Raw genomic sequence first — 57,671 nt, 5'->3', positions numbered from 1 at the left:
TCCGGAGTGAGGATAGTGCTGTAATTGTCTGTGGTCATAAGAAATACATCACTGACTGACCACTTTTGTGTTGCCAGCCACTGTGTGCATTGAAACAGAAAACTGATTAATTGGGTTAATTCTGTATCGGAGAAATCGGCAATTTTCTTGTCTGCATATGGGGAAACGGACAACAGCATGGAGAATTCATTCACCGTCAGATTATGAATTTCTGCCAGTAGGTGGACGCGATAAAGGACTGACAGGTTCTTCATTGAACAAATAAATGCCGAATTTGTTCCCTTGTTGACCAGTTTCCATAGAGTATACAGCTCGGTATCATTAACTCTGAAAGCACGTTTCATTACCCCCAAGTGAAAATGGTTTTCTGATGCACCAGGGGTTAAATCCAGTTCGGTATTATCGGCAGAAAACTCTTGTCCATTCAGTAACGGTGTATTGAACAGCGTTGTGAACTGGCTGGCTTGCTGCTTAGTGGGGTATTGACTAATATTAGAATTACACAATACCAGCGCATCACTTACGTTAATATTATAGTGTTGCATATAATATTGGACATAAAACAACTTACCCAGCACATTGCTATCAATGGTTAAATCATCATTAATACTTTCTACCACCTGCCAGATATCTTCTGGAGCTATTCCCATCGCTTTATACAAACGAATGGCTTTGTTCAATTTCAATAGAAATATATCGCCGGGGAATTCCACCATTTTGAAGAATGTGTTGGCATTGATAGGTTTCCAAGGATCTGGATTAACTCGCCATAAACGAAGTGTTATGCCATTGATAACTTGTTCTGTCGTCAGTTTGATGGGAATGCTGTAATGGGTATTAGCAATAGGCACGAAATTTGTATCTCGATATACATATTCGTCATCTCCATTTTGAAGGCGAAAATCTATACAGTCATGCTCTGTTTTTTTTATGCTGAAATTATATTTGTACTCATTTCCTTTTACCGGAATAAGCTCTGCGTAATTTAAACGTGAATCGTAGTAATCTTTGCGGGTTCGCTTAATCAACCTTGCTTTTGCCGTGTTATTGCCATCATTTACCAATGTTATTAGTTGATCATTCTTATACTGTTGATTGGTGTTTTTCTTACCGAAGGACAAATTGAGCCAGAAATCGTTGACATTTCCCGCCCCGTGGCGCTAACAAGCTGATAAAACGAATCATAGGTATATTGACTTTCCGGCGAAATTTTCTGGTTACGCCAGTACCGTACAGCCTGCGCATGATCATAAACGCTGACAACATTTCCTACCGGATCATAGAGATAATGAAAATTCTGTAAAATTGCGGCGCCGGATGGATGATCGGATAACCGTTCAACGCGACTTGCAGACAGTCGCTGGGTTTTCTGTTCATACAGATTGGTAGTGACAATCCCATTACCCTCTCTTTGGCTTAATACTTGTCCTGCCGCTGAATAGGTCAGAGAGGTCATTATATTTTTTTCTTCTCCCCGTACAGGCGTCAGCCAACTCCTTTTTACCTGACCGGCCCGGTCGTATTCCTGACGCTGCTGATTTCCCATCGCATCCGTTTGTGTCAGCATCGCCCCGGTGACATCCGTCGTCATCCGAGTGGTAAAACTGTCTCCGGACAATGGCGCATTCCAATCATTGGGCGTGTTTCCCTGCCAGTTAGCGTCCATATCATCTGGCAATAGCTGTCGGGTTATTCTTATCGGACTTCCCAGTAAAGATATGCCCTAGCATGCTTCACGTCCTGCCGTATCGTAGCGGGATGCACAGGCTCCAATCAGGTTATAGGCCTTTTCTTGCTGACTATTTCCTGACCAGATAAAGCGTTCAACAATACTGGGTTCCTGCCCTGACGCCTGTTCAGAAATACTCAGCAGTCGCCCGGCCAGATGATGCGCCTCATATAAATATCGCCGTTTTACCCCCATCGCATCAATACTGATCACCGGCCGCCCGGCAATATCATTTAATGCCGCGGCAACGCCGTCATCGGCTCCTTCTGTCCGGAGAGCCATACCACTCAGGCTTTGTATACTGGCTCTGTCGGGTTTTATGCGGTTGTCGTTTTTCCATAAATCATGTTGACGGGGTGAAAAGATCCGCGCCGGAAAACCGGCTTGGGTATACTGACTAAAAGAAATACGTTCATCGGTCAGATCCAGCGTATCCGGATGCCGGTAATATTGAACAGTTCTGACGTTTAGGCCACGGTTATCCATGACAACTACGGACGGGGTTCCTGAATATAATGTCTGTGACATTGATGACTCCTGAAAAATGTTTCCCGATATCTCGGTGGCTAGTACATGTGCTATTGGCTCACTTCTGCGGCCGTGTCGTTTTCATCTTCACTGACAACAAACCAGGGAGTCATTAACGTCCGGCGCAGATAACCCGCCGCAGTCACCACTTGCCAGACACGGCCCAGCGGGTCATAACAGCTTGTATCAGCGAAGAGATCGCGACGTACACTATCATCTTTGACATATCGCCAGTTATTCAGAAAGTAAGGCAGGTATGTACGTACAGGTTGGCCTTTGCCGTCATATTCTGTCCTCCCGGATACCACCCACCTGAAATCAGTGTGTTCATTGATGGGTAATCCGGCTTCATCTGCGATAATCGTACCGTCATCACTCAACTGCCATGCTTGCCCTGCTTCATGTCTGGCGGCGGTTTGTAGCGTTCTTCCGAAACCATCACTGAAAGAGAGGCTCTGGCGGAGTTGTTGTTCTGGATCACGGTCATATCTGTCCGTTGAAATATTCAGCGTATGGGGTGGAAGGCAGGAATTTGAGCTAAAACTCGCGGCGGAATTTCGGCGCAGATAACGTCTCAGGGCGAGCCGACCCATGCGATTATCTTCGGGGGATACGTTTTTAAATTCTGTCGTTTCTGGTGTTACCCGCGGCATCCAGCTCAGGGGGGTGTATCCCTGCATCACCCCTGCTTCCAGTCCACAAAATCTTACGCTGGTCACTCTTCCCAGCGCATCAAACGTGGAAGTAGAAATATTATCGTTCGCATCCGTTACCCTATTGGCCACGTTAAAACGATAGTCATATTGGGCATACGCAACCGACCCCGTGGCACTCTGCTCCCGGATCACCGCGCAGAAATGCGTATCCCAACCGGTAAGATTTTTGCCGGTCATCAGTGTCTGACGCTGTGCCAGTGGCCGATAAAACCCTTCTGCTCCCGCAAAATCGGTGTAACCCTGACGTCCCACCCAGACATTAAATCCCCCGTTGTCCTGTAAAGGCACCGGAACAGACTGCCAGCCCGCGTTTTCAAGCTCTTTTTGCAGCTCATCCGGACTCATGATCCCCTCAAAGGCTTTTAACGAGGCCTTATTAAATTCAGCGGTTTCGGTGTAAGCAACTAGAGGAGGAAAATCCGGTTTACCACCAGCACCGGTATAGTTCACTGTCACATGCCCCAGATAGTCATCTTCTGTGTTAGGCAGTTGTCCGGCACCGGGAGTGCCAAAGACCGTACTGAACCCTTCCAGTGATAATCCGCCGTCAGGCACGACGTTCTGAGATAATACCCGGGTATCACTGCGCGACACCGCTGGCAGTCCCAATAGCCATAATGTTTCGTCAATCACATGATGATATTCGTAGCGCTGACGAGTCAGGCGCAACAACATTTGCTGGTCATCATAACCGCTGTCAAACAGCGTTTCCGGCAAGGTATCCGGATAGGGTGACATTGCGGGTTTCTGGCGCCGGGGATAAGCGATACTCAGAATATCCGTGGGAAAGCCTAATGTATCACTTTTCAGAACAATCTGCTGACTGTACTGTGGATCTGCTGCAATGCGCTCATATTGATAACTTCGCGATTCCAGCATTGAGGGCCATGCTGAAGGCGCCTCTGCCATCATTCCCGCAAGCAGGCGGATCTGAGGACGTGACTCGCTGACAGAATAGGGCGTCCCCGCCAGTTCTGTATCGTCATCCCCATATATTTCACTGCGTAACGGCATCCTCTTCAGCGCCCGGCTCAACCAGTACATTTCCTCTTCATTCGGGATGATGGTGACCTCACTGCCTGTGGGGGTGTCGTAGCGGGTAAAACGGGGTGTAAAGCCCGCAAAAGCCTGTTCATCCCCTTGCCAGTATTCGCGCGGCAGCAAACCGTCCACCTCAGATATCCCCGTGGCAAACCAGCTGACGGTGCGGGAAGGTGCCAATGTTTCAGTCTGTGTACCCCGGGTCGCACACGCCCGTTCATCTGTATCCGTTTGCGTGACCCGCCCGAAACCACGATATTCCCGTTCCCGGCCATCCCAGGCACCATGGGCATAATCGCAACGGCTGGATAGCCGGTTTCCCGTGATCTCATCCCGTACTTCTGTGCGCCACAAGAGATGTACCGGAAATGGCAGGTAACTGGCGACCTTACGCCCTTCCTCTGTCGCCTGCTGTTTTTCATCCAGCCAGAATTGGGCAGAACTGCGATAATATAATGCGGTGTCAGCCCCCATATTGTTGTTGACCGCATTCAACAGCCAGGGTTTATGTGCCGTCACCTCCAGACGCCAGTGCTGTACAGCGATATGTGGCACAGTCAGAATAATAGCGGTAACGCCAAGCCCTTGGGTGTCCGCAATCTGTAGCCGGCAGGTATCATCAAAACGTGCCCCGGTCGGCAGGTCAATGCGCAACGGTTCTGAAAATCGGTTGCCACTTTCATTGATATAGAGCTCCAGATAAGTACTGTGGACATAAATCAGGTCAGTGGTACCGGAGCCGTCCATATCCGCCATATACAATCGATTGGGGTTAAAAGCTTCCCCGGTAATTCGAAAACCCGGCAGTGTCAACGGTTCACCGAAGCGTCCCCGACCCAGATTTGGCCAACAGCGAACACCGTCAGCAGAGACTTCCACCAGATGCGGCTGCCCGGAACCCGTCATATCACTGAATGCCACCAATTTGCGCGCATCCCGTCCCGGGATCGGCAGCGGAATACTCCCCTGATAGCCCACATCCTGGGCTTTATCCCATCCCCCCGGGGTATCTGCCCAGAACCGCACACTATGGGGACCAATCAGTGCAAGATCGGGTAACCCCGAGCCGGTGATGTCTGCCAATTGCGCTTGCGGATGAAAGTATTCCACCGAGATGGAAGACAGCGGGATAAATGGCGTCCACTCCCCCTCCGGCGTCATCGTGTGGTAACCCCGGAGTCCGGCAGAGGTCACTACCTAGTCCAGCCGACCGTCGCCGTTGAAATCGATCAGCATGGCACTGTCCTGCTGAACCGGAATAGATGGCAACGGTGACCGGCCAGGGATTGACCTGCCGCCGAATCTAACAGCGACATGGCCCGCTGCTCTCCGTGGTTGATGTCCTCGTCATACAGCTGCTGGTATTTCTCCAGACGGTTCTGCGCACTGCGCCGGCTCTCTGCCAATACGGTAATATCGGCATCCACTTCGTCTACTGTCCGTTGCTGAATGCGGATGCTCTGTGTCGCCAGCTCCATGCCCTGCTGCAGTAACAGTGTGGTGAGTTCATCGGCATCATCATGCTCTGCCATACTGAGCAGAGAAGCCCCGAACTGGGTCAATTGCGCCACCAGATTGCGGGCCCGCTCCAGCATGACCGGGAAGCGATATAGCGCCAAAGTGCCTGTCGGCAATACACTGCCGCCCTGAGACGCCTGTACCATGCTGGTGAGCAGCGCTTTCGGATCGGTGGGTTCGGCGTAGATCGCCAGCGATAACGGCTGCCCGTCAATGGAAAGGTTGTTGCGCAGGTTAAACAGACGCAGGCGCAGGGTTTTCCAGTAATCAGTGAGCGCCGGGTTATATTCCGGCAGGAACAGCCCGACCAGAGAATTAGCGGTACGGGGCTGGGACTGCGTGGAAACGTCTCCACGGTCCAGCGCAGCAAGATCCTGTTGATAAACCGCCTGCACAGTCTGGCTGGCTGCAACAGAAAGGGACGGTGCCGCCCACTGGCTGCTGCCGTAATCCTCCGGTTCGTCACCGAGCAATTCCAGAGTGCGCACATACCACATTTTCGCTTCATTCAGTGCATCACGGGTCAGTTCGCGATAGGCCATATCGCCGCGCAGAATAAGCTGATCCAGCAGGCGCATAAAGGTGGCCACTTTGTAGTGCGTCGGGTCACTTTGGGCGACAGCATCCGGGTCAATTGCGTCCAGCGGATTGGCATGCCAGGAGGTGGTCTCTTCCAACGGTCGGCAATTCCAGGTCCAGGGAGTGATTTCCCCGTCAACGATATAGCCCGCGGGATTGTAGACGTAGTTCATCCATTTGGTGGCGTCGTCGAATTGTTTTTCCTGTACCTGTAACAGACGCTGGAAGCACATCATCGGGGTGTAGTAGAACAGCTCCCAGTAATAGAGTGCACAGGCCCGTTAAAATCCAGTGGTTCAGTGGTGATACCGTTATGGGGTTGTACCCCAGCGAACATACTGACATTCGAACTGTCATGGATACCTATTTTACCGCTATCATCCGTAAAGTGTGGTCCGTTCCATGTACCGTCATTGGGATTCTTCTGAGTGGTTAAAAACACCTTGGCAACGTATGACCTCAGGGGTTTATCATCCAGGGGAATAAAGAGCCGAACCGCAAGCTCGGTATCCTGCAGCAACCCCGAATAAATTATGTGCGCATTATCATCAACCACATGTTTAAGGTTAAGCTGGAACGCCAGACTGGTACCATGCGTCGCCGGGTTGTAAGGCGGCAGGGTGAACGTGGCGTAGAAGCCTTTACCCAACTGCGGCTCCGGCAGCTGCTGCGTCGCCATGGTCAAGATGGTATCAATGCCGATATTCGCTCTGGACACCAGTTGAAGTGCCAGCAGGGTATTAAGGCGAATGCGATAAACTCCGAGCTGCATATACTGAACACCAGCATCAGTGTTATATAGGTGAAGAATATTGTTTTGAGAGTAATCTACTTTTTTTATCGTCAGCGTAGAACTCGCCTTTCCAATACTCTTTCCATCGTTATCTTTAATTTCAAAATAGACATCTATGGACTCTATATTGTTAATAAAGGTTAGATCTGACGCATTCAAAATAACAGGATTAAATACGTAATTCATTCCTTCAAAGCTGGGTTTCGGAAGGTTATTGGCTGCATCCTTGGCATTAAAGACTTGATTTTTTTGTGGATTTTCTTACAGAAAAGAAGATGTTTTTTGCATCTATGTTCGAATCAAAATAATACCACCCTTTCGATTGCGACATAAACATAGGCCAGTAGAGGTAACTCCGGAGACGTAAGACATAAGAAGTGGTCTCGCACTTTTTAAATTTTTCTTGGCGATTTGAGCCAACGTGAAAGTTTGTTGTATTCTCAAAAGAGTTAATAGGAAATAAAAACTCTCTGGAACTGTCTGAATTCAAGGCTATGTAGTTGTCTTCTCCCCCAAGATAAAAAGGAGAGTTTTGTGCGACTCCAATGGTATTATTTGTTGTGTTATAAACTGGAATTGGCCCGTACATCTTTGGAAAAGGAAGATATTTACTTACCTTATCCGCCAAAATAAATGTGTGATCTGGCTTGCCACAAACTTTCATTGCAATTAATTGATGGCGTCTTAGATCATCATTTGCTCGATAATTTAGAGTAAATCCCGGATTATTCAGCGTAATAATCAAGTCTTCACTTGAATGGACGTGAGATATTTGCGGTATCAATGCATTATCTATAGCGATAAATGAATTTTGACTGGGAGCGGAGTCCAGTGCTAAAGAGCTAGGAATATCATAATCTTGAGCAAATTTATAATTGGCGCGTTTAACAATATGCCCCCTATCCGAAGAGATAATATCGAAAGTATTCTTTATCAAGGAATAGCGATTCAACTGCTTCGCATTCATTGGGTTGCAGGTGCCATCCGCATATACAAATAGTCCCTCTACCTCTTTGTTGCTGTCGCCAAAATCGTTGTAACTCTCCCCAGTCTTGTACACAAATACCAGCAACGTATCCTCGCCCTGAAAGCCTGAAGCCGCCAACCCCAATCGTTCAACATCAGGCTGATCGTCGGTGACTGCCTTCACCTGAGCCGTGATATCGTAAGACCAGGGGGCACTCCAACTGCCGTCATGACGTAAAAATGCCAGTTTCAGCGTAAAACGGTCATAAGTTTCCACCGGATCGGTGCCATTTTTCGCGACTTCCTCTTTTTCCACCCAGATAAGGTGCAGGCGCTCCCTGAACATCACCGGACGCACCGCATCCCCGTAGGGATTGAGTGCGGTATCAATCTTCGTCCACTCTTTCCAGGCATTGGCCGCCAGTTTACCCGCCTGCATGCGTGAGATATCCACGTTACGCCAGTAGTACTCCGGCAGATTTTCCCGCGTTTGCCCGACAAACCAGGTCAGCCCGGTGTCACTGTTGACGTTATCGTGATAGGCGCTGACGACTTTCAGATCCGCCACAGTTTCAAAGCGGGTCAGGTAGGTTTTAAAGCGGGTCAGGTAGGTTTTAAAGGCCTCCTCCACCGTATCCCGGCTAAGCTTGCTCTGGCTGATGTTTTCGAGCAGTTCATCCATCATCCGGGTCTGCCCGATACGCTGGGTCGGGTCAAGGTAGTTTTCCGGATAATAGACCAGCCGCGATACCCCGCCCCAGGTGCTGTAACGGTTATTCATCGCCCAGTCGGTAAAGAACTGACGGGTTGACACATCAGCACGGGCATTGGGTTCTATCCGGTTCAGTGTCCGGTTGACATAGAGTTGAATACCGGCAATGGCCTCCGCCAGCCGGGTGGTTTTCACCGCTGCGGAAACCTGATTATCAATCAGAAAGTAGCTGTACAGGTCATCCCGGCTTTGCAGGAACACTCCTTCAGGCGGGATATTCACCAGAAACCAATGGCACAGCACGCTACTCAGGCGCTCTGCGGTATGATCTGCCAGCGCCTGAGCTTGTTGTGTACTGAGCCCGGCTTCCATATTTTCTGCCAGGGTCTGCCACTCCTCCCAGGAAGGCAGATCCGGCGCTGCCTTGTTCGGTACGGTCACGTAACGGATATTCACCAGCGTCCGGATAACCGACGGCATGGTGTGCAGTTCTGATGCCACATCTATCCACTGCAGCACGGTGTCAATATCCTGCCAGCATTGAAGGCGACTCACGCCGGCGCAGGCCATCGCTTGTGTCACCATACTGATATCCAGACCCATCACCGAAGCCAGTCTGTCAGCCGTCAACGTCTGTTGGCGCAGCATATCCAGCGTGTCAGAGCTGAGGTGGCCCAGTGTGTTAATCCACTGGTGGAATCGGTAAAGTGATAACAGGGTATCAATATTGTGCTGTCCGGCAGGCTGATTTTTTGTTTCCAGCACGGTGAAGCCAGAGATGACCAGTATGGACAGCTCCGCTTCACTGAGGCGCAGCATCTGCACGGAAAGCGACAGTTGCGCCATCACATGACAGAACTGCACCAGTTGGGTCGTTTCATCGTCACTCAGTGTCTCTTTCAGCACCAGCATCATAAATCCGGCAATATTCAGGCCGCCCGGGCGCAAATTATCTGTCCATAACAGGATATAACGCGCCATATCCGGTGACGCCAGATGCAACGTAGCGGCAATAAACGGCGCGAGAATTTCAGCCTGCAGTTCCCGGTCGCCACTCTGCGCCATCTCCTCATTAATACGGGGCCGGAGGGTATTCAGCAGGTTACTGATTTCCGGGGAGATATTCCCGCTAAACTCTGGGGTGCATAACAACCAAAGCGCTTCCGTGGAGATCCCCGCCTCAACCAACCATTGCGTCATCTGATACAGCCAGATAACCAGCCGCGATAGCTCCTTAGAAGACAGAGACGCTGTTGTTTTGCCCCAGAACGGCGAAAAGCCATAAAGCATACACAGTTCATTGACCTTTAGCTGATGGACACTGGCCAGTAATTTCAGGCGATAAAGTGAGGAGATAACAGAAACAGAAAGGGTGATGTTATTTTTTATGTCCATCACACCAGCCAGTTTAGCTAGTTGATACAGTTCACCGCTATTAACGCCCAAGCCCCGCATTAGGGCCGAACGGGCAAAGGTCGCTTGCTCCTCACCCGGGTCAATGCTGACCGTGCTGCCGTCAGCTTCAAAGATTTTCCCACTCAGCGCAGGGGTGTTAAAGAGACGGTTAAAGTGACTGACGCTGTCGTCGTCGACATACTGATTGATGATGGCTCCGCTCAGCACCAGCGCGTCATCAAAGCTCAGAGCATAAGAGTGACTGTAAAACAACGTATAGAAAACTCGGGTCAGAACCGAGTCGTTGATGATGCCCTGTGAATTATCACTGAGTACGAGAGTTTGCAGTTCATTCGGTGAAAGTCCGCTAGCCAGGCACAAACGAATGGCTTTATTCAGTTTGAGGGCGAAAATGCTCAGAGGATAACTTTCGAAAGTAAAGACAGCAGTCCACCCAATCTGTCCATTGCCGCTGCGATTAAAATCAAATATTGTTGCCCCCTTTTTCAACTCATTAGCGGTAAGCGGTGACAACACGCCACTTTGATAAACTGTATTCGCATCGGTTGGTGCAGAGATAGAACCTATGACCTTGCTACCGTTGGTCGTTCCCACGTTACTTTTACGGATTGTGAGAGCGCCCCCACTTTTTTTAAAGCTAGCTCTGATAACGAAATTGTTGTCACCTTGATAGAGCAGATCCCAAAAGTTCAGGTGCTTAGTATAATCCCCGCCAGGAATTCGGGTTATTTTGTAAACCTCGAGTTTACCTTCACGGTCTGTCACCAGCCCCGTTGAAATATTATCAACGTAAACAGAGGCGTTGTCAGAAAAGTTGTTCTGAAACATCCCGAGATATTTCTGCACGTCAGAAAGTTCAAGGCCATAATGCCGGGCTATCCATGATAGTGATGCAAAATTCTCGGGCGTGATATTTTCACCGAAGTTTTTCGCAAATAACGCATCAGCATTTTTTTCCGTAATTTCCTCGGTCAGGATGTTATAAAGTTCCGGTGAGATATTGGCCAGAATAGCCAGCAATGAAGCCCCTTCCGCCTGCCCCATGACGTCTGGGTTACGGGACAGCGCTGACAGGGTACGGTCATGCGCCATAATGACCTGACGGATCGTCTCATAAGGCTGATGGTAAGGCGTGTCAATGGCCTGGCGGTAAGTCGACAGGCTCTCCATCAGTGCTTCCGCGTCACTTTCGGTCTGACGGGTAATATGCGCCAGCAACAGTTCATTAGACAGTGCCAGGGTGGAGATTTCCGAGTCCATGTTATTCTGACTCAGCGTCAGGTCAGCCAAATCCGGGCGGCGACTATCAAGATGATAAGCAGAGCTTGTCAAATGCAGATCTTTCGCCTCACGGTACAACTCCGTGAGATAGCCGGCCGGTGAGAACATGGAGGCCACGGAGCCCGAGTTGACAAAGGAAGAAGAGCGGGAGCCGAACATTTCATCGTAACTGCGTGAAGCGCTGTCTCGTTCAATACCCCGACGGATAGCGCCGGATAATTGCGGGTTGGCGCGGGTGAAAATACGGGCTTCCAGCAGACGATGACGTTTTTTTGTTCAACAGTTTCACGATAGAGATAATGGCTTTCACCCCAACTAAGTTGGTCATCAAATGTTTTTCTCAGTTCACTGAAGGAAAGGTGCTGAAGGTCTGCGAGAGTCATCGTCCTACCGTCGCGAGTAGGACTGATTTTGTTCAGTAATACATCCGCACTGTACATAATAACCCCAATTATTTTATAAAATAGAGAACTTGGCTAAAGGTGTCTCAGAGAGTTTTGGTAACCAATATCTTGTAGACTATTATCCTATTTTCGATGTAATCTTGCGTTTCAATTGATACTAATCATATTAAAAACTGCGCTATTGCAAATAGTGGAACAGAGTGCGTATTCTTACTGAGTTTCTACTTTAAACCCCGAATTTATAACTAAGCTGACTAAATAAAGCGACGCTTTACAAACATTCAAATCCACGCTATAGCGACTTACCATTAATTAATAATAGGGAGTACTACTGTATTTTGTACTTATTTCGGAGCGCGATTTTTGATATTTTAGGCCAAAAAATAGGGTGAAATATAATAAAGCAAGTTTTAAATTATATTTTTCTACTACATGCTGATGAGCACTATCTACAATACTTTTTCTGCATCCGCTTATACTACAGGTGGCTAATTACCCATTATTATTCAGGAAGAAGGTCTTAGCAAAATGAATAAATCATTATGTAATTCAGCATTAAAATTAAATGGTTATTTAGACATAGAGAATGACGAATCATCTGATAATATTTTTAATATACTTAAAACTCCCTGCAATGATTACCAGTCGTCAGTAAAGAAATTCATAAAGTTACTTAATTACATTCAGGATAATAATATTGATATAACATCATTTAATGAATTGGTTGCGCTTTATGAACTCGTAGCTCCGCATGATGCCGCTGTAGTTTCTATGATGTCAATTCATTTTAATCTGGCCATAGGGACTATCGCCAACTTAGGTGCTCAAACACCATATATAGAAAATCTATACCAACAGCTTTGTTCAGGTAGTGCTATTGGCGTATATCTGGCGACTGAACTGGCTTACGGTAATAATCTGATAGCAATCGAAACACAGGCTGATTATCTTCCGGAAAAAGGTGTGTTCATACTTAATTCACCCAATCCTGGTGCATATAAATTTATGCCTAATACCCTACCATGTGAGTTACCAAAAGTAGCTGTAATTTTAGCTCAACTAAAAGTATCAGGGAAAAAATATGGTATTTTCCCGTTTGTACTCCCTCTGTCAGTAAATGGTCAGTTAACTGTTGGAGTTAAAATCACTTCACTTGGCAATAAGCCAGGATTTTATCTTGATAACGCAATAACTTCATTTGATAACGTTGAAATTCCTTTTGAAGGGCTCCTTGCTAGCAATATGATCACATTGACCAGAAATGGTCAGGTATCATTACATACTAAAAGATTAAAAGAGCGGTTTTCGTTAATTACAAACCGAATACATACTGGGAAATTATGCATGGCCGTAAGCTCGGTTGCAGGGGCTAAATCGGCTCTTCATATCACCAGTACATATGGTAATAAACGACAAACTTTCGGCTACTCAGGGGCTATGCCAATAATTAATTATTTTCATTTCAGAGAGGGCGTAGCTTGGGATACCCTGAGTACGGTCACACATGCATTATATTTAAGAGAATTAACCAAAAAAGTTTCAGTAATGCTATCAGGCTCTGTTAAAAATTTTAAATTCTCAGATGAAGTACTTATTGAAATTATTACTGCAAAGTCCTTGTGCACATGGCGTACACAAGAAATATTAATTAATTGCCGTGAACGCTGTGGCGCTCATGGATTATTTTCTATCAACAAGATACCCCATTATTTAATGGGCAATTTTGGTGCAATTACCGCCGAAGGTGATAACGTTGTACTCTCCCTGAAGGCTGGAGAGATGATTTTTATTGGTGGAATAAAAAATAATAAAGAAAATGTTCAGCATGATTTATTTTTCATTCTGAATGATTATATGGATTTTTTATTACAAAAATTGAATAAATTAATAGTCAGTGGCAGTAAAAAAACAAATTTCGATGCTGTTAATAAATATAGCGGTGATTTTCTGGGGCTAAGCCAGACATATGCTGTTTTATCCGTAGTGACGACAATTATTGACGCATATCACACTGATGATATTGATATGATTATCGAAGGTTATCTTCTCGACTGGGTTCACCGTACCATGAGTAACCTATTAATAGGTGAAGTCATTGATTTTTAGGAAGCTAAAAAAATAGATGAAAGGCGCATAGAGTATATACGTAAATACGCAGAAAAAATAAATGATTATATTTCCGAGTTTGCAGTGGATAAATCTAGAATTGAAACACCAATATCCAGTGACGACTATATATCCTGGTATGCAGAGAATCATAATCAGTTAAAAGATTAACTGATTTTTATGCAAGGAAAAGAATAAAGTACAGTATATTTTTATAAACACTCCCGGGCTGATTAGCTCGGTTTAAATTGTATCTCGTTTTTATTTATCCTGCTTACTCATAATGGATTGAATAAAGATCTTTTTCTAAAAAACGGCAAAAAAAAGCTTCATGCCACAACATGAAGCTCTCTGGTATAAAATTATTATCTTACAAAACTACAGTGCACGGAGGATCGCTTCGACACTGGCTTTTGCATCACCGAATAGCATCTGGGTATTTTCTTTAAAGAACAACGGGTTTTGTACTCCTGCATATCCTGTATTCATAGAGCGTTTAAAGACAATTACGTTTTGTGCTTTCCAAACTTCCAGTACAGGCATTCCCGCAATCGGACTGTGTGGATCTTCTTGAGCTGCTGGGTTTACTGTGTCATTGGCTCCGATAACCAGAACGGTATCTGTCTCAGTAAAATCATTGTTGATTTCATCCATTTCCAAGACAATATCGTAAGGAACTTTGGCTTCAGCAAGCAACACGTTCATGTGACCCGGTAAACGCCCCGCAACAGGATGGATACCAAAGCGAACTTTAACGCCCTTCTCACGCAATTTTGCGGTGATGTCATGTACCGGATATTGCGCTTGAGCAACAGCCATACCATAGCCTGGCGTAATAATAACTGAAGTGGAATTTTTTAGCAGTTCAGCAACGTCTTCCGCGTTTGTTTCGCGGTATTCGCCCATCTCTTGTTCATCACCCGTTGAAGTACCATCAGTACCAAAACCACCGGCGATGACGCTAATAAAAGAACGGTTCATCGCTTTACACATAATATAAGAAAGGATTGCACCAGAAGAACCTACTAAAGCACCGGTCACAATCAGCAAGTCATTGCTTAACATGAAACCAGCGGCTGCGGCTGCCCAGCCTGAATATGAGTTCAGCATGGAAACAACGACGGGCATATCTGCCCCTCCGATCGACGACACTAAGTGCCAACCGAAAGCAAGTGCGATAGCAGTCATCACTAGCATAGTGAAAACTTGCAAACCAACACTTTGGGTTTTTATAAAGATAACCATCAGTACAAAGGAAACAATCAACGCGGCCAAATTGAGTTTATGGCGGTGGGGTAACATCAGCGGTTTGGATGAAATTTTGCCGCGCAATTTGCCGAATGCCACAATTGAGCCAGTAAAGGTGACTGCACCAATGAAGATCCCCAAGAAAACTTCTGTCAGGTGAATGTTTTCCATAATGGGAGCAACAAAAATATCATGGGCAATAAAGCTGTTGAACCCGACCAAAACCGCTGCCAGACCGACAAAGCTGTGCAAGATGGCGACCAATTCAGGCATTTCGGTCATTTCCACTTTTTTGGCCAGGCGAATGCCAATGACAGCACCGATGATCATCGCCAAAATAATCCAACCTACTTTGCCAGCATCGGGTCCCAGAATAGTGGCAATCAGCGCAATTGCCATACCGGCTATACCAAAGATATTACCTCGCCTAGAACTTTCATGGCGGGAAAGGCCGGCAAGGCTGAAAATAAATAAAATGGCGGCAACAATATATGCCGCTGTAACTACTCCGTTCGACATAAGTTACCCCTTACCCTTTACGAAACATTTTCAGCATACGCTGGGTGACGGTGAAACCACCAAAAATATTGATGCTGGCAATTAAAACAGCGATGAATGAGAAGAAACTCACCCATCCACCTTCACCAATTTGTAGGACTGCCCCAACGACAATGATCCCTGAAATGGCATTAGTGACCGACATCAGGGGTGTGTGCAATGAATGGCTAACGTTCCAGACGACGTAATAACCAACCACGCAAGACAAAGCAAATACGGTAAAGTGAGACAGAAACTCCTTCGGTGCAACGTTTGCCAACCAGCCGAACAGGATAATGGCAAGAGCAAACAAACCATATTTCAACCACGGAGATCTCGGCTTTGCTGCTGGTTTATCTTCTTTCTTCTTCAGCGTCGCAGGTTTGGTGGGTGGAGCGGAAACTTGAATAGGAGGGGCTGGCCATGTGACTTCTCCCTCTTTAATTACGGTAACGCCACGTACAACGACATCTTCAAAATCGATAGTGATTTCGCCATTTTTCTCTTTGCACAGTAACTTCGCGAGGTTAACCAGATTTGTGCCGTACAGTTGTGACGATTGAGTGGGTAAACGGCTAGGCAAGTCGGTATAACCAATGATCTTTACACCATTTGGTGTCACAACGAGTTTATCAGCCTCCGTCAGCTCACAGTTACCTCCATTCTGCGCAGCTAAATCGACAATGACACTGCCAGGCTTCATGGACTCAACCATTTCTTTGGTGATCAGCCGCGGTGCAGGTTTCCCCGGAATCAATGCCGTTGTAACGATAATATCAACTTCTTTTGCCTGTGCAGAAAACAATTCCATTTCTGCCTTGATAAAGGCTTCTGACATGATTTTTGCATAGCCGTCACCACTGCCAGCTTCTTCTTTGAAATTCAATTCCAAAAATTCAGCACCCATGCTTTGTACCTGTTCTTTAACTTCTGGACGGGTATCAAAAGCTCGGACAATAGCGCCAAGACTTCCTGCCGCACCGATAGCGGCCAGCCCCGCAACACCGGCTCCGATAATCATAACTTTAGCTGGTGGTACTTTGCCTGCTGCTGTAATTTGGCCAGTGAAGAAGCGCCCAAATTCATGAGCCGCTTCAACAATAGCCCGATAACCAGCAATATTTGCCATTGAACTGAGGACATCTAGTGATTGCGCACGGGAAATTCGTGGTACGGCATCCATTGCCAGAACCGTTACTTTACGTTCTGACAATTTTGTCATTAATTCTGGGTTTTGCGCTGGCCAGATAAAACTAACCAGCGTCGCCCCTTCTTTCATCAGGGCAATTTCTTTGTCTTCCGGGGCATTCACTGTAAAAATAATATCTGATTGCCAAACTTCATGATGTTCTGCAATATCAGCTCCTGCTTTTTGATAAGCAATATCATCAAAACTGGCAAGATGCCCAGCCCTTGTTTCCACTCTAACGCTGAACCCCAATTTCCGCAGTTGTTCCACCGTTGATGGTGTGGCAGCAACGCGAGCTTCATTGGAAAGTTGCTCTTTTGGTACACCAATATGCATAATGTTTCCTTCTCTAAGAATGAAATATTGCTGATTATTACCTGTTGAAGCCAATTTAACGATAAGGTTGATTTTATTACTGCTATCAATAAAACCTATCAATAAAAAATAAAATAGTCACTAATTGAAAACAATATCAGGGAAAAATAAAGTGACCTTCAATGTAAACGATGCTATCGCTCGTATAAATCGCTATTTTTATTAAAATTGCTGGCACCATGTACCAAAAACTAACACTCATTTATTTAGATAGCATAAATTTTTGCGACAATTGGCATTATTACATGTAATAATTGCGGCCTATGTGATACATAACAATGTTCAGCACGTTATAAATATTTTAATGCGCAAGGCGAAAGGATTTTTTATGAAGCTGAAGACAACGATCATCGCTACAGCGATGCTCTCGCTAACAACGATTACTGCTGCACATGCGGCTAAAGAATTAACGCCAGAACAAGCTGTAGAGCTAAAGCCATTTGAACGAATCTCAGTCACTGGCCGTTTCAATGCAATCTATGAAGCTGCTGATGCGATTTCCCGTCAGGCGGATAAAAAAGGCGCCTATAGTTTCTATATCCAAAGTCTCGACGATTTTAATGGTGGTGGTAATTTACGTGTTGTAGCCGACTTGTATCATAAAGATGCAGAAAAATCCGATAAAACAACTAACTATCGCATTTATCGTGGAATTAAAGAGCTGCCTAAAACTGAAGCCATTACGCTGGAACCTTTTGATACTGTAACCGTGAATGGTTACTTTGCTACTGCCCCTGATCTGAAAGAGGCCATCGCTAAGGCTGCTAAAAAGAAAGATGCTGCCTCTTTCTTTATTGTTCGTGATATTTCTCCCAATAATGGCGGAAACCAAATAGTTACTGCATATGTTTATAAAACAGATGCACCGAAACGTCAGATACAGTCTAATAATGCGGTTATTCCAGCAGATTCGGAGGCTGGCCGTCAGGCACTGGCTCAAGGCGGCGAAGAAGCCGAGAAAGTTGAAATTCCAGGTGTTGCTTCCTCAACTTCTACCAGCAATTTGGTTGGGCGATTTTTTGAAACCCAGTCATCAAAAGGTGGTCGTTACACGGTCACGTTATCTGATGGCACAAAAATGGAAGAACTGAATAAAGCATCTGCCGCTCAAATGGTTCCTTTTGACTCGATTACCTTCTCTGGTTATTACACCACGGATCCAGAAATTTCTTATCAAGTGGCTAAACGTGCAGCGAAAAAAGGCGCGAAATACTATCATGTCACCAGAGAGTGGCAATCCAATGGTGGTAACATCACTGTCAGCGCTGATTTATTCAAATAATTAATCTGTTATTGATGAAAAAGGCACAAATGATGGTTTGTGCTTTTTTATCATGACCAGAACACGTTTTTTAAATAATTCGTTCTTTATATATCCCGCCTAACACACATTATTTTATGCATAAAATTTATATTTTTTTGCATAGTCACCCATTGCATACAATCCTTTCACTCCGTAGAATCGCCCTGTTTTTGGATTTAACGACTGAATCTTCTCTGCAATCCAGAGCATGGATGCAATAAATGTCCAATATGTGTTCGATATTCAGAACAAGTGTTCTGACTAATCGTGTCGATTATATTACTTTCAGGAACCTATCTTTGGAAAAAAAATTAGGCCTCACATCTCTGACAGCACTGGTACTTAGCTCCATGGTGGGAGCGGGTGTATTCAGCTTGCCACAAAATATGGCACAAGTAGGCAGTCCTGCTGCATTAATGATTGGTTGGGGGATTACAGGCGTAGGTATTCTCTTTTTGGCCACTTCTTTGCTATTGCTTTCACGTCTTCGCCCTGACCTCGACAGTGGAATTTTTACTTATGCAAGAGAAGGATTTGGCGAATTAGTTGGTTTCTGTTCTGCATGGGGATACTGGTTTTGTGCCATTATTGCCAATGTTTCTTATCTGGTTATCGTCTTTGCGGCATTAAGTTTTTTTACTGACACCGAACATTCAGTTATTTTCGGTGATGGGAATACCTGGCAATCTCTGATTGGTGAATCTATTTTGCTTTGGTTTGTTCATTGGCTCGTACTCCGAGGAGTACAAACTGCGGCTAGTATCAACCAGTTGGCTACAGTGGCAAAACTGTTACCATTGGGTATGTTCACCATTTTGGCCGTAATTTCATTCAAAATGGATGTCTTTACGTTTGACTTCACTGGCATTGAAATGGGGATACCCGTCTGGCAACAAGTCAAAGATACGATGCTGATCACCTTGTGGGTTTTTATTGGTGTTGAAGGTGCCGTTGTTGTTTCAGCCAGGGCCAAAAAGCGCAAAGATATCGGTATCGCAACTGTTCTCGCTGTTGTTTCAGCATTAAGCGTTTATATCCTGGTTACCCTGCTCTCTCTTGGATTGGTAGCAAGACCTGAATTAGCGGCAATGCGCAATCCTTCAATGGCAAACCTGATGGTAGGGTTAATTGGCTCTGCGGGTGAAATTGTTATTATTGCTGGCCTGATCATTTCCGTTTGCGGTGCTTATCTGAGTTGGACAATTATGGCCGCGGAAGTTCCCTTTATCGCTTCCTTACATGGCTCATTTCCTAAGGTATTCAATAAACAGAACGCTAAAAAAGCACCTGAGTCATCATTGTGGATAACCAATGGAGCTGTTCAGATTTCCTTGATTTTAATCTGGTTAAGTGGCAGCAATTACAATATGTTGCTTTCTATTGCATCGGAAATGATCCTTGTCCCCTACTTTCTCGTCGGTGCATTTTTAGTGAAAGTAGCATTTCAACGTAGTAACCGAGTTTTGTTGTTGATTGCTGTAGGGGCCTGTACTTATGGTGTGTGGTTACTTTACGCATCTGGTTTAATGCATTTGCTTCTTTCTGTTGTATTGTATGCACCTGGATTGCTTGTTTTCTTGTATGCACGTAAACAGAATCAAGGACAAAAGCCACTGAATATACTGGAAAAATCAGCTATTGTGCTTTTGATACTAACGACTATCCCCTCTACATGGTTACTAATACATTAATCATCTATCCATCTGTTTGATAAGTATATAAGTTATTTTAAGCCTTCTTAAGGAGAGAATCATCAATTTCTCTCCTTAATTTTTTGTTTGAAATAGGAGCCTTATTAAGCTTTTTTGTGTTGTGTTTTTGCGGTATTGATAGTATTTGTTTTTTTTAACCTCTAAAGTATGTTGTAACTAAAATGAAAGAATGTGGATAATATTCATGCAATCCATAAACATTAATACTATTTCCTTGATGATTTATTTTTATTAATTAATAAACAAAAACTAGATTTTTATCATACTGGACTAGTTATTATTAACAGAGAGTTAACTTTAATTGGATAGAAAATTTATCATTTAGTTGAATTCTGGCTATAAACTCTAACAAATACTAAATTTAAAGTGTTTAAATTACCCAAGAAACATGTTGTCACAAATAAATAATATTTGGTTAAAAATATGGTAAAAGTATTCAATTACAAAAATAAACACGTTTAAAATTGCATTTATTTTCACGGAATTTCATCAACTAATAATTAATCTTATAAAACAGAATAAACGTTCATCCGCGGTGGAAAAACATTCCATTTTCTGAATAAGAATGCTATTAATATTTACTTAATAGTTAAAAACTTCAAATAATGAATTATTGCGAGTTATTATTTTTATCTTTGTCAATTAATCGCTACTATATTCTTCGAAATGTTTGTCGATAAAGAAACGTTAACTGACGTCTCTTTGTTGTATTTCGGTATAAATTCGGACAAATCACTTGCTGTATCATAATTATACGGCTTTAATGTTAACTCAATAATCTATATCTCTGCCGTATCAATTCGTCAGGGATGGGATATATTAAAAATGAAAACCAATCTAATTATTTCCTCTTTATTTGTATCATCTGTATTTGTATCGGCAGCATATGCCGCCGATGGACAAATCAAATTTACAGGCGACATTACCGCAACTGCATGTAAAATTGATCCTAGTTCTGCAAACCAAACTGTTAACATGGGTACTATCAGTTCAAGTTCATTCAATGGAGTAAATAGCGCATCAGCCGCAACACGTTTCAGTATCACACTGACTGACTGCCCTACAGAAGTTAATTATGCCCAAGTTAAATTTGATGGAAATCCGGATAGCCGAAATAATAACCTTTTGGCATTAAACAACGACAATCCAAAGAAAAAAGCGGCTGACGGAGTTGCACTCGGTCTTTATGAAGCCGATAGCGCAACTCTTATTTCTCTGGCGCAGCCATCCAGATCTCAGAAATTGACTAATAAATCCAAACAAGAGTTGAATTTTATTGCTAAATATATTGCTACAAATTCAACTGTTAACCCTGGTTCCGGTGATGCGATAGCCAACTTTACTATTGTCTACAACTAAGGATTTTTATGGCAGGGATGCCCAAATAATACAATATAGCCAATGAATAATAATAATTAATTTAATCTATTCATTAATAGATAAACATAATATTGTTTGGAGCAACCACTTTGAAATATTTTCGTGTTTTTATTTTCATTATTATCTACATTTTCAGCACCAATATTTCTTTTGCTGGTGTCGTTATCGGTGGCACTCGTGTTGTGTATATTAGTGACCGAAAAGAAGCATCAATCTCCGTTAGCAATCCTGAAACAGATGTTTCTTATCTTATTCAATCATGGGTTCAAGATGAAAATAATGAAACCAAAGTTCCTTTTATTATCACTCCCCCACTATTCAAATTAACCGCCGGAAATGAAAATATTCTGCGAATTGTAAAAACTGGCGAAAACTTGCCAAATGATAAAGAGTCTCTTTTCTGGCTTAATGTCAAGTCTATCCCAGGAACAGTGAAATCAGATCAGAACCAATTGCAAATCACCGTGAAATCCCGCTTTAAGCTATTTTATCGCCCTGTCGGTTTAGCAGACAACGCCAGTATTGCCTACAAAGCACTGAAGTTTAAAACCGTAGGACATAAGCTAATCGCAGAGAACCCAACACCATACTATATCTCGTTTTCTGACCTAACCACTGGAAATAATTCAATAAATTATGAAATAAAACCGGCTGGTATGATATCTCCTTATGGTCAATTAAGTTGGGATATTCCCGTTAAAAATATCAACTATGTCACTTGGAAAACCATCAATGATTTTGGCGGTGTAACGCCAGAAGAAAAACGCATGTTCTGACCATAAATTTACACAATATATCAAGGTTAGAAAATCATTATGGATAACTACCGTCATTATCTTCAACATAATATTTCTGATAATTGGGTATTATTTATCAAGCCAAGCAAAGTGTTTTTATATGCTGTAACAATCACATGGCTTTTCACTCATTATAATGAGGCTTATGGTGAAGAATATTTCAATATCAATGCGTTGGAAACTCACTCCGGCTTTCCAGAAGATATTGATCTATCAATTTTTACTCAAGATAATCAGCAACTACCTGGCCGCTATTGGGTGGATATTTACCTCAATCGGGAAAAAGTAGACACTGGGAATGTCGATTTTAGCATTGTAAACCATAAGCTATCGCCGAAGATTAAACTACAGCGGTTAAAGAAGATGGGAGTTAGTATTGACTCATTCCCCTCCTTACGTGATTTACCACAAGAAACAGAAATAGCTGATCTTGGGCAATATATTCCATCTGCATCATCTTTTTTCGACTTCAATAAGCAGCGGCTTGATATCAGTATTCCCCAAGCCGCTCTGAATAGCCAAGTCAGGGATTATGTTTCATCTCATTTGTGGGAACAGGGGTTAACCTCTCTGCTGGTTAATTATAATTACAGCGGTTCAATCAATTGGCTGAATAATCAACCTGGATCGACAAGCAACAATTTTCTCAATCTTAGAACAGGCGCCAATTGGGGAGCATGGCGGTTGCGGAATTACTCTACTTACAGCAGCCAAAACCACAAATGGCAAAGTCTTAACACTTACCTACAACGTGATATTCATGCCCTGAAAAGCCAGTTGGTATTTGGTGACAGTTATACACCTTCAACCATTTTTGATGGTTTTCAATTTAGGGGAATGCAATTAGCTTCTGATGACAACATGCTGCCTGATAGCCTGAAAGGATTTGCACCCACGATACGGGGAATAGCCCAAAGTAATGCTCAAGTTACCATTAAACAGAATGGTTATATCATTTATGAAACCTATGTTTCTGCTGGGCCTTTTGTTATCAGCGATCTCTACCCCACCACATCCAGTGGTAATCTGGAAATTATTATCAAGGAAGCGGATGGGAGAGAACATCGTTCTGTACAGCCTTTTTCAGCCGTGCCTATCATGTTACGGGAAAATAGTTGGCGACACTCCCTGACTCTGGGGAAATATCAATCTTTCACTCATCGTGGCAAAGAACCTTATTTTATGCAGGGTATGGTGATATATGGTATTTCCAACCGTGTGACGGTTTATGGTGGAACCACCCTCTCAAAAGATTATCAATCCGCTGCCTTCGGTACAGGATATAGCTTTTCTGATTGGGGTTCTCTCTCCTTTGATGTCACTCATGCAAAATCAGATTTAGCTGAGAATTTCAGTGATTCAGGGCAGTCATATCGTTTCCAGTATGCAAAAGATCTTTCCCAAACAGGCACTAACCTCACTTTAGCGGGTTATCGTTATTCGACTCACCGCTTTTATGATTTTAAGGACGCCAATGAGATCGATATTACAGACAACAAAGATAACCGCAGCAACACCAATAAACGCAGTAAATTACAACTGCATGTCAACCAGTCACTGGGGAATTTGGGAAGCGTTTATCTATCTGCTTTTCAGCAAAATTACTGGTACCAACAAGGTTACGAACGGAACATCAGTGCTGGTTACAATACCAGTTATCATTCAATTAATTATAATCTGAATTATACCTACAGTGAATTCCCCGGCTCAAAACACAATGAGCAGATTTTATCATTCAGTGTGCAAATCCCGCTTGATCGCTGGCTGAAAAATAGCTGGGTAAGTTATAACCTGACCAACAGTAAAAACAGGGATACGTCCCATCAGATCAGTCTCAATGGTACAGCCCTGGAAGATAACAATCTGATTTACAGTATCCAGCAAAATTATACCCATCACGATAAAGATATTGGCGGGAATATCAGTGCGGAATACAAAGGTGCATATGGCCAGATCAACGCGGGTTACAATTACGATAAACAATCCAACCAACTGAATTACGGCTTAAATGGCGGGGTTGTTGCGCATCCTTACGGTGTTACGCTTTCCCAATCATTGGGAGATACACTGGCATTAGTACGTGCCCATGGTGCCAAAGGGGTTAAAGTTCAAAATCATACCGGTATTTCAACAGACTGGAACGGCTATGCCATCGTACCTTATGTGAGTAGTTATCGTAAAAACCGTATTGCTCTGGATACTTATTCAATGGGCAACAATGTTGATATTGATATCAATACGCAAACTATCATCCCAACCCAAGGCTCATTGGCTTTAGCCAATTTCCAAACCCGTATTGGCTATCGCGTTTTAATGGTGCTTTCCCATGAAGGTAAAGTAATCCCATTTGGCGCAACAGCAACACTGGAAAAACAACATGATATCGATGACGCCAACAACACCATTGTCAGTAATGATGGACAGGCTTATTTCAGTGGTGTTCCTAAGACAGGTCGGTTATGGGTGAAATGGGGGTACAAGGATATTCAGGAATGTCATGTGGATTATCAACTTCCTGATGAAATACCGACATCAGGTTTGTACATGGTGAATGCAGCCTGTGAATAACGATATCATAGTATCTATTTGATATTCCTTATATTATGGAAATTTTATATGGTTAACGGCTTAAAATTATTATTAGCAAGTACGTTTATCGCGGGCATAATGAGTAGTTTTAATGCTCTGGCAAATTATGACTGCCAATATTCGCCGAGTTTTTCAGCCGGTACTACATATGTCTCTTTTGGCACTATCGTTATTCCTAGAGATTATCCGATTGGAACAACCATCAAGGAAATTCGTCTTGATGAAGTGAATGAAAAAGGCAATATTGCCCTCTGTAATACAACCACACCTACGTCATGGGAAAGGCCGGACTTTGATCCCGCACACTACAACTATGATGCGATTTATGAATCTGGAGTGCCTGGGGTCGGTATCCGCATCAATACATGGGGACCCGGCTATGGTATTGATTGGCTACCCAGAACAGTGACATACCCAGTCACTTGTTCCCCGCCGAGTCAGTTTCCAAATAAAAAGCAATATTGTGGCCGAACATGGGGTTATTTGACCGTTCAATTAATCAAAATTACGCCAACAACCGGTTCAGGGCCAACTCATCAGAGGCTGCTGACCAGAGCTAAATTGGGGCTCGATCTCCCTATTCATGCTTTCTTTTTGACAAATACTTATATCATGATTCAGGGGTGTTCCCTCAAACAAAAAACGACCTTCGTCAATATGGGAGAAGTCAGAACCAGTGCGTTTCGCGGCATGAATAGCACAGCCGGCATGCGAAATTTCGAATTAAATCTGGATTGCGATGCGAATGTTAAAGTTGGCGTGACGCTGGATGGACGACCTGCAAAAAGCAATGCCAATAATATCTGGGCATTGGATTATAATAGTGACAACGTCACGGCAACCGGAATTGGTTTGCAGATCTTGTACCAAAATCAACCGTTATCAATGGGTTCTCCGCTTATAATTCACTCCGGCCAAGTAATAGGCAATTTTGCTATTCCACTGCACGCTCGTTATATCCAAACAGAAGGACGGGTGACACCAGGCAAGGCAGATGCAACGGCAACGATTACGTTGACCTATCAATAAATGCAAATCTCCAAGACGATCCGCCAAACACAGCCCAAAGGCCTTTTCACTTCTTGGGCTATTCTTTTGGTGGCTGGATTGTCCGAAAGGCTGCAATTTTACCTCGTTGCCCAGAGGACGATAACAGTTAAACGAATAATTATCGTACAAGTGGCTGCTAAAACAGCCACTTGTTTTTAATCCGAAACAGCATATTTATCCCCTTCATCTAGCCAGATTCTCTTAATAATCACACGACTACAATTCATGCACCCCAACATCCTCGCTTACGATGTTTCTGCCAGAAACAAAGTATCGACATCAAGGTATAATTTAGTTAATTTACCTACAATCACTCATTGATATATCTATTTACAGACAAAAGTTCTTATCTTGAGATGTGTTTAAAGTTCATTTTTATCCAGACATCAGGTTAATCAAAGTCAATAGTTCTTTTATTTTCAGGTAGAAGTATCAGGTTGGATCTTAATTATTACAAAGGAGAAATGAGTATGTCACACAGCCAAAATCGCTCCTCAGAAATTTCCTTAGCCGTTGATAACAACAATTCTCTTCTTCCTCATGCACACCCGTTGAGTTCTCCTCAGCAAGTCATCTGGCTCGATCAGGTTATCCATCCCGGTTCTCCCAATTACAATATCGGTCTTTTTACCTGCATCGACGGTGAATTGGATGAAGCCTTGTTCGCTCGTGCTTTTGAAGCCGTTGTTTATCGTCATGACACACTGCGTTTACAGCTCATCAACACCCACACCTTACCGCTGCAAAAGGTGACTGATACGCTCCCCGTGTTCATGGACATACACGATTTCTCTCCGCATATCGACGCAGAAGCCCAAACCAAACAACATATCGATGCCGAGTTTATGCGTCCGTTCCACTTGGATGGAGTGCTATGGCGTAGCGAATTATTACGGGTGAGCCATACACGCCGGTACTGGCAGTTTTGCTGTCATCATTTGATCATGGATGGTATTGGTTTATCCATACTCAGTGAAGATGTTGTCGATACCTACAATCGCCTAATGAGGGGAGAAACGCTGAACAGAACTGCTCCTTCTTATCTGAATTTCATTACGGATGACCGAGATTATCTGGCTTCTCAACGCTACTCACACGATTTGCAATTTTGGGTGAAACGCTATGAAAGCCTGCCGCCGCCATTGCTCCCAACTGCCAATCCCAACAAAGCCGCAAGTCACGGTCAAGCCAAACCTATTTTTTGGCAAATAGACAAGGCGCTTTTTCAACGCATCGAAGACACCGTAGCTCGGCAGGGATTATCCGTCCTGCATTTTATGTATACCGTTCTGGCTAGCTATTTCAGCCGGACGACGGGGGCGGATGAAATTGTCATCGGCATTCCTGTGCACAACCGCAAAAATGCCCAACAAAAAAACACCATGGGAATGTTTGCATCCGTTATTCCGATTGGCGTGACAATTTCACCAGAAGACACGTTCCTTGATGTCATGCACAAAGCCGCTACCGAATTGCGTCGTTGCTATAAGCACCAACGTTTTCCTATTGCAGAGATCAACCGACAAACACATATTCAGCAGAAAACGGGGCGTGTTCAATTATTTGACATTACATTGTCACTCGAACCGTTTAAAGCCAACCTGCATATGGCAGGAGAAGATACCAACATCCAATTTTTTGATATACACCATGGTGTACCCTATCCTCTTTCGATCATCATCAAGCAGTACACAACCGGTCTTGGCGATGACCTTCAACCCATCACAATTGAATTCGATTTCTCTACCGATTACCTGAGCACCTCAGAAGTCATGGCTCTCCAATCTCGTTTTGCCGTATTGATCGACGCCGCCATCACCGCTCTGGATACGCCGATAGTGAATTTGCCCATCTTGCCCGAGGCTGAACGCCAACAGATATTGGTGGACTTCAATGCCACTCAAGCCAATTTCCCGCAAAATGCATTAATTCATCAATTGTTCGAAGCACAGGTACAACGCAATCCTGACGCTATCGCCGTGGTCTTTGAAGGCCAATCCCTAAGTTATGACGAGCTTAACCGCCGCGCCAATCGTCTGGCCCATCATCTGATTGCGTTGAATGTGCGCCCAGACGATCGGGTGGCGATGTGTGTCGAACGCAGTCTGGATATGGTGGTCGGTTTATTGGGTATCCTCAAGGCCGGCGGGGCTTATGTACCGCTCGATCCGGCCTATCCTGCCGAGCGGTTGGCATATATGCTTGATGACGCAGCACCAGTGGCTCTGCTCACACAGACGGTACTGCTCGACACACTGGTCAGCAGAATCATACCTACGCTAGTGCTCAACAAGCCCGAATCGACTATAGCAACGCAACCAACCCACAATCCGGACGCGCAAGCACTCGGCCTGACGTCACACCATTTGGCCTATGTGATCTACACTTCGGGATCTACCGGACTCCCCAAAGGAGTGATGGTCGAGCATCGCGGCCTGAGTAATCTGATCTCGACACAGCAGGATGCCCTGGCAATCGAGCCAAGCAGTCATATCCTGCAATTTGCCTCAAACAGCTTTGACGCCTGTATCTGGGAATGCTGCATGGCACTTCTGGGAGGTGCCTGTCTCCATCTTGCCCAGCGCACACATCTCCTGCCCGGTGCAGCACTACTGGATACTTTGGAATCCCATGCCATTACCCATGTGTTGTTGTCGCCAACAGCGTTGGCTGCACTGGATTCCGTTCCTGTGACACTACAGACCCTGATCGTAGGCGGAGAAGCCTGCCCATCCTCACTGATCAAACGCTGGGCTACCGGTCGACGCATGCTTAATGCCTATGGGCCGACTGAAAGTACGATCTGTTCAACTATTTATCTGTGCGATAACCAAAAAGAAGGGACTCCGCCTATCGGCAGTCCAATCTCCAATACTCGTATCTATATCCTTGATCCGCATGGACAGCCCGTCCCCCTTGGTGTGGCGGGGGAAATCCATATCGCCGGTGTTGGCATTGCCCGCGGCTACCTGAACCGTCCTGAATTGACGGCGGAACGCTTCCTGCCCGACCCGTTTTCCGGCATGCCGGCAGCACGCATGTACAAAACCGGTGATCGAGGGCGCTGGCTGGCTGACGGCAATATCGAATACCTCGGTCGTAACGATTTTCAGGTCAAGTTGCGCGGCTTCCGTATCGAACTGGGAGAAATTGAGTCTCAACTGGTACAATGCCACGGCGTGCGCGAAGCAGTTGTCCTTGCCCGAGAAGACATTTCTGATGAAAATACACCGGGTGAAAAACGGCTCATTGCTTATCTGCTCGCCGAACCAAATGTGAAACTGGTGCCAGCGGAACTGCGCCAGCAGCTCGCACGGCACCTTACCGAATATATGCTGCCCAGCGCTTTTGTAACACTCGACACCTTCCCGCTAACGCCCAATGGCAAGCTCGACCGTCAGGCTCTACCTGCTCCGGATCAGATGGCGGTCGTAGCGCGCGGCTACGAAGCACCTGCCGATGAAATGGAAACGGCATTGGCTGAGATTTGGCAAATGTTATTGGGGCTGGAAAAGGTGGGACGTTATGACCATTTCTTTGAGCTCGGTGGTCATTCGCTAATGGCAGTGAACCTGATCGAACGACTGCGTCGTCGGGGCTGGGTTCTTGACATCCGTACCGTCTTCTCCACACCAGTGCTGGCCGAAATGGCGCAAGCAATGCTGCTTACTCAAGACAGTGCTGCCGCTTTCACCGTGCCACCCAATCTCATCCCTGACGGCTGTACCACCATTACGCCTGATATGCTGTCCCTGATATCCTTGTCCCAGCGCGAGATTGATACTATTGCCGCCAACATCCCCGGTGGTGCCGCTAATATTCAGGATATCTACCCACTCGCGCCATTACAGGAAGGTATTCTGTTTCATCACCTGTTACAACCGCAAGGTGATACTTATCTATTACGCAGCCTGCTCGCTTTCGACACACATGAACGCCTCACTGCCTTCCTGACAGCCTTACAACAGGTCATTAACCGCCACGATATTCTGCGCACCGCCGCCTGCTGGCAGGGATTAGCACAGCCAGTGCAAGTCGTCTGGCGTCAGGCCCCTCTGCGCACCGACACGTTTGTGCCGACCAGTGACAAGGACGTCCAATCTCAATTTCTGGCACACACCGACCCACACCAGCGGCGTCTCGATTTGCGTCAGGCTCCGCTTTTCTCCATCGATATCGCCCATGATCCGATCCAGAACGAGTGGTTGCTGGTTCTGTGCTTCCACCATCTGGTCAGTGACCATATCACCCTGGAACTTATCATCGCTGAAATCAGCGAACTGTTGCAAAATCGTGCCGAAAACTTACCCGCAGCACAGCCTTACCGCAATTTTGTCGCCCAGTCCCTGAGCGTACCGGCTTCAGAGCACGAAACTTACTTCCGTGAGGTGCTCGCCAGTGTGGATGCGCCAACCACTCCCTTCGGGATACTGGATGTCCACAGCGGGGATAGACAGGTGACGGAAGCCACGCATCTACTTGATGCGGTACTGGCCAGGGCCATCCGCACGCAGGCGCGCCGTCAAGGTATCAGTCCCGGTGTGCTGTTCCATGTCGCATGGGCGCAGGTGTTGGCTAAAACCAGCGGGCGGGATGATGTGGTTTTCGGTACAGTCTTACTGGGGCGTATGCAAGGGAGTGCAGGCATCGCTCGGAGCCTTGGCCTGTTTATCAATACCCTGCCCGTGAGGGTCCGGCTGGCAGGGAACAGCGTACAAACGACCGTGCAAACGGTCTACCGTAATTTGACGAGGCTGCTGGAACACGAGCAGGCACCACTTACGCTGGCGCAGCGCTGTAGTGGTGTGGTACCGTCCCTGCCGCTCTTCAGCGCACTGCTTAACTATCGTCATAGTCAACCAGAGACAACCTTTGCCGCGTGGGAAGGTAAAGGTATACGTCTGTTGGCAGAACAGGAAAGAACCAACTATCCTCTCACCTTGTCCGTGGATGATTTGGGTGAAGGCTTCCGGCTGGTTGCCCAGACCGTGCCGGGTATAGATCCGGCTCGTCTGGCCGCCTATATGACCACCGCTCTTACAGATCTGGTTGAGGCGTTGGAAACCGAACCTCAACGGCCGATCGTGAACCTCTCTATTCTGCCCGCCACCGAGCACCAGCAACTGCTGGTCGATTTCAACGCCACTCAAGTCGACTTCCCGCAGTATGCGTTGATTCATCAACTGTTCGAAGCGCAAGTACAGCGCACACCAGACGCCACCGCCGTGGTCTTTGAAGACCAATCGCTGAGTTATAACGAGCTAAACCACCGTGCCAATCGTCTGGCGCATCATCTAATTACGTTGGGGATACGCCCTGATGATCGGGTGGCACTTTATGTCGAACGCAGTCTGGCTATGGTAGTCGGTTTATTAGGCGTTCTGAAAGCTGGCGGGGCTTATGTACCGCTCGACCCGGCTTATCCCGACGAGCGGCTGGCGTATATGCTTGAAGACGCGACACCAAAGGTGGTACTAACCCAGAAGATGCTCGCCGATCGTCTGACCAGCACGGTGCCTACGGTTATGCCCATGATAATACTCGACAACCCAGGACCATTGATTGAGGCTATGCCAACCGATAATCCAGATGCGCGGTCACTGGGCCTGACGTCACGCCATCTGGCATACGTGATCTACACCTCAGGCTCTACCGGTCTGCCCAAGGGAGTGGCGATCGAACACCGCAATACGGTGAATTTCCTCACCTGGGTACAACAAGCTTTCCGCCCTGAAGAGCTAGCCCATACCCTTTTCGCTACCTCGCTCAATTTTGACTTAGCCGTGTACGAATGTTTTGCGCCTTTTATCTCCGGTGGCACGGTTCATCTTGTTTCTGATGCGCTTTCGCTGGTCACCAAAAAACCATCGGTCAGCCTAATCAATACGGTGCCATCGGCCATCACGCATTTGATCGACACTAACGCGATCCCTGCGGCTACCCGAACAGTCAATTTGGCTGGTGAAGCACTGAAACCGCACGTTGTCGAACAATTGTTTGCTTGTTCTTCTGTACAGGAGGTGTGCAATTTATACGGCCCTTCGGAGACGACAACCTATTCAACCTGGGTACGCATGAACCGGATGACTGGCTTTGTCGCTCATATTGGTCGCCCAATCGCCAATACCCAAATTTATATCCTCGACGCCGACAGTCAACCTGTCCCGCTCGGTGTTACAGGGGAAATCCATATCGCGGGTGCCGGTGTTGCCCGCGGCTATCTGAACCGCCCCGAACTGACGGCGGAACGTTTCCTGCCCAATCCCTTCACAACAATAGCCGGAGCGCGCATGTACAAGACCGGCGATCTGGGCCGCTGGCTACCCGACGGCAATATTGAATACCTCGGCCGCAACGATTTTCAGGTCAAGCTGCGCGGCTTCCGGATTGAACTCGGAGAAATCGAAACCAGATTGGTGCAATGCCACGGTGTGAGCGAGGCGGTTGTGATAGAAGACATTTCCGATGAAAATAGTGCAGGTCAGAAGCGTCTGGTCGCCTATTTGCTGCCTCAGGCGGGTGTTGAATTGGAACCAATGGCACTGCGCCAGCAGCTCGCGCAACACCTTGCCGAATATATGCTGCCCAGTGCCTTTGTGACGCTCGATGCCTTCCCGCTGACGCCTAATGGCAAACTCGACCGGCAGGCGCTCCCTGTCCCTGATTCATCTGCGGTGGTGACGCGTGGCTATGAAGCGCCTGTTAGTGAAATGGAAATAGCACTGGCCGAGATTTGGCAAGTGTTATTAGGGCTGGAAAGGGTGAGCCGTTACGACCATTTCTTTGAGCTCGGCGGTCATTCCCTGCTCGCGATCCAGCTTGCTGCACGAGTACGCCAGCGGCTGGCGTTGGAACTGCCCTTACCGCAACTCTTTGCCTACCCTGTCCTCGCTGATTTAGCTGCCGTACTCATCGGCGCATCAGTGGCCGCGCAAACCGTCATTCTGACCGCCGACCGCCGTCAGTCACTGCCGCTTTCTTTCGCCCAGCAACGCCTGTGGTTCCTCGCCCAACTCAATCCTAAGGCCAGTCTGGCCTACCATATCCCTACGGTTCTTCGCCTGCACGGACAGTTAGACCACACCGCATTTACAGCCGCACTCGACAACCTTGTTGCCCGACAAGAAAGCCTGCGCACACGTTTTGTCCTGATTGATGAACAGCCTTACCAGCAAATTGACGACGCGGATATCGGTTTTACCCTGATTTGTCAGGATCTGCGCGGATTAGACGAGGCTTCCCGTCTAATCCGTATTGACGAATTGATGGAACTCGAAACACAAACCCTATTTAATTTTGCCAACGAACCGCTGGTTCGAGGTCAATTGCTGCAATTGGCGGGCGAAGAACATGTGTTGATCCTCACCCAGCATCATCTCATCACCGACGGCTGGTCAGTGGGGGTATTGATCCACGAACTGAGAGCACTCTACTGTGCCGCGCTTGGGGAGCATGGTGATCCTTTACCGCCCCTGTCTATTCAGTATGCCGACTATGCCGTCTGGCAACACGAATGGTTGCAGGGTGATATTCTCACTGCGCAACGGGATTTCTGGCGAGAGCAACTTCAGGGCGCACCGTCGCTGCTGGCGCTGCCCATCGACCGACCACGCCCACCAGAGCAGCGTTACGCCGGCAGCCATGTGCCTGTCCATCTGGATGCTGACTTATTGACTACCCTCAAGGCGCTCGGACAGCGTCAGGGCACAACGTTATTTATGACCCTGCTTACGGCTTGGGGGATCGTGCTTACCCGTTTGAGTGGTCAGGACGATATCGTCATCGGCACCCCTGTCGCCAATCGCCCACGGAGTGAACTTGAGGGGCTGATCGGCTTTTTCGTCAATACCCTACCTTTGCGTATCGAATTGGGGCAGTGCAACGCAGTGGCGGAACTTAGCGTGGCAGAACTGCTCGCCCACGTCCGCGAGCGAGCGCTGGCGGCCTATACTCATCAAGACCTGCCTTTTGAACAAATAGTGGAAACCCTGCAACCTGAGCGTAGCCTGAGCTACAGCCCGATCTTTCAGATCATGCTGGCGCTGAACAATACCCCCACCCAATCCTTTGAATTACCCGGTTTATCCGTTTCGTTGGTTGAACAGACACATCGCAGCGCGCACTTTGACCTGACATTGTCACTCATTGAAACCGTAGATGACCTCAATGGTTATCTGGAATATGCCTCGGATCTGTTCGACCGTGCGACGGTTGAGCGCATGGTGGGTTATCTCACTCAAGTACTGACGGCCATGGCGGCCGATGAAACGCAAGCCATTGCCCGTCTGCCGATGCTGTCCGTTGCCGAACGTCAGCAGTTGCTGGTTGATTTCAACGCCACTCAAGTCGACTTCCCGCAACATGAGCTGATTCATCAACTGTTCGAAGCTCAGGTGCAACGCACACCGAACGCCCCGGCCGTGGTCTTTGAAGGTCAATCGCTGAGTTATCACGAGCTGAACCGACGCGCTAATCAATTGGCACACAGTCTGATAGCCTTTGGCGTGCGTCCTGATGATCGCGTAGCGATTTGTGTTGAACGGGGTTTGGATATGATCATAGGCCTGTTCGGGATCTTAAAAGCCGGAGCCGGTTATATCCCACTCGATCCAGAATATCCCACTGAACGGCTGGTTTATCAGTTATCGGACAGTAAGCCCGTAATATTGCTAACCCAGAAGCATTTACAGACACGTTTCTCAATACAAGACCTATCCATCTGGCTGCTGGATGATGAAATTCATCAAAATAGCGTGGCGAAACAGCCAGCGCATAACCCTGACAGCGAACAAATGGGGCTTCAGCCGCACCATTTGGCCTATATCATCTACACTTCCGGTTCAACTGGGCACCCAAAAGGCGTCATGCTGGAACACCACAATGCCGTGAGCCTTATTCATGCTCAATGCCAGATCAGTGAGCCCCGCTTGGGCGATCGTATTCTGCAATTTGTGACCATAGCGTTTGATATTTCGGTGTCGGATATTTTCCCTACCCTTGCATCGGGTGCCACACTGGTTCTACGTCCGCCCCATATCAAAATACCGAATATCACTTTTGTCGATTTCTTACGTGATCAAAAAATTACTATCATCAATATACCGACCGCCTTCTGGCACCACTGGGTACAAGAGATAATGGCAGGACGCGGTGGTTTCAGCCCCTATCTGCACACCGTCATTGTTGGCGGTGATAAAGTAGAATACCGCTATTTAATGGATTGGTTGTCGTGCCCAGAGACGCAATCCTGCCGTTGGTTCAACGCCTATGGCCCCACAGAGATAACCGTCACTGCCACGGCACTGATGATAGATGACAAACATACTCCGTCTATTACCGACAACGTTCCAATTGGTCGCCCGCTGTCCAATACCCGCATCTATATTTTGGATGCGCTCGGTCAGCCAGTTCCTGTCGGCGTGAGCGGCGAAATCCATATCGGTGGTATGGGCGTCGCCCGTGGTTATTCGAACCAACCGGAACTAACAGCAGAGAAATTTGTTGTCGATCCCTTCAGCGACCACCCCAACGCCCGCATGTATAAAACCGGCGACTTGGGTCGCTGGCGGACTGACGGCAATATCGAATATCTCGGTCGCAATGATTTCCAGGTTAAAATACGCGGTTTTCGTATCGAGCTGGGGGAAATCGAAACCAGATTAGTACAATGCCACGGCGTGCGTGAGGCTATTGTGCTTCATCGCGAAGTTTCTACCGGTAAAGAAATGCCGGGCGACAAGCGCCTCGTTGCCTATCTGCTCGCCGAACCAAATACGGAACTGGTACCAGCGGAACTGCGCCAGCAGCTCGCGCAGCACCTTGCCGAATATATGCTACCCAGCGCCTTTGTAACACTCGATGCCTTCCCGCTGGCACCTAATGGCAAGCTTGATCGTCAGGCACTGCCGATGCCGGATCAGGCGGCGGTCGTGACCCGCACTTATGAAGCTCCCGTCGGCGACATGGAAATAGCACTGGCCGAGATCTGGCAAGCGTTATTAGGGTTGGAAAAGGTGAGCCGTTATGACCACTTCTTTGAACTCGGTGGTCACTCACTAATGGTAGTCAGTCTGATCGAACGGCTGCGCAGCCAGGGTTGGATCATTGATATCCGTACCGTATTCGCTACACCCGTGCTTACCGAGATAGCGAAAGTGATGCAGATAGCCGGAGGTAACACGGCCACATTCACTACACCGCCCAATCTCATTCCTGATGGTTGTACCGCCATCACCCCGGACATGTTGCCTCTGGTGTCCCTGACGCAATCCGAGATTGATGCCATCACCGCTACCCTTCCCGGTGGGGCGGCTAATATCCAGGATATCTACCCGCTCGCCCCGTTACAGGAAGGCATGCTGTTCCACCACCTGCTGCAAACACAAGGGGATATTTATCTGTTACATATCTTGCTTACTTTCGACACCCGCGAGCGCCTTGATGCCTTTCTGACGGCTCTTCAACAAGTCATTGATCGCCACGATATTCTACGCACCGCCTTCTGCTGGCAGAAATTACCCCAGCCAGTGCAAGTTGTCTGGCGTCAGGCGCCCCTGCGCATCGACACCTTTGTGCCGGACAGCGACAAGGACATTCCTTCTCAGTTGCTGGCGCACACTGACCCATACCGGCACCGTCTTGATATCAGTCAGGCTCCGCTTTTCTCCACTGATATCGTTCATGATCCGCGCCAAGGTAAGTGGTTGCTGGCTCTATGCTGCCACCATATCCTCAACGACCATATGTCATTGGATCTCATCATTGATGAAATCAACGGACTGTTGCACCATCGTACCGGGCACTTACCCCCTGCACTGCCTTACCGCCACTTTATCTCCCAGTCCTTACGTGTACCGATGTCAGATCACGAGGCCTGTTTCCGTGAGATGCTCGCCGACATAGATGCGCCGACCGCACCTTTCGGGATACTGGATGTCTACAGTGGGGATAGACCAGTGACTGAGGTTACTAAACCACTTAATGCAGCACTGGCCAGAGCTATCCGAACGCAGGCGCGCCGCCAGGGAGTCAGTCCCGGCGTGCTGTTCCATGTCGCATGGGCGCAGGTGCTGGCAAAAATCAGTGGGCGGGATGATGTGGTCTTCGGGACAGTTTTACTGGGGCGCATGCAGGGAAGTGCCAACATCGAGCGGATTCTAGGTCTGTTTATCAATACGCTGCCTGTGCGGATCCAACTTGCAGGGAACAGTGTACAGGAGACCGTGAAAGCGGCTTATCGCAGTTTGACGCGACTGCTGGAACACGAGCAGGCACCACTGGCGCTAGCTCAGCGCTGTAGCGGTGTAGCGCCGCCCCTGCCGCTCTTCAGTTCACTCCTTAACTATCGCCATAGCCAATCGGATGTAACCCGCACCCTATGGGAGGGCATACACCTGACAGCTGCACAGGAGAGGACTAATTATCCCCTCTACTTGGCTGTGGATGATTTGGGTAAAGGCTTTCTGTTGGCGGCTCAGGCCGTACCGGGTATCGATCCGGCGTGTCTGATCACCTATATGACCACCGCCTTGGCGGGTCTGGTTGAGGCGTTGGAAACAGAACCTCAACGGCCGATCGTGAACCTCTCTATTCTGCCTGCCACCGAACATCGGCAGTTGCAAGATACCTTGATTCAGCACTTCACCCAATCCCACGGAGTGCGTGAAGAAACTGTCGTGACTCGCGGCTATGAATCCCCCATCGGTGACATGGAAACGGCACTGGCCCAAATCTGGCAGAAGCTGCTGAAACTGGAAAAAGTCGGCCGGCATGACAATTTCTTTGAGTTGGGTGGCCATTCGCTGACAGCGATACAATTGCTGGCTCGTATGTATGAGCAAAATATGGAGATTCCGTTAGCGGCGGTGTTCACTCACCCCACCCTGTGTGAGCTGGCTTCAACCGTGGGTAAGCCGACTTCCCCACTTGTCGCTGAGCTATGGACAAAATTAGCAAAGAATTTTTATTCTAAATAGCAGTGTAGTCATCGTTATCTTTTATCGGACAATGTAAATACGGGGCTGTTGAGTTACCAACAGCCCCTGAGCACTACATAGCGATATTTTCCATTACCTGCAAAATACGCTTATCCGAAATTGGGTACGCTGTCCCCAATTGCTGGGCAAACAGGCTGATTCGCAGTTCTTCTATCATCCAGCGGATCTCTTTCACTTCAGGCAGTTGTTTCTGCTGAATAGAAAGTTTCGCCAGCCACTGCTGCCATTGCCGTTGGATATTTTCAATCCGGCTCATGTGTACCCTATCCCTGTTTGGATCAATCGCCAATTTTTCCAACCGACGTTCAATGCCATTCAAGTAACGCAAAACATCCGCAAGACGTTTCCAGCCGTGAGAGGTAACAAAACCATTAAAAACTAAACTGGAAATTTGTTCTTTAATATCCGACAAGGCAAGCGCGAGTGCGATATCCACCCTTCCCTTCAAACGTTTATTAATAGAAAAAACCGTCGTCAAGATCTGCTCGACTTGTTTGGCTATATCGACCACTGCATCATTCAGATCAGCCCGAACTTTATTCTGCAAACTTGCAAATGCTCCTTCATTCCATGCGGGCCCACCATTTTCTGCGATTAATCTATCCACACCGCAGGAAATGCAGTCATCAATCAGATCCAGCACTTTTCCATAGGGATTAAAATACAGCCCAAGTTTGGATTTGTTAGGTAATTTCTCATGCAGGTATTTAATCGGTGACGGAATATTCATGAGCAGCAATCGACGAGTGCCTTCCCACATCGCATTTTGCTGTTCGGATTCAGTTTCGAACAGTTTAATACCGATGCTGTCTTTTTCATCCACCAATGCCGGAAATGCCTTAACAGAGTAACCGCCGCGTTTCTGCTCGTAACGTTCAGGCAACTCACCAAAGCTCCAGATATGCAGCCCGCTTTGTTCAATGCCATCATCCGCTACCGCCGAAAGTGTTTCCTGTACTTTCCCTTTCAATTGCAGTTTCAGTGCAGACAGATCCTTACCTTCCGCCAGCGGTTTGTTTTTCTCACCAATGATACGAAATGTGATTTTCAGGTGATCAGGAACCTGATCCAATTGCCAATCATCACGTGACACTGTCACACCCGTCATACGGCGGAGTTCTTTCTCAAAACTATCCAGTAAGGTAGCTTGCGGCTGTGTTACCCGCTCCAGAAATGCCTGTGCATAGTTCGGTGCAGGCACAAAATTCCGGCGTACGGGTTTTGGCAGGGATTTAATCAATGCAACGACCAGATCATGACGAATTCCCGGAATTTGCCAGTCAAAACCTTCATCTTTAACTTGATTTAGGATTGGCAGCGGAATATGTATGGTGACACCATCCGCATCCGTTCCCGGCTCAAACTGGTAACTCAAACGGAATTTCAAATTGTCTTGATGCCAATAGTTAGGATAATCCAAAGCACTAACTTTATCTGCATCACCTTTAATTAACATACTCTTTTCAAAGTTGAGCAGTTCAGGTTGATCTTTACTGGCAACTTGCCACCAGCGATCAAAATGTCGGGAAGACACGACTTCTTGACCGATTCGCTGATCGTAGAAACTGAACAAGGTTTCATCATCCACCAGAATATCCCGACGGCGGGATTTATGTTCCAGTTCTTCAACTTCTTCGCGTAACTTGAGATTCGCACGGAAAAATGAATGCCGGGTCTGCCAATCACCTTCCACCAACGCATGACGGATGAACAATTCTCGGCATAACATCGGATCAATCTGGCTGTAATTCACCAAACGCCCCGCCACAACCGGCAAGCCATACAAAGTCACTTTTTCCGTTACCATCACCGCACCTTGGGATTTCTGCCAATGCGGTTCGCTGTAGTGGTGCTTGATTAAATGTGCCGCTAATGGCTCGATCCATTCAGGCTCGATGCGCGCTGCAATACGCCCCCATAATCGGCTGGTTTCCACCAATTCAGCCACCATTCCCCATTTAGGTGGCTTTTTAAATAATCCAGATCCCGGAAATACAGAAAAACGGGCATTGCGGGCACCAGTATATTCCTGCTTATCGGTATCCTTCTGGCCGATATGAGATAACAGACCCGTCATCAAAGCTGTATGGATACTGCGGTAATCCGCTTCTTGACTGTTTATCGGCAGGCCAATTTCTTTAACAACCTGCCGAAGCTGAGTATAGACATCCTGCCACTCCCTCACTCTGAGGTAATTCAGATAGTCCTGGCGGCAAAGTTTGCGAAATTGCGAGCTGGAAAGTGCTTTCTGCTGTTCAACCAGAAAATCCCACAATTTCAGGAATGCGATGAAATCAGAATCTTTATCTGCGAAACGACGGTGTTTTTCATCAGAAGCCTGCTGTTTTTCCAGCGGCCTTTCCCGTGGATCTTGAATGGATAACGCAGAGGTAATGACCATGACTTCACGGACACAACCATGCGCCCTGGCTTCCAACACCATACGCGCCAATCTTGGATCGATAGGCAATTGTGCAAGTTGCCGCCCCATTGGCGTCAGCCGGTAAGTTCCGCCTGACAGGGATTCCGGATCAATGGCTCCAAGTTCTTCCAGCAAACGGACACCATCTTGAACATTACGTTTATCCGGCGCTTCAACAAACGGGAATGCGCTCACATCTCCCAAGCCAATGGAGGTCATCTGCAAAATGACAGAAGCCAAATTAGTACGCAGAATCTCAGGATCGGTAAATTCCGGACGAGATAAATAATCGTCTTCCGAGTAGAGCCGGATACAGATCCCATCTGAAACACGGCCACAGCGGCCTTTGCGCTGATTGGCAGATGCCTGCGAAATCGGCTCTATCGGTAGATGCTGGACTTTGGTTCGATAACTGTATCGGCTAATACGTGCAAAACCGGTATCAATGACATATTTGATACCAGGCACGGTCAGCGATGTTTCTGCAACGTTAGTGGCCAATATAATTCTACGCCCGACATGCGGCTGGAATATCCGGTTCTGTTCGCTGTTGGATAAACGGGCAAACAGGGGCAAAATTTCAGTATGCGGAAAGTTATGTTTATCCAGTGCATCCGCTGTATCACGGATTTCCCGCTCTCCGCTCATGAAAACCAGAATGTCACCTGAACTTTCATGCCCCAATTCATCTACAGCATCAATGATAGCCTCAAGTTGATCCCGATCACTGTCACTATCATCGCCTGCCACCGGGCGATATCGAACTTCCACTGGATAAGTACGGCCAGAGACTTCAATAATCGGTGCATTGTTGAAATGGCGGGAAAAACGCTCAGGATCAATAGTCGCGGAGGTAATGATAATTTTTAGATCAGGGCGTTTAAGCAACAACTGGCGCAAATAGCCAAGGATAAAATCAATGTTCAGGCTGCGTTCATGAGCTTCATCAATAATCAGCGTGTCATACTGCAGCAGCAGGCGATCTTGCTGCAATTCTGCCAGAAGAATACCGTCCGTCATTAACTTGACCAGCGTATTCTCGCTGACATGATCATTAAAACGTACTTTATAACCGACGGTTGAGCCAAGCAGAGTTTCCAGTTCATCCGCAATACGGCTGGCAACCGAGCGCGCCGCCAGGCGACGGGGCTGCGTATGGCCAATTAGCCCTTTACCCCCTCTTCCCAACTCAAGGCAGATTTTGGGGATCTGGGTTGTTTTACCTGAACCCGTTTCTCCCGCAATAATGACGACTTGATTATCCCGAATCGCTTTATAAATATCGTCTTTTTTCTGGCTAACCGGTAGGTTTTCAGGGTATTTGAGCGGAGGACATGAAACTTGACGATTGATAACTTTCTGTTTTGCCGTGACGATATCTTCAGAAATGGATTTTGCCACGGCCTGCAAAGAGGCCTGATTTTTGATTTTTGCTGCTCCATGCAGGCGTTTTTTTAGCCGGAATTGATCGCGCAGCGGCGTGTGCTCAAGTTCAGCGAATAATTCAGCAAATGATGCTGTCAAAGGTGATTCCACGGTGATAAATCCTTGTGATGTTCTTAATTGAGTAGCGCTGTCTTTATTCTCAACATCGCTTTTATTGTCAACACAATATCTTCTTATTGAAACACTGAATCTGAGAACCTATTTCAGTAAGTTAATAGGATAGATTCTTATTGATTTATTATTAATTAAAATATTAGAAGTGTAACATATCTTGAGTACCTCAATAAACTTCATCTAAACCGCCAATCCGTTATTCAATAAATTTGAATGCCAATCTCGAAATATTGAGCTATTGCTTGAACGATATACGACATAAGATAGCTGACAAATCGACATAATTAGCAACACATTAGTTATCCTGTGTTAATAAAGGAATTGAAATATGAATAAAGTACTGGTTCTGAAATCGAGCATTCTGGCGCAGCATTCCCAAAGCAATAAAATGGCTGATTACTTTGTCGCAAAATGGCTGGCCAACCACGTAGATGATAGCATTACTGTACGCGATTTAGCTGAAAATCCAGTACCGGTGCTTGATGGCGAATTGGTGGGAGCTTTGCGCCCAAGTGATGCAGAGATGACAGCGCGCCAGAAAGCCACATTAGCCTTGTCGGATGAACTGATTGCGGAGTTGAAAGCTCACGATGTGATCGTGCTTACTGCCCCAATGTATAACTTCACTATTCCAACCCAATTGAAAGCCTATTTTGACCTGATTGCCCGTGCCGGCGTTACCTTCCGCTATACCGAAACCGGGCCAGAAGGTTTGCTAAAAAACAAACGTGCCATTGTGCTGACCAGCCGTGGTGGCATTCATAAAGATAACTCAACGGATTTGATAACACCGTACCTGCGTACTTTTTTGGGATTCATCGGTATTAACAATGTTGAATTCGTCTTTGCAGAGGGTTTTGGATTGGGTGCAGAATCAGCAGAACTGGCTCATCAATCTGCCCAGAATGCTATCAATGATATGATGACAAAAATTTCAGCTTAATGAATAGCTCAGAATTATTACCTCAAAACCATACCGAGTGTTTATCGCATCCTCTTTGCGCGCCAGATGGCGCGCTTTTTCATTTTACTTCTTCACCCAATTGCCATTAATACCAAGCACATATTCACCTGCCCCGGCACGGTTCACCAATTTTTCACCCGCCATTTTAGCAACCTGATTCGTTGTCATATTATTTTGAACGGCAATTGCAGCATATTTTTTTTCCCGCTCCTCGTTGACCTTTTGGATCACGGACTGAGCATCCCTGGTCTTCTTCACGGGTGCCAAATAGCCACTGAACGTTTCTCCTACCAGCCCTTGCTGTTTTGCTTCACTCAACGTCATGCCTACAGCAAAAGAACTAAATAGCAGACTCGCCAGAAATATTACTCCTGCTTTTTTCATATTCTGGCCCTTAAAATAAGTTGGAGTTGTTTTTGAGCATATCTTCAATTTGCCTATCGACTTTAATATGAATTTCATGCTCAATCTTCACATTCATATCGATCTTGATCGGTTTATCTGGCGTCGCTACCTCCAGCCTGATGCACCCCGTCAAAACTATGCTGGCCAACATCAGGCTAGCCATGCCCACCGACAACCTGAGTCCAGTTTTTGTTATCATTTGTCACTCCCGTTCATTACAGATATATTTTTCTGTAACCACTCTTCCAGATTACTGCCAAAGCGCAGACTACGCCATAACTGAAAAATGTTCTCCTCATGGCGATAGTTAAGCCTGACTTCTCGTTTTTTATCCACCATAGGATTGACACCGCTGATTTCTGAATTCAGTATCAAAATGCCCAAATTATCCAGCGTAACATGTGCCTTTAAATGGCTGATCTCCAAATAACTCAGCCAATCCATTGTCATACCTGCCGTCAGGTCATTTTTCCCTATAGAGCCAACCGTATCTTTATCTAACCTCAATGTCAGAGATCCATCATTGGATACCCAGCCCTGCTGAATAATCCAATTTTTATCATTCAATAATAGCGGCAATTCCCCGCTGATTCTGCCCGACATGGCTATTTGCTTAACTTTCAGAACACCGAACAATTTACTCAGATTTAATTTATCAAATCGCAGTACCGCAGCCTGTTTTTGGGGTAATTGAAGTTTATCCAGCCCAAGCTTACCATCCAGCATGTCCACATTCACATTGGATAACGTCAATGGCTGGGTTTCAGTGGGTGGGTAGAAACCCAGCAAATCGGCTGTCACATTCTGCATACCAAACAAGCCCTTAATTTCATTGACCCTGAGTTGGACAGGTGATGTAACCCCCAATTGCCAAGTATGTTCCTGCAAACGCCACGGCAAAACAAAATTCAAGCCGTCAATTTCGCCATCCTTTAGCCAAACACTCGCATTTTTCACTACCCAATGACCACCGGCACGTAATCCCTGCCCCTTCGCAGCCGAAAATGCCGCTTGGGCATAGAGGTTTCCACCACGTACCGTCATCCCCAAATCTACGGGGATCAAGGGCTGAAGTGCCAACAGAGATTGACTTGGCCAGCGAGCATCTCCTCGCAATCGCGTACCGTCCCAGCGGCCATAAAATGGGATTGGCTCAATACCTTTGGGAGATAATTTCCCATTCAGAATAAAATTATCCGGTGACTGACCTGTCACTATCGCCTTGAAGTCGAAAGGAGGTAAGAAACTGCCAGAACGGAAATCGGTTCTTAAGACGGATAACTGAAAGTCCCCCATGAATGTCGGTTGAGTTGCGGAACGTTCCCACACCAGCGGCTTGATAAGCTGCAAACGCGGTGCCTTCATCTGCACAAGGCCGTATTGGATAACATCAAAACCCGTGTTTAACTCATTCACCGTTATCTGTGAACGCTCCCAGCTTCCTGTGCCTGCAATATCCCATTTAGCTTGCAGCGGAGGTAAATGTCCATTGCCCCAATAACGCCACCGCCAATTTCCCTGATCGGGTATAAAATCCTCGGCATCCCCATCAAGATGCAGTTTGAATTTTCCCCAATAGTTATCCTGTGCAGTCACGATGGCTTGCAGACGACCCGTAAAACCATCACGGGTCAGATAAGTCCCCGCCAATGGTAAACGCGCTTCCTTAACCGTAAAGGTCTCGCTTACTTTTCCCCACGCGCGAAACAGCGCGCCCGGCTGAAATGTGATTTTAGGTGCCACCAGCGGACCCGTCACAATAGCGGGCAATGACATCGTCATGACCATCTGCCCGCGGTTCATTTGTCCGGTTAACTGAAATGGGATATGGGCATTCGCCATATTGATGAGTGTCGGTTTTATAGAAAGAACGATATTGCCCCTGCCTCGTTCATTTTGGGTGATCAAATTCACTCGCCCACTGATTAGCATGCCATCTACACCTTTTCTCCAGTGATCAAAGGTCAAATTCACGCCTCCTGACAGTGGCTGCCCCGTATCCATCCATTGCCATTTACCATCAGTTATCAGAAATTGAGATTGATTGAATGACCATGGCAACTCTGCCAATATCCGCTTTTGCTTCTCTTCCCTAATAGTGAGCGTTCCTCCCTGCCCCTGCCATTTTAATATTACCTGCAAAGGATCAGGATATTGACTGATGGATAGCCGCCCTGTTATCTGACCTTGTACGGGTAGTGCGTCAATACCCAATGGCAATGAGATATCCCCATTCAGGCTGATTTCCTGCTCAGGTAATTTCACGAAGAATTGGTGAATAACTAATGTCTTTTTATCTGCCGTATGAACATTCAGCTTTAATTGCTTGCCTTGATAGGAAAATGTCTGCCCTTGACGTGATGAATCAAATTGGAGTTTTCCGGCAAATTCCTGCCACGGCGTGAGCTCAAAGTGATCAACGACAAGTTTAACCGCAGAAATGGAGGATAATGTATCCTCAATCGATAATGGTTCTGAAGGGTTTTCTGTCACTGGCAACTGCCCCAGACACGGGCTATTGCTGTGAACACTAGCAGCATGAATATTCCAGTAGCGCTCTTTGGTTTTTTCTCTGCGTGGGTATCCCACAAACAGCCCGGACATATTGACCCATTCACAACCTTTTGCCTGCAATGCCAAATCATCCAGCCGTAATGTATTCTTTTCCCATTTTGGTTGACTGAGAGAAAGAGTAACGCCCTGTGGCAGCCAATGACTGGCAATCAATGGCAGCCAACATGGAAGTGTGTACCAACCCGTCAACACCAATAACACCAGCAGTGTTATCATCACCGCAAACACTTTGAATATCTTGGTCATTACATCCTTATCTCTTATTTTTAATCTAAGCACAACATCCTGTTATGATAGTTTCATATCAGGCTCTAAGCTGGTTTATTATACGGGCTATTATCATGAATAGCTTATTAGTCGGTTTGTTCGAATATAGCGAGAGATAACGCTTAGTACCTATCTCAGTAAACGTCATTATTGCCAGCAGTTAAAACGCAGCAAAGTGAATGCAACAAATGGTTCGAATGAACGATGAAATTAAAAATTCCACAGTCAATATATGACGGAGACGAGACGATGAAATTGGTTGTTTATAGTACAAAACAATATGACCGTAAACATTTAGAAATGCTCAACCAAAGACTTGGGCTTGATTACCATATCGAATTCTTTGATTTTTCCTTAAGCCCACACACGGCAAAAAATGCCATTGGTGCAGATGCCATCTGTATTTTCGTCAATGATGACGGTGGACGTGAAGTGCTGGAAGAATTGGCAGCAATGAACATCAAAATTTTGGCGTTGCGTTGTGCGGGATTCAATAATGTCGATCTGGATGCGGCCAAAGAGCTAGGCATTCAAGTCGTCCGCGTCCCGGCTTATTCACCTGAATCTGTTGCTGAACACGCGGTTGGATTGATGTTGTGTTTGAATCGGCGTATTCACCGAGCCTACCAGCGTACCCGCGATGCCAATTTCTCTCTGGAAGGGCTGACTGGCTTCAACATGTATAAACGCACAGCCGGTATTATCGGTACGGGGAAAATCGGTCTGGCTATACTGAGAATTTTGAAAGGTTTTGGTATGCGTTTGCTGGCACATGATCCCTACCCAAATCAGGAAGTGTTAGAGCTTGGCGTGAAATATGTAGATTTAGATACCTTGTACGCCGAATCTGACGTGATTTCTCTTCACTGTCCTATGACGCCAGAAAACCATCACTTACTGGATGAAACAGCATTTAATAAGATGAAAGATGGCGTGATGATCATCAATACCAGCCGAGGGGCGCTAATCGATTCAATTGCTGCTATTAACGCTTTGAAACAGCAGAAAATTGGCGCATTGGGTATGGATGTATATGAAAACGAGCGTGACTTGTTTTTTGAAGATAAATCGAATGATGTTATCCAAGATGATATTTTTCGCCGCCTGTCTTCCTGCCATAATGTGTTGTTCACAGGCCATCAAGCATTTTTGACAGAAGAAGCGTTAACCAGTATCAGTGAAACGACTTTACAAAATATCCAGCAATTAACCTCCGGCAAACCTTGCCCGAATCTTGTTGGGTGATTTTTACGCACATCAGGAGATAAAATGAAGAAAGCGATTTCGTTTGCGATCGCGACCCTGCTACTCACAGCATGTCAATCTTCGGGAGTTAGCGCCACGGGGAATGTTACGGTCAGGGATCTGCAACATCGTAATTTTGCTTTAATCAGTGTCAATGGTGCAACTGTTTCGAATAAAGAAGACAGTAAACTTTCTATTGCATTTGGTGAAAAAATGTTTGTTTCAGCAACTATGTGCAATCATTTTATGGGAGTGGGTAAATTAAAGCAGCGTGTTCTGACTGTCAGTATTTTAGAAAAATCCCAGATGTTTTGTGTCAATGAACAGCTCCATCAATGGGATCAAGTGATTTATGATGTACTGACTGAGGGAGCCACGGTCAGATTAAAAAGCAAACAGCTTACATTAACTAATGACAAAAACACGCTGGTTTATGTTTTGAGGGATATTACCCAATAATTTAATCATGTAACGTTATTTTTTCTCATTCTGAGCATATTTTCACCAAAACGATTTGTGATTACCCAGTACCATACTGGGTAATCAGCTCAACCCGCATTTCAGCTTGTTGTCCATTTGATAGCCATTTTCCTCAAATCAATCTCCTGAAATAGAAACGAGGTCACATATTCATGTTGTTCTTATCTTTTATGACAACATCACACCAATCATCAGCATTAAAGCAATCCATAATCCCACAAATTTTATATAAACCAGCCATTCACTGTTCATTTTTTCACCTCTCATTATCAAACAGACTTGCATAGCTGCATGAGATAATCTCTGATGGTCTGACTTCAAATCCTCACCAACAGTACCCCATATATATTTGGTAAGTCGTGTGAATGCCATTCTATTATTTATTACAATTGATATGATCTTGGCTGAATTGTGGCAGAAATAGAACAATGTTCACTTGAACAATTGGGGTTAATTATTGAACAATAAAACACTTGATTTGATTCAGCCGGCTCCTGTATCGGGATACAATGCTGCACTCCAATTGCTGTAAATACAGACGAATATCGACGGTTCTTTGCTTGAAAAAGGGGTCGCGATTGATTTGATTTTTTCCGCTAATTGAAGGGATTCTAGCGATGAGTTACCAATATAAGTTCCACTGGGAAGACGATGCCATTTTCCATTAGGAAATTGTATCGATTTATTGAACTTATTTGCTGTCATTCTGTTATGCAACTTCTCATAGCCATCAGAACCCGTGCCATAAAGTTCCACACGAACCAAATAACTTGCCATTTATCATTCCTTGTATTGACTGTGGAGCAGACAAGTTATCAGTTTTTCTTGGCTGATAAAAGCAAGAAAAACGAGAGGAAAATCCGATATTCATGGCAATCCGGTGTGTGGTGATATCCGGTATGCGCATACATAATTGGTCTCAAACAATAATTTGAGACCAATTTTTTATGTCTGACTCATCCCGTGAATTACAAGTCATTGCGAAGTTTAACCACCCTGAATCCACAGACACCTTTCGTAAAAATATTCCTATCGAATGGATAACCATTTTGAGAAAATAGAGAGTTATCATCACATAATATTTATTACTGCTACAGTGCTAATAACCAAAAAAACATAAAACAAAAATCATTTTATATTAATAATTTAATGCATCAAAAAGCCGTTGCTTCAATAATGCAATATCATCCGTATTGTTCTTATTTAATAGATTAAGATTAGCTATATTACTCTCCAGAGTTTCAATTTTATTTTCTAATTGCTTATTTTTTTCATCCAATAATACATTAGTTTTAGCCAATTCAGAATATAATTGATGACCATTAACCGCCTCAGTACTATGATTTGAAATATCACCAGCAGCAACATGCACGATCTTACGTTCATGACCAGATTTTCCTACAGAAATAACATTCGGTTTGTTCGCAATGGAATCTGCGCCTAATGCAACACTCCCTTTTTCTGTTGCAGAGGAATTTTGACCAATCGCTATGGCCTGAGATGCACTGGCAGTTACCTTTTGCCCCAAAGCGATGGAAGCCAGGCCATTGGATACAGAATCAGCGCCAATTGCAATTGGAAAAACAACGTTCGCATCTCCCTGTTTACCGGCAAGTTGATTTTGCCCAATAGCAATAGCCGCTTCACTGATGGCTTTAGAATTTCGTGGTGAAGCACCAATTGCGACAGCATGTACTGCCGATGCTTCCGCATGTCCAAGTACAACTGAATCTTTACCAATTTTTTGCTCATTGATATTGATATTTTCAATAGACATATTATACCTCTTAATTTATAAGTTAAGTAATCACTCTTTATTAAAAATCAATAAAATATTAAAAATAGACTGACATTAAATGTTGTTAATTAATACCAAACTTCATAATAAAAAATAATGAAATATATTTACCTATAACATTATATAAAAATTAAATATTGTAAATAATTAAAATAATTGGGTATATATAATATATTTTACGAGGCTTATTTAATGTATTGTTAATCTTTATGAAATATATATCTTATAATCCTCATCTTAATTTATTAGCTATACCAATGGATTTCGATTTGTAGTACGACGGCAAGAGAACGAATCCACAGGAGTATAGCTAACTATGTGACAGGATTTATTTCTAATGCCCCACAGATGCCCAAAACACAGCCATATGATATAAAGTCCCTTTCATATCAATAAGTAATATAACTACTCTGGTTTGTTCATAATATGATCTTCCCAGTCCACCACATCAGCCTCACGCACAGCAATGTGTCTGACAGAAATACGCTCTGCATGCATAGCTGATTTTGAACCACTGACTAATGGGTGCCAAGGAAGGAGTTTTTTTCCTTCACCAATCAAACGATAAGCACAAGTCATTGGTAGCCATTCAAACGTAACCATATTCTCACGCGTCAATTTGATACAATCAGGCTCATATCTAAAACGATCTTCATAATTCTTGCACTGGCAGGTTTTGATATTCAATTGATTACAGGCAACATTGGTGAAGTAGATTGCATCAGTATCTTCATCCATTAGCTTATGCAGACAGCACTGACCGCAGCCATCACATAATGCTTCCCACTCTTGGTCTGTCATCTGTTCCAGAGTTTTCCCCTGCCAGAAAGGTTGAGACATAAGTTCAGTCATTCCTCATTGTTAAATCACTCTGGTTGTTAAAACGTGCTCATTAAGAGAGACGTTCAGTACATCACCAGGTTGTAGTGGCCCTACACCTTCAGGCGTTCCCGTTAAGATAATATCACCGGGGCGCAGGGTAAAAAAACGCGACATATAGCTAATCAATGGGATGATGGGCATTCGCATATCACTCGTATTGCCGTTTTGGCGTGATTCGCCATTTACTGTCAGGGAAAGCTGAGCATTTTGTGGTTCACTAAAGACTTTGACAGGAATAAAGCCCGATATGGGGCATGAACCATCAAACGCCTTACTCTTTTCCCACGGTTGCCCAGACTGCTTGAATTTATGCTGCAAATCACGCAATGTCAGATCCAGTGCTACCGCAAAACCTGCGATCGCCTTGCCGACCCGTTCCTCACTGGCATTCTTGAGTGTCGAACCAATCAAGACCGCCAATTCAATTTCATGGTGCACAGCTCCCAATCCCTGTGGGATGGAAACCGATTGACAGAGATCACAAAGAGCCGTTTCAGGCTTGAGAAATATAACCGGCTCTTCGGTCACTTTAGAGCCTATCTCTTTCATATGCCTCTCGTAATTACTGCCGACACAAACCACTTTATTGGCAGGAAAATCCAGCAGTACGCCCTGCCAGTCTCGATGCTGGTACATAGCATTCTTCCTTATCTGTTTTCAACAGCAGATTCTCAGTGAGTGAGGAAATAGGTTTTCTGACCAATACTATCTGCCATCATACCCACACTAAGGGCAAAATTGTAAGAACGGTTCCAGTGCATGATAGTACGAAAATTCTGCGTTACCCAAAATGCTCGCTGTTCAGTACCATTCGGTATCACAATCCAGCCTTTGGTATTCACTGGCAGACTGGCAAAATCGGGAGATGAAACACCCAACGCCTGCCATTGAGCAATAGTTTTCCCCTGCTCTAACTTAATACCTTCCAAGTTTTGATCAAAACCAGCAGGCAGTGAAACCCCATAACCCCACGGTAACCCTTGTTGCCAACCTTCCTTCGCCAGATAATTGGCAATTGAGGCAAATACATCTTCCTTACTGTTCCAGATATCGATTTTGCCATCGCCATTACCGTCAGCAGCATAAGTCAAGTACGAGGTCGGTATAAACTGGCTTTGCCCCATCGCTCCCGCCCAAGAACCTTTCAAACTTTGATTTTCATCAATATATTTCTTTTCTATGATTTCAAGTGCTGCCATTAATTGTTTTATAAAAAGATCTTCCCTACGACCTTCAAAGGCAAGCGTAGATAATGCCGATATGACATCTTCCTTTCCCTGAACTTTGCCAAAACCACTTTCCAACCCCCACAAAGCAACAATATAGTCTTTCGGTACACCATATTTGCGGCTGATTCTCTCTAATTGGGGCAGGTTATTCTGATACTGGATGACGCCCTGCTCAATCTTCCGGGCTGACAGGACGCGGTTAAGGTAATCATCCAACGTGATTTTCTTTTCCGGCTGATTACGATCAGATTGAATAACCCGCGAGATAAAATGAATATCGGCAAATGCACGATCCCGTGTTTTTTCACTGAAACCCTGCTCTTTAGCCTGTTGTTTCAGTAAAACCACATAGGCGGGAAATTGCGATGGTTCACGAGAGGCAATTGGAAATTGTTCATCCAACGCCCTGATTTCTTTCTGTATCACAACAGCCTGTCTGGATTGATCCTGCAACACTTTTCCATTCGATGAAGTACACCCTGCCAACAGTGTCGCTGTCAATAAGGTCACACCAGAGATTAATTTCATGAATCAATTCCTCACTTCAGGATCAAACACTTGCTGATTATTTCTGCCATTACTTATTTACAGCCAGATGTTCACTCATCAGACTTTCCACTGGTGGTGGCACTTGCAGGTAAAAACCCTGCTCACTCAGCATAGTTTTTACTTTTACAATATCTGCATTAGCGAGTTTTTTTCTTCCTGATAATGAAATCATCATGGAGTATTGAGGTTCACCGAATGTTTTCAGCAACGCTTCAGGGATGCGTGAAAAATCACCTTTTTTTTCGACATAGAGAAATGTCTGGTCACGTTTTGGGCTTCTATAGATTACACAAATCATTGTCATAAACTCTTTTAAATTAACACTGCGACTTGCTTGAATAATTCAGTAACTATAACATGCTTATTATATTTAAGAATAACGCATCCCAGATTCTGGGGAACTTAACCTTGCTGAGTCAAAATATCGATGTCACAGTCGCCAATTGAGCTAAAAGGCAGTAATTTTACGCTTTCGGTCGTTCATTTGCATGATGACCAGCCGGAAGTCATTCAAAGGGCTATGCAGGAAAAAATGGAGCAAGCACCAGAATTCCTCAAAAATGCCCCCGTCGTAATCAATATATCTGATCTTCCAGCCGGTGCCGATCTCCTCGCACTCTATCGTGCTGTTGAATCTGTCGGGTTGCGCATTGTTGGCATCAGCGGCTGTCAGGATGAAGAACAACGAAAAATTGTTCTAAAATCTGGGCTACCTTTACTGAAAGAAGGTAAAAGTCAGAAAATTCCTACTCAAGAAAATAAACCGACTGAACCTATTTTCAAAAAAACTCGTATAATTAATACGCCGGTTCGATCAGGACAAAGAATTTATGCGCCAAATAGCGATCTTATTGTCACCAGTAATGTCAGCGCTGGCGCAGAATTAATCGCTGATGGAAATATTCTTATATATGGTGTGCTACGTGGACGAGTATTGGCAGGCGCATCTGGTGATAAAGAAAGCCAGATTTTCTGCACCCATTTAAACGCTGAACTCTGCTCTATTGCAGGTCAATATTGGCTCAGCGAAAACATTCCAGAAAATTTTGTTGGCAAGGCTGCAAAATTACGTTTGGTAAATAATGAATTAACTATTGAAACCTTAGTCTAGCCCTTATAACAAGGAATCGCTTCATGGCACGCATTATTGTTGTTACATCTGGTAAAGGTGGCGTTGGCAAAACCACTTCAAGCGCGGCCATTGCTACCGGTCTCGCCCAAAGTGGGAAGAAAACCGTAGTTATCGATTTTGATATCGGTCTACGAAATCTCGATCTGATTATGGGCTGTGAACGCCGCGTGGTTTTTGACTTCGTGAATGTTATTCAAGGTGATGCCGCATTAAATCAAGCGCTTATTAAAGATAAACGTACCGAGAATCTGTATATTCTGCCCGCTTCTCAAACCCGTGACAAAGAAGCCCTCACCCGTGAAGGCGTCGAAAAAATTCTGAATGAGTTGGATCAACAAGGGTTCGAGTTTATTATCTGTGATTCACCAGCAGGTATTGAAAGCGGTGCATTAATGGCGCTCTATTTTGCCGATGAAGCAATTATCACGACAAACCCGGAAGTTTCATCTGTTCGTGATTCTGATCGTATCTTAGGTATTCTGGCCTCCAAATCACGCCGCGCAGAAAAAGCTAATGAGCCGATTAAAGAGCATCTCCTACTGACTCGTTATAATCCGGGGCGTGTGAACCGGGGCGATATGCTCAGTATGGAAGACGTACTGGAAATTCTGTGTATCCCTTTGCTTGGTGTTATCCCGGAAGATCAATCTGTTCTGCGTTCATCGAACCAAGGGGAGCCGGTCATTCTGGATAAAGAATCTGATGCGGGTAAAGCATACGAAGATACCGTTTTACGTTTACTCGGTGAAGAACGGCCTTTCCGTTTTATCGAAGAAGAAAAAAAGGGCTTTTTAAAACGCCTGTTTGGGGGGTAAAGCATGGCTTTGTTAGATTTCTTCCTGTCGAGAAAAAAACCGACAGCCAATATTGCCAAGGAGCGGCTGCAAATCATCGTGGCAGAGCGTCGGCGCGGTGATTCCGAGCCTGCTTATTTGCCCGAAATGAAACGGGATATTCTGGCCGTTATATGTAAATATGTACAAATCGACCCAGAAATGCTCTCTGTGCAGTTTGAACAAAAAGATGATGATATATCCGTACTGGAACTCAATGTAACATTACCGGAGACTGAGGAATTGCCAAAATAACACTATCAAATGGCGTTATTTAATTTAAACAGGTGATTTCTCAATAATGAATCGGGGTGTCCTAACATCCCGATTTCAAATATTCAACAAATCTATCAATGCCTTTTTCTCATTTTTCTCCAATTCTCGTCATCCCCCGATTTTGGCAATCACCCTCTCCATATTTATTATATGATTAACGAATGATAGGCACTAATCCTATTAATATCAGTTGATTATTAATATATTCAGCCTGTATTGTGTATAGCACACTGGCACCCCCCGAAATTCACTTATTCCTGAACGGTTATTACATATAAGCCCCCTTAAAGAGGAAAATCATGCAAAATATTGACTGCAATCTCTATCACAAAACACCCACCGTCCATGTTTTTGATAACCGAGGGCAAAATATTCGCGAAATTGCATTCCACCGCACGACAGCCGATGGCAATACAGATGTTCGTATCACCCACCATCGCTACAATATCTCAGGATATCAGGTTGAAAGTATCGATCCTCGTCTGCATGATGTACAACACGCTGACCCAACCATCCAACCTAATTTCCACTGGCAGCATGATCTGTCTGGCAATATCCTGCATACAAAAAGCGTTGATAGTGGCAATAGTTTCGCTCTGAATGATATCGAAGGCCGCCCCATACAAATCATCAATGCACAGAAAGTCAATTACCACTACCAATATGAAACCGCACCTCTAACTGGCCGCTTATTGTCCGTTGATGAGCAACCTGTGTCGGAAGTCACATCACGAACGATACGGCCGGACTCACGCAACTGGATAGCGTCTCTCTGATCGGTATTGCTTTGAGCCAAGTTCAACAATTATTGGCTGAAGGGCAGCATGCAGACTGGCAAGATGAAGATCAAACTCACTGGCATACTCTGTTGGATAGCACTGCATACCTCACCCAAAGCCAGAGTGATGCCACCGGTGCCTTGCTGACTCAAACCGATGCCAGCGGCAATAAGCAAAGATTGGCCTACAATATCGCCGGACAATTAAAAAGCAGTTGGTTGATGCTGAGGAATCAATCTGAACAAGTGATCGCAAAGCACTGGATTACTCTGCCGCCGGTCAGAAACTGCGTGAGGAACACGGTAACGGCGTTATCACTGAATACACGTATGAACCAGAAACCCAACACCTGATGGGAATCAAAACTCGTCGCCAATCTGATAACCTCTTATTACAGGACTTACGTTATGACTACGATCCCGTTGGTAATGTCATCATCGTTAGCAATGATGCTGAAGCAACGCGTTTCTGGCATAACCAACAAGTTATACCGGAGAATCGCTATATTTACGATTCTCTCTACCAACTGATGAGCGCAACTGGCCGTGAAATGGCCGGACTCCCGCAGCAACCTAATCAGTCCCCTTTCCCTAATCGCTTCTCTGATGACAATACCTATACCAACTACACCCGTACTTACAATTACGATCGCGGCGGCAATCTTACCCAAATTCGACACAACGCCGCCAACAGTCAGAATAACCACACAACCAAAATCACCGTATCAAACCGCACCAATCACGGAGTATTAAGTTCATTGGCCGATGATCCAAACAAGGTCGACACCCTGTTCAATTCAAGTGGTCAACAAATCAACCTATTGCCGGGGCAACAATTAATTTGGGATACCCACGGCAGGCTACAACAGGTGGTATCATCTTCGGCCATCAGTGAAAGCTATCGCTATGGCAGCGATGGTATGCGGATGACCAAAATCCGTGAACAAAATCAGCAACACCAGCAGGTTATCTACCTGCCGGAATTAGAGTTGCGTACCACTCAAAATAACGGAACCACCACAGAATCATTACAAATCATCACACTTGGCGAAGCTGGGCGGGCACAAGTCAGGGTTTTGCATTGGGAAACGGGTAAGCCAGATGGCATAATAATCAAATACGTTATAATTTATAATATTACATTAAAAACAATATATTATATACAAACAATATCTTCATAAATTCATGTGTGTACACACATATGTACAAACAAAAAAACATTCAAAGCATCCTATTTCAGTGACCACTTCTATAGTATTAGGCATATTTTGAGCTTGCCACAATTTTGATGGGTTCACATTAAGCACTATGACCGCTATGACTTTGCACTACCGACGAAATTCGTCGTCAGCCATTCAGTTGCATACGGGAAGATCCCTCATGTACAAAAACATCAACTGCAAAAAATTTTTCAGTTGTGAAAATCTCACATGAGCAAAAGGTGTTGAGGAAATCACCATACCCAAGATGGGATATCACACCTTGCGGCAACCGTGATGATTTCCACCCTAGCAGGCTAACCCTTTGATTTTTCCGAGGTGGTCACTTTGACCACCCGAGACATCTCTTCCGTAAATTCGTCTTTATTTCAACTGTTGGGAGAATCCCAATGGTTACTTTATGTGCTGGACAAAAGGAATAAATGCATTGTGTTTCAACGTATTACTTGGACATAACGGTCTGGACAAAACGTATTAACCCTTTGTTTCTAGCTCACTCTTTTGGGCACACCTCTTATTGAGTTGTGCAAAGTCCGATTATCGGATATTGAATTTTGCATACCGACATTATCAGCGCTCAAATTATAAGCAGAAGACAAATCTGTCGTCTGATTAGATATCAATGGGTTATCGCCAAAATAGGCATTCTCACTTAAATGGGCTTTCAAATCCCAATTGGCGCGATCAGCCAAAAATTTGTCCGATTGGAACTGAGCCAAAGTGAGGACCACGGATAAATCAAGGGGTTAAGTTAAAGGGGAGGATTATCCTCTTTAAACCCTAAGTTTTATCAGTCAGCCATAGGCAAATAGATTTTGTTAATGTCCCACCAACCATTCCGTGCCATCCTAATCAGAAGTTCTCTCCAGTATTGATGAACCTATTTTATTGATGTTCACAGGCGGAGAAGTAGCCCGCCTTCATGTTATTTAGCAATGTTTATTGTTGATTAAATGAGGGAGTAAATATGAGTATTCAAGATAAAAAGCCTGAATCAAAAACCTTAGAAGATAACCAGGGGTTACGCATGAAATTTTAGTCGGCTAAAATTGATTAAATAACAGTGCTTCCATATAACCGTTATCCCATCCC

The 57,671-nt window shown here is 45.5% G+C and carries 37 protein-coding genes and 1 pseudogene (1 of these 38 running past the window's edge); 17 read left to right on the top strand and 21 right to left on the bottom strand.

Annotated elements, in window-relative coordinates:
- The 9 genes and pseudogenes from NXS07_RS05465 to NXS07_RS05430 all read right to left on the bottom strand — a co-directional run.
- A protein-coding gene (locus tag NXS07_RS05465; protein WP_258086324.1) for a neuraminidase-like domain-containing protein crosses the window boundary here: on the bottom strand, nt 1-851 show its 5' portion. It extends 1,150 nt beyond the left edge of the window; the window shows 851 of its 2,001 coding nt (coding positions 1-851); its start codon is at nt 849-851; its stop codon lies beyond the left edge, outside the window.
- Nucleotides 852-1,069: 218 nt separating this feature from the next.
- Entirely contained in the window at nt 1,070-1,678 is a 609-nt protein-coding gene (locus NXS07_RS05460) for a hypothetical protein (RefSeq protein ID WP_258086323.1), read from the bottom strand.
- A gap of 45 nt (nt 1,679-1,723) precedes the next feature.
- A complete protein-coding gene (locus NXS07_RS05455; RefSeq protein ID WP_258086322.1) occupies nt 1,724-2,257 on the bottom strand; it encodes a hypothetical protein in 534 nt (177 codons plus the stop codon).
- A 50-nt stretch (nt 2,258-2,307) separates the two neighbouring features.
- The gene (locus tag NXS07_RS05450; protein ID WP_258086321.1) at nt 2,308-5,208 is read right to left on the bottom strand and encodes a toxin TcdB middle/C-terminal domain-containing protein; all 2,901 of its coding nucleotides are present in this window, start codon (nt 5,206-5,208) and stop codon (nt 2,308-2,310) included.
- Nucleotides 5,209-5,243: 35 nt separating this feature from the next.
- Nucleotides 5,244-6,122, bottom strand: a complete 879-nt coding sequence (locus NXS07_RS05445; RefSeq protein WP_258086320.1) for a hypothetical protein — start codon at nt 6,120-6,122, stop codon at nt 5,244-5,246.
- A gap of 221 nt (nt 6,123-6,343) precedes the next feature.
- Entirely contained in the window at nt 6,344-6,883 is a 540-nt protein-coding gene (locus NXS07_RS05440; protein WP_438818374.1) for a hypothetical protein, read from the bottom strand.
- 126 nt (nt 6,884-7,009) lie between these two features.
- Nucleotides 7,010-7,093: pseudogene (locus tag NXS07_RS22175) on the bottom strand (hypothetical protein); the annotation flags it as partial.
- 43 nt (nt 7,094-7,136) lie between these two features.
- A complete protein-coding gene (locus tag NXS07_RS05435; protein WP_258086318.1) occupies nt 7,137-11,438 on the bottom strand; it encodes a neuraminidase-like domain-containing protein in 4,302 nt (1,433 codons plus the stop codon).
- Entirely contained in the window at nt 11,327-11,719 is a 393-nt protein-coding gene (locus NXS07_RS05430; RefSeq protein ID WP_258086334.1) for a hypothetical protein, read from the bottom strand. The genes NXS07_RS05435 and NXS07_RS05430 overlap by 112 nt, the downstream gene beginning before the upstream one ends.
- A 492-nt stretch (nt 11,720-12,211) precedes the next feature.
- Here NXS07_RS05430 and NXS07_RS05425 point away from each other — a divergent pair, with 492 nt between their 5' ends.
- Nucleotides 12,212-13,789 carry an acyl-CoA dehydrogenase family protein gene (locus tag NXS07_RS05425; protein ID WP_258086317.1) on the top strand — a complete coding sequence of 526 codons (1,578 nt, stop codon included), beginning with the start codon at nt 12,212-12,214 and terminating at the stop codon, nt 13,787-13,789.
- Nucleotides 13,790-14,167: 378 nt separating this feature from the next.
- On the opposite strand, the gene pntB is transcribed toward NXS07_RS05425, so the two are convergent.
- On the bottom strand, nt 14,168-15,556 hold the full coding sequence (pntB, locus tag NXS07_RS05420) for a Re/Si-specific NAD(P)(+) transhydrogenase subunit beta (protein ID WP_038193574.1): 1,389 nt from the start codon (nt 15,554-15,556) through the stop codon (nt 14,168-14,170).
- A gap of 10 nt (nt 15,557-15,566) precedes the next feature.
- Nucleotides 15,567-17,099 (bottom strand): Re/Si-specific NAD(P)(+) transhydrogenase subunit alpha, encoded by a 1,533-nt coding sequence (gene pntA / locus NXS07_RS05415; RefSeq protein ID WP_258086316.1) that lies wholly within the window; start codon nt 17,097-17,099, stop codon nt 15,567-15,569.
- Nucleotides 17,100-17,466: 367 nt separating this feature from the next.
- On the opposite strand from pntA, the gene ydgH reads away from it, so the two are divergent.
- The 7 genes from ydgH (at nt 17,467) to NXS07_RS05380 (ending at nt 37,944) form a co-directional block, all read left to right on the top strand.
- Nucleotides 17,467-18,420: a DUF1471 family protein YdgH gene (ydgH, locus tag NXS07_RS05410; RefSeq protein ID WP_258086315.1), complete on the top strand. Its 954-nt coding sequence runs from the start codon at nt 17,467-17,469 to the stop codon at nt 18,418-18,420.
- A 320-nt stretch (nt 18,421-18,740) separates the two neighbouring features.
- Nucleotides 18,741-20,132 (top strand): amino acid permease, encoded by a 1,392-nt coding sequence (locus NXS07_RS05405; RefSeq protein ID WP_258086314.1) that lies wholly within the window; start codon nt 18,741-18,743, stop codon nt 20,130-20,132.
- Between the two features lie 846 nt (nt 20,133-20,978).
- Nucleotides 20,979-21,512, top strand: coding sequence for a fimbrial protein (locus NXS07_RS05400; protein WP_038213178.1), 534 nt, complete (start codon nt 20,979-20,981; stop codon nt 21,510-21,512).
- A 110-nt stretch (nt 21,513-21,622) separates the two neighbouring features.
- Nucleotides 21,623-22,309 carry a fimbrial biogenesis chaperone gene (locus tag NXS07_RS05395; protein ID WP_046336716.1) on the top strand — a complete coding sequence of 229 codons (687 nt, stop codon included), beginning with the start codon at nt 21,623-21,625 and terminating at the stop codon, nt 22,307-22,309.
- A 39-nt stretch (nt 22,310-22,348) separates the two neighbouring features.
- Nucleotides 22,349-24,898, top strand: a complete 2,550-nt coding sequence (locus NXS07_RS05390) for a fimbria/pilus outer membrane usher protein (protein ID WP_038223332.1) — start codon at nt 22,349-22,351, stop codon at nt 24,896-24,898.
- Nucleotides 24,899-24,946: 48 nt separating this feature from the next.
- Nucleotides 24,947-25,948: a fimbrial protein gene (locus NXS07_RS05385; protein ID WP_258086313.1), complete on the top strand. Its 1,002-nt coding sequence runs from the start codon at nt 24,947-24,949 to the stop codon at nt 25,946-25,948.
- A 491-nt stretch (nt 25,949-26,439) separates the two neighbouring features.
- Nucleotides 26,440-37,944, top strand: a complete 11,505-nt coding sequence (locus tag NXS07_RS05380) for a non-ribosomal peptide synthetase (RefSeq protein ID WP_258086312.1) — start codon at nt 26,440-26,442, stop codon at nt 37,942-37,944.
- Between the two features lie 73 nt (nt 37,945-38,017).
- Here NXS07_RS05380 and hrpA read toward each other — a convergent pair whose 3' ends face one another.
- On the bottom strand, nt 38,018-41,923 hold the full coding sequence (gene hrpA, locus NXS07_RS05375) for an ATP-dependent RNA helicase HrpA (RefSeq protein ID WP_414079667.1): 3,906 nt from the start codon (nt 41,921-41,923) through the stop codon (nt 38,018-38,020).
- 352 nt (nt 41,924-42,275) lie between these two features.
- On the opposite strand from hrpA, the gene NXS07_RS05370 reads away from it, so the two are divergent.
- Entirely contained in the window at nt 42,276-42,890 is a 615-nt protein-coding gene (locus tag NXS07_RS05370) for an FMN-dependent NADH-azoreductase (RefSeq protein WP_238125909.1), read from the top strand.
- Nucleotides 42,891-42,974: 84 nt separating this feature from the next.
- Here NXS07_RS05370 and NXS07_RS05365 read toward each other — a convergent pair whose 3' ends face one another.
- From NXS07_RS05365 to NXS07_RS05355, 3 genes are read right to left on the bottom strand one after another with little or no spacing between them, the layout of a single operon-like run.
- Nucleotides 42,975-43,295 carry a YdbL family probable chaperone protein gene (locus NXS07_RS05365; RefSeq protein WP_038196866.1) on the bottom strand — a complete coding sequence of 107 codons (321 nt, stop codon included), beginning with the start codon at nt 43,293-43,295 and terminating at the stop codon, nt 42,975-42,977.
- 10 nt (nt 43,296-43,305) lie between these two features.
- On the bottom strand, nt 43,306-43,479 hold the full coding sequence (locus NXS07_RS05360) for a YnbE family lipoprotein (RefSeq protein ID WP_230579210.1): 174 nt from the start codon (nt 43,477-43,479) through the stop codon (nt 43,306-43,308).
- A gap of 32 nt (nt 43,480-43,511) precedes the next feature.
- Complete coding sequence (locus tag NXS07_RS05355) at nt 43,512-46,136, bottom strand: YdbH family protein (RefSeq protein WP_258086311.1); 2,625 nt, start codon at nt 46,134-46,136, stop codon at nt 43,512-43,514.
- Nucleotides 46,137-46,406: 270 nt separating this feature from the next.
- Between NXS07_RS05355 and NXS07_RS05350 the strand changes: the two genes are divergently transcribed.
- Nucleotides 46,407-47,402 (top strand): 2-hydroxyacid dehydrogenase, encoded by a 996-nt coding sequence (locus tag NXS07_RS05350; RefSeq protein ID WP_038196869.1) that lies wholly within the window; start codon nt 46,407-46,409, stop codon nt 47,400-47,402.
- Nucleotides 47,403-47,426: 24 nt separating this feature from the next.
- The gene (locus tag NXS07_RS05345; protein ID WP_038223338.1) at nt 47,427-47,861 is read left to right on the top strand and encodes an META domain-containing protein; all 435 of its coding nucleotides are present in this window, start codon (nt 47,427-47,429) and stop codon (nt 47,859-47,861) included.
- A 504-nt stretch (nt 47,862-48,365) separates the two neighbouring features.
- On the opposite strand, the gene NXS07_RS05340 is transcribed toward NXS07_RS05345, so the two are convergent.
- From NXS07_RS05340 to NXS07_RS05315, 6 genes are all read right to left on the bottom strand, one after another.
- Nucleotides 48,366-48,659, bottom strand: coding sequence for a type V toxin-antitoxin system endoribonuclease antitoxin GhoS (locus NXS07_RS05340; protein WP_038196871.1), 294 nt, complete (start codon nt 48,657-48,659; stop codon nt 48,366-48,368).
- 361 nt (nt 48,660-49,020) lie between these two features.
- On the bottom strand, nt 49,021-49,659 hold the full coding sequence (locus NXS07_RS05335) for a hypothetical protein (RefSeq protein ID WP_038213147.1): 639 nt from the start codon (nt 49,657-49,659) through the stop codon (nt 49,021-49,023).
- A gap of 426 nt (nt 49,660-50,085) precedes the next feature.
- Nucleotides 50,086-50,520, bottom strand: coding sequence for a cysteine cluster protein YcgN (gene ycgN / locus NXS07_RS05330; protein ID WP_046336723.1), 435 nt, complete (start codon nt 50,518-50,520; stop codon nt 50,086-50,088).
- 21 nt (nt 50,521-50,541) lie between these two features.
- A complete protein-coding gene (locus NXS07_RS05325; protein ID WP_258086310.1) occupies nt 50,542-51,198 on the bottom strand; it encodes a fumarylacetoacetate hydrolase family protein in 657 nt (218 codons plus the stop codon).
- A gap of 35 nt (nt 51,199-51,233) precedes the next feature.
- On the bottom strand, nt 51,234-52,319 hold the full coding sequence (locus NXS07_RS05320; protein WP_238125904.1) for a lytic murein transglycosylase: 1,086 nt from the start codon (nt 52,317-52,319) through the stop codon (nt 51,234-51,236).
- A gap of 49 nt (nt 52,320-52,368) precedes the next feature.
- On the bottom strand, nt 52,369-52,638 hold the full coding sequence (locus tag NXS07_RS05315; RefSeq protein ID WP_038213138.1) for a YcgL domain-containing protein: 270 nt from the start codon (nt 52,636-52,638) through the stop codon (nt 52,369-52,371).
- Nucleotides 52,639-52,767: 129 nt separating this feature from the next.
- Between NXS07_RS05315 and minC the strand changes: the two genes are divergently transcribed.
- From minC to NXS07_RS21575, 6 genes are all read left to right on the top strand, one after another.
- Entirely contained in the window at nt 52,768-53,451 is a 684-nt protein-coding gene (gene minC / locus NXS07_RS05310) for a septum site-determining protein MinC (protein ID WP_038183453.1), read from the top strand.
- A gap of 23 nt (nt 53,452-53,474) precedes the next feature.
- On the top strand, nt 53,475-54,287 hold the full coding sequence (gene minD / locus NXS07_RS05305; RefSeq protein WP_038183456.1) for a septum site-determining protein MinD: 813 nt from the start codon (nt 53,475-53,477) through the stop codon (nt 54,285-54,287).
- A 3-nt stretch (nt 54,288-54,290) separates the two neighbouring features.
- The gene (minE, locus tag NXS07_RS05300; protein WP_038196880.1) at nt 54,291-54,560 is read left to right on the top strand and encodes a cell division topological specificity factor MinE; all 270 of its coding nucleotides are present in this window, start codon (nt 54,291-54,293) and stop codon (nt 54,558-54,560) included.
- A gap of 320 nt (nt 54,561-54,880) precedes the next feature.
- The gene (locus NXS07_RS21585) at nt 54,881-55,357 is read left to right on the top strand and encodes a hypothetical protein (protein ID WP_308686594.1); all 477 of its coding nucleotides are present in this window, start codon (nt 54,881-54,883) and stop codon (nt 55,355-55,357) included.
- Nucleotides 55,358-55,368: 11 nt separating this feature from the next.
- Nucleotides 55,369-55,713 (top strand): hypothetical protein, encoded by a 345-nt coding sequence (locus tag NXS07_RS21580; RefSeq protein WP_308686593.1) that lies wholly within the window; start codon nt 55,369-55,371, stop codon nt 55,711-55,713.
- Complete coding sequence (locus NXS07_RS21575; RefSeq protein ID WP_308686592.1) at nt 55,713-56,540, top strand: hypothetical protein; 828 nt, start codon at nt 55,713-55,715, stop codon at nt 56,538-56,540. Before NXS07_RS21580 ends, NXS07_RS21575 begins: the two co-directional genes overlap by 1 nt.
- The last annotated feature ends 1,131 nt before the right edge of the window (nt 56,541-57,671 follow it).

The sequence above is a fragment of the Xenorhabdus bovienii genome (assembly GCF_024721015.1).
GTDB classification, from domain to species: domain Bacteria; phylum Pseudomonadota; class Gammaproteobacteria; order Enterobacterales; family Enterobacteriaceae; genus Xenorhabdus; species Xenorhabdus bovienii.
Note: the sequence above shows the minus strand (reverse complement) of the source record. Positions and strands in the feature narration are given on the sequence as shown.

Excerpts from the sequence above, each read along its gene's own strand:
- NXS07_RS05455 (WP_258086322.1), bottom strand. The coding sequence starts at position 2,257 with ATGTCACAGACATTATATTCAGGAACCCCGTCCGTAGTTGTCATGGAT.
- NXS07_RS05440 (WP_438818374.1), bottom strand. The coding sequence starts at position 6,883 with ATGCAGCTCGGAGTTTATCGCATTCGCCTTAATACCCTGCTGGCACTT.
- NXS07_RS05435 (WP_258086318.1), bottom strand. The coding sequence starts at position 11,438 with ATGTTCGGCTCCCGCTCTTCTTCCTTTGTCAACTCGGGCTCCGTGGCC.
- NXS07_RS05430 (WP_258086334.1), bottom strand. The coding sequence starts at position 11,719 with ATGTACAGTGCGGATGTATTACTGAACAAAATCAGTCCTACTCGCGAC.
- NXS07_RS05425 (WP_258086317.1), top strand. The coding sequence starts at position 12,212 with ATGAATAAATCATTATGTAATTCAGCATTAAAATTAAATGGTTATTTA.
- pntB (WP_038193574.1), bottom strand. The coding sequence starts at position 15,556 with ATGTCGAACGGAGTAGTTACAGCGGCATATATTGTTGCCGCCATTTTA.
- pntA (WP_258086316.1), bottom strand. The coding sequence starts at position 17,099 with ATGCATATTGGTGTACCAAAAGAGCAACTTTCCAATGAAGCTCGCGTT.
- ydgH (WP_258086315.1), top strand. The coding sequence starts at position 17,467 with ATGAAGCTGAAGACAACGATCATCGCTACAGCGATGCTCTCGCTAACA.
- NXS07_RS05400 (WP_038213178.1), top strand. The coding sequence starts at position 20,979 with ATGAAAACCAATCTAATTATTTCCTCTTTATTTGTATCATCTGTATTT.
- NXS07_RS05390 (WP_038223332.1), top strand. The coding sequence starts at position 22,349 with ATGGATAACTACCGTCATTATCTTCAACATAATATTTCTGATAATTGG.
- NXS07_RS05385 (WP_258086313.1), top strand. The coding sequence starts at position 24,947 with ATGGTTAACGGCTTAAAATTATTATTAGCAAGTACGTTTATCGCGGGC.
- NXS07_RS05380 (WP_258086312.1), top strand. The coding sequence starts at position 26,440 with ATGTCACACAGCCAAAATCGCTCCTCAGAAATTTCCTTAGCCGTTGAT.
- NXS07_RS05370 (WP_238125909.1), top strand. The coding sequence starts at position 42,276 with ATGAATAAAGTACTGGTTCTGAAATCGAGCATTCTGGCGCAGCATTCC.
- NXS07_RS05365 (WP_038196866.1), bottom strand. The coding sequence starts at position 43,295 with ATGAAAAAAGCAGGAGTAATATTTCTGGCGAGTCTGCTATTTAGTTCT.
- NXS07_RS05360 (WP_230579210.1), bottom strand. The coding sequence starts at position 43,479 with ATGGCTAGCCTGATGTTGGCCAGCATAGTTTTGACGGGGTGCATCAGG.
- NXS07_RS05355 (WP_258086311.1), bottom strand. The coding sequence starts at position 46,136 with ATGACCAAGATATTCAAAGTGTTTGCGGTGATGATAACACTGCTGGTG.
- NXS07_RS05350 (WP_038196869.1), top strand. The coding sequence starts at position 46,407 with ATGAAATTGGTTGTTTATAGTACAAAACAATATGACCGTAAACATTTA.
- NXS07_RS05345 (WP_038223338.1), top strand. The coding sequence starts at position 47,427 with ATGAAGAAAGCGATTTCGTTTGCGATCGCGACCCTGCTACTCACAGCA.
- NXS07_RS05340 (WP_038196871.1), bottom strand. The coding sequence starts at position 48,659 with ATGGCAAGTTATTTGGTTCGTGTGGAACTTTATGGCACGGGTTCTGAT.
- NXS07_RS05335 (WP_038213147.1), bottom strand. The coding sequence starts at position 49,659 with ATGTCTATTGAAAATATCAATATCAATGAGCAAAAAATTGGTAAAGAT.
- ycgN (WP_046336723.1), bottom strand. The coding sequence starts at position 50,520 with ATGTCTCAACCTTTCTGGCAGGGGAAAACTCTGGAACAGATGACAGAC.
- NXS07_RS05325 (WP_258086310.1), bottom strand. The coding sequence starts at position 51,198 with ATGTACCAGCATCGAGACTGGCAGGGCGTACTGCTGGATTTTCCTGCC.
- NXS07_RS05320 (WP_238125904.1), bottom strand. The coding sequence starts at position 52,319 with ATGAAATTAATCTCTGGTGTGACCTTATTGACAGCGACACTGTTGGCA.
- NXS07_RS05315 (WP_038213138.1), bottom strand. The coding sequence starts at position 52,638 with ATGATTTGTGTAATCTATAGAAGCCCAAAACGTGACCAGACATTTCTC.
- minC (WP_038183453.1), top strand. The coding sequence starts at position 52,768 with ATGTCACAGTCGCCAATTGAGCTAAAAGGCAGTAATTTTACGCTTTCG.
- minD (WP_038183456.1), top strand. The coding sequence starts at position 53,475 with ATGGCACGCATTATTGTTGTTACATCTGGTAAAGGTGGCGTTGGCAAA.
- minE (WP_038196880.1), top strand. The coding sequence starts at position 54,291 with ATGGCTTTGTTAGATTTCTTCCTGTCGAGAAAAAAACCGACAGCCAAT.
- NXS07_RS21585 (WP_308686594.1), top strand. The coding sequence starts at position 54,881 with ATGCAAAATATTGACTGCAATCTCTATCACAAAACACCCACCGTCCAT.
- NXS07_RS21575 (WP_308686592.1), top strand. The coding sequence starts at position 55,713 with ATGGGAATCAAAACTCGTCGCCAATCTGATAACCTCTTATTACAGGAC.